Here is a 56,801-nt window from a genome sequence, read left to right on the forward strand (position 1 = left end):
AGCTGCGAAAGTTGAGTTAATGCTTTTTGGATGACCGCGTATTAACATATGTAAATTTCCTTGAACAGTCGTAACAGACAGCAAAGGTGGAAAGGAGGAGAGATGTTGGAGAGTGCTCAACTAAACAAGGAGATTTACCAGATGCGAAAAGACGAGCTTCGTGAAGGCGTTATCTCCGCTGAACAGTTTACACAAATATATGAAGAGTATTTTGACCGGGTGTACAAGTATATCTACTACCGGGTTCAAAATCAGTATGAGGCAGAGGATATTTGCAGCCAAGTGTTTGAGGCAGTCATTTCCAAGTACGATCATTTCTCAGAGGAAAAAGCCAAATTCGATGTGTGGCTCTTTGCGATTGTACGAAATGCCGTGACGGATTACTTTCGCAAAAAGAAAAAGAGATTTCATTTTTCGCTGGATTCCATTACCGAATTGATTCTGCCGAAACCGTCCCCCGAAGAGCTGGCCATTCGGGACGATGCTCATCAGGCCTTGTTCCATGCCATGGCAAAGCTGCGGGACAAAGAACGCAATATCCTCGCATTGAAATTTGCCGCCAGCCTGAAAAACGCAGAAATCGCTGAGCTAATAGGGGTTAGCGAGTCCAACATTGGTGTCGTCGTCTACAGGAGTTTAAAAAAGCTACAGAAAATCTTGGAGACAGGTAGGTTCAAGGATGAGTAAAAAACACAATTGGGAAGATTGCCGAGATGCCGTTGATCTGCTTAAGAAGAGTGAGATCGAGCGCACTTTAGCAAAGGAGCGCATTTACAAACGTCTGCTGCAAAAAATCGAGGCGGGAGAAGTTCAGCCTCAAGACTTGAAAAAGGATGGGATGACGATGATGAAAAGAAAATGGAAAACGGCTACAGCCGCTGCTGTTGCACTCATGCTCATTGGCGGAGCGCTTTCAACGACCTCTTACGCGCAAGGAATGATTCAATCGATTCTGGCCCGTTTCCAAGTGGGGAATATGGAAATCGTGCAAGTGGACAAGGAACGGCCAGCAGTGGAAAGCCATGAGTCTGTCGATCAGGAAAAAGCTGCTGAATCCCGTGAAGTGGAGCTGCCTGCCCAGCCAAAGCTGTCTCTGGAAGAAGCGCGCACCACCATCGGCATCAATTTCCCGGCGCCAACCTGGATGGCTGATTTTGCATACGTGAACACTGTGATCCACGGAAAAAGCATGGTAGAGGTTCAGTACTCACAAGGCGAGAAAACCGTGAACTTCCTGATTTCGCAGGGAGGAGAAAACGGCATCGAAACCACCGGCCAAGTAAAAACAGAAGTACTCGCAGGGAAGAAAGTCTACTATGCGAACGGGATTGTGATTTGGGAGGATGAGGACTTCACCGTCGAGATGTACGCCCGAGAGGATTTTGACACGGCAACACTCGAAACAATCATCAAAAGCTTTGCGGTCGGCAAGCCTTTGACGCAGCAACAAATCGATCACGCCAAAGCCAATCTGGACAGCGTGATCCAAACAGAAAGAGCAAGGCAGGCGGCTCCGGCAGCTCCAGCTAGAGAAGAGCGCAAACAGTAGAGCTCCCAAACGGAAGAAGTGCCCCAAAAAGAAGCTTTTTCCCCAAAAAAATAGACAAATCAAAGGTTGCCAACTCGATGGCAACCTTATTTTGTTCCCCCATTCACTAAAAGTAAGTAAGGTACAATCAGCTCACAGGAGAAGACTGTTTCCAGGCGGAGCGACTGTGGAGTCCCACCCGAGGCAAAAGAATCGCCACTCTTGATTCACTGCGAAGCAGAGCTACTTTGGCGATTCCCTCGGAAGCATGGCGCAGCGGCCAGCAACCACCCCCAGTAGGACGCAGCCTGGAGCGCAGAATGGAAACAGGCTTCTACACCCCGACTGCCCAGCCAGCCCTTCTTGCTTGAAAAAGGGGCTGATCCCTGTCCTACGAAAGGGGGTCAGTCCCAATCCAGGAGGGTTGTTTTTTATTCTCATGCACGACGCCTCCCACAGCGGCGGATAGGGTTGTAGGAAAAAAAGAAGCGGCTATAATCAAATGAAAATTATTCTCAACAAAGGCTGGATCGAGAACGAGTGGGGGTGAGAGAGAATGAAGCCCCTTCATCGAATCGATTTTTCTGCAGGTTACCTCCTTGATTTGATCGTACTCGGGCTGGGTATCGGGGGCACGCAGGCTATACGACATCGGCTTCCTTGTCCGTGAAAGAAAGCGAGCAGGACAGCGTCGCTTCGTTCCTCGCATCCATTCAGGGGGTGGGCTCATTCCTTGGCCCTATCCTTGGAACGTACCTGTATACCTTGCACGTCGTGGTGCCCTATGGGATGTGTGTCGTCCTGCTTGCATGGACTCTGCCATTTGTGTATCGCAAGAAAAAAGAGATCGCCAGCGCAATCTGAAAGATGGGGACAAAGATAGGCAATGCCCGGCTCTTTCTTTGCAGATTTTCGCTTATACTGTAGATAAAGCTGATGCAGGGCAGGGAGTCACATATGATAGTAGTGAAGCAGTTGTTGGACCACGGCGAGTGGGCTTTTGGCGGCCGGGGGAATCTGTACCAATCAGAGGAAGCGGACGTTTTGATCGCCGTTTATCCGCCCACCAAAAAACGTGGATGGTGGACGTACGCCACTCTTGAGCTGCACCGGACAGGTGCCAGCGAGTGTCTCATGTACTCTTACCGCTTTGAGCGTGAGATGATCACCTTGCTGGCCCGCGTAGCCAATCAGGTCATCGAAAAATGGAAGCAAGAGCGCAGGCGCCTTACGCCGGGAGATGCCTTTTTTCTGGGAAGCTCGATTCAGGAGTCTTCCCATTTGGACTTTGTGATCACGACACCAGCTGATTTTGAAGAGGATGGCTTTGACTATTTTACGGACGGCGTAGAAGTCATCACTTTCCTGATGCTGCATGCCATCGCAACATCGGAGGCGTCGTTTGCGATGCAGCACGGATTGGATGCATTGGAGGACTTGTTTATACGTACCGGTGTCGATTCCCTGGACTTCAAGCGTAACCCAGCCATATGAGAAGGGAGCGAGCGGGATGAAAACAGTTCGAATGAGAGTGACCGTAGTTGTTGAGCATCAAGGACAAATCCTGTTGATTCGGGAAAAATCAGGTGGTGCAGTCGGGTATAGTCTCCCGGGTGGAAATATTGAGTTTCTGGAAGCGCTGCCAGATGCGACCCGAAGAGAAGTATGGGAAGAGACCGGCTTGAAGGTGGAGATGGATCGCCTGCTCTGGGTGGACGAACGCATCGATCGGGCAGGAGATGGAAAACATACGATCGGGATCGCTGTCTTGGCAAAAGTAGTGGGAAATGAGACGGCTCCTATACCAGGGGGGGTTGAAGGCGAACAGATCGAGTGGGCGGGCTGGGTATCGCTTACGGATTGGAAAACGCTACCCCAGTATCACATTACCAGACAGGAGGATGTCCTAAAAGCGCTCGAAGGTGATCATTACAAGCCGGCATACATCGGAAACATGCTCGACAAAGAACAGTCATGATGAGGGAGCAGCCATGAGCCAGGACTTCATTCAATCAGTATGGAAGCAGGCGCCAGAGCTGGCAGGGCATCTATGCTATTTAGCTTTTGCCGGAAGCCGCAGCTACGGCACAAGTACAGCCGGCAGCGATATCGACCTGCGAGGAATTGCTTTTGCGCCGGTGGAAGCGGTCTTTGGGCTGCAGACGTATGAGCAGACCATTTTGGCAGACCCCGATCTGGTCGTCTACGCACTGAACAAATATATACGCCTGGCAGTAAAGGGAAACCCGAATATCGTGGAGATGCTCTATGTGGAGCCAAAGAATATCGTGTACGCAACCGAGGCGGGAGAGGAGCTGCGAGCCCATCGGGAGCTGTTTCTCTCCAAGCGGTTGTATCACTCGTACGGTGGCTATGCCATCCGAAATCTGCGCAAGCTGGCGAGCGAAAAAGAAGCGTACGACGCGAAAAATGCTCATCACCTGATCCGTCTGCTGCAGATGGGACGAGAGCTGCTGGAGACGGAAGAGCTGCTCGTATCGCGGCCAAACGCGCAGGAGCTTGTAGCGATTAAACAAGGGAAATGGCCAGCAGCCGATTTGCTCGCCTATGCGGAGAAGCTGTTCGCCCAGATGACGATTGCGCATGAGAGCTCCAGCCTGCCGGAAGCGGTAGATGCAGAAGCCGTTCAACAGCTGGCGATTCGTCTAAATCAGGCATTTTACTCGAAAACACGGCAATAAAAAGCAACACCGACCGCAAAAAAAGTGGTCGGTGTTTTTCGTTACGCCTTTTGCCGCACAGATGCCGTCCGTCCCTTGGCCACAGATGCGACTACGATCACGCAGGCTAGCACGGCACCGAGCGTAACAGACTCAGCGAGCAGGAAGTACGAGGCGAAGATGGTGAGAAACGGCTGAAGATACTGAGTCTGGCCGACTCTTGCCACCCCACCGATTGCCAGCCCATGGTACCAGGCGAAGAAGCCGAGAAATTGGCTGATGACACTGACGTAGCTAAAACCGATCCACGCTGTCAACGAGGCGTTCTGGAGCTGGGAGAGGAGCGGGCCTGCGATGGGGATGACGAGAAAAGGGAAGGAGAAGACCAGGGACCAGCTAATGACCTGCCAGCCGCCCATCGTACGTGCGAGCTGTCCCCCTACTGCGTAACCGATTGCCGCGGAAATAACAGCGGCAAGCAGCGACAAATCTGCCCATTGCAGCGCCCCGAATCCTGAGCTTGCCGCGTACACAAGAATGGCGAGACAGGCAACACCGCTAGAGAGCCAGTACATGCGAGCAGGGCGCTCCCCGGAGAAAAAGGCCGCAGCACCAGCAGTCGCGAGCGGCAGGAGCGCGATGATGATGGCACCGTGAGTGGCAGGAACCCGCTGCATCGCCCAAGCAGAGAAATAGGGAAAGCCGATCACCACACCGCCTGCGACGAGAAGCAGCTGCCTTGTTTCCTTCCAGGTCGGAGTGGGAACGCGTCTGATGAGCAAAACAATCGCTGCCAGGATCGCAGCGACCAAAGCGCGTCCCAGTCCGGCCGTCATGGGTGTCAGAGCGGTTAGGGCCACTTTTGTTGCAGGCAGGGTCAGGCTAAAGCTGCAAACCCCCAATAGTCCGTAGAGCATCCCCGCTTTTTCATTGGATATTCCCTGCGCTATCGAGGCAGGAGGAGTGATCTGTTTTTCTTTCATGGATACGTCCACTTTCATTGAAATCGCCTTCCTTTGTTTGGCTAAAGCTGGTTTTCCCCATCGTAAGGCGAGTGGCGAAGATTGAGTAGAGCCAATTGGCAGGAGGTCTGGTAGGCCAATTTGTCGAACGTCAAAGTACGAGAATTTATCTTGGAATGGAGGATGGCGACAATGGAGTGGCAGCCAGACAAGCAAGCAGATACCCCTGTCTACCAACAGATTGCCAAGTGGCTGGAGCAGCAAATCATTCTAGGTGATTTGCCGCCTGGCACTTCCTTGCCAGCAGAAAGGTCGCTGGCTCAGCGTTTGGGTGTAAACAGAGGAACGGTATCAGCGGCATACGAAGAGCTGCGCTCAGCTGGATTACTGCAATCCTGGCAAGGAAGCGGGACATGGGTCAGCCGGCATTTGTGGGGGGTGCAGCGGGTGCCGAACTGGCACAAATATACGAACGGGGGCGCATTTTTACCTGCGTATCCTCTCGTCAAAAGAATCCAAGAGGCATGCTACGATTCGTCGATCATCAATTTGGCAAGGGCCGAGCTGGCGACGTCGCAGATTCCCTCTTTAGGCACGCAGGAGCTGCAGCGACTCTCCCAATCCCATTTTGAGCTGGGGTACTCGCATCCAAAAGGGGATCCGGGCTTGCGTGAAGTCCTTTCCGAGCACCTCAGATCGCAGTATGGGATCACAGCGTCTCCGGAAGAGATCCTCGTCACATCGGGAGCCCAGCAAGCCCTGCATCTCATCTCGCTTTGCCTGCTGAGCCCGGGTGATGCGGTGGCAATGGAGGGACCGTCCTATTCGTATTCCTTGGCTTTGTTTACGTCGGCAGGTCTGAGGCTGTACCGGATCGCGATGGATGAGGAAGGAATCCTCGTGGACGACATCCGTCACCTGCATCGCGAGCACAAGCTGCGTATGGTTTTTGTCAATCCGACCTACCACAATCCGACGGGAACGGTGCTCAGTGACCAGCGGAGGAGGCAGCTTCTCGACATTTGCATGGAGCTGCGCATTCCACTCGTCGAGGATGACGCTTACGGAGCTCTAACGCTAAAGGACAGCAAAAGACCGCCACTCCCGATCAAAGCGATCGATCCCAGTGGAACGGTCTTGTACGTCAATAGTGTTTCAAAAACAGTCGCACCTGGATTGCGGATTGGCTGGCTAGTCGGGCCCAGATCTGTGGTAGAAAGACTAGCGGATGCCAAGCAGCAGATGGATTTTGGCACGAGCAGCATATCCCAGCAGCTGGCGAGGATCTTTTTGGAAAGCGGCAAATGGCGCGAGCAGATGGAAAGGCTCCCAGCCTATCTCTACCAACAGCGACAAGCGATGCTGGATGCTTTGAACGCCTGTCTGACTGACGATGCTGAGTGGCGCGTCCCGGAAGGCAGCTATCATGTATGGTGTCGTCTGCGCGAGCCTCGAGACGAGCGTGTATTGCTGGATGCCGCTATTCGCGAGGGAATCGTCTTTACGCCCGGTACAGTGTATGGCGCAGAAGTCGGATGGATGCGTTTGACCTATTCATGGGAAGAGCCGGATGCGATTCGGGAAGGAATGGTTCGACTGCAGAGAGCTATTCACAAGACTCGCTAGGAAAGCTGAGACTATAACAAGCTGTGTTTGACCGATACTAGGGAGAATCGAGATTGGGCGAGATGAGGTGAACACATGGGCTTTTCCTTGGTGATTGGTTATTTAGAGTCGCTGACATCCTACTATTTGGGTCTGCTCCTTCTTGTGACGGGACTGATCTTGCGTTTTCGCTATTATGTGGCGTATCAGAACAGACAGCTGACGCGCGATGCAAAATATGCAAAATTCGGCAGCTACACGCTGTTTATTTTGTGTGTAATCGTTCTGATTACCCATTATATTATTATTTGAACTGACCAATCCGCCTGATAAAGACTTCAACGCTGACATGGACTTCCGCGTCCTTGAAGTTTTGATCCCAATTCTTTTCATGGGTCTTCCAATACGCGTACTGATGTCTGCGGAGCTCCTCGCCGAACCCAAAAATATCTGTCTGGTAAGTCTTCTGCATCCTTTGGATGAGCGACTCCGCTTTTCTTTGGACAATCTTGTTCATCTGGATTTCTTTTTTTCGCAGCTTTTCGATCGTCGGGTTGTTTTTTAACCCGTCCTCAGCCAAATTGCCTTCTCCTCTGATCCGTACCGTAAATACGGGTTTTCCGTTTCTGATTTCCGTATGGATTTGGGACCGGACTGCCTTTACCTCCATCGTCGTAAATCCAGGGATGCCACCTTCGGGATTTTGCAAAATGACCTCGTCGCCTGCAGAAAAGGTGCCGTTGATCCAGCGAAGGGATTTGACCTCTTGATCCGAAAGCCACCCGATTAATTTATCCCCCTTCATGATAGCACCGCCAGCCATTTTCACTTCGTGCGGCTCGATGGTGATCCTCGGCAAAACGCTGTTGCTGCCGCTGTGAAAATTGGTAGAAAACTGGCCGATGGAGACCGTGTTGGGAAGGCGTGCTGTTTTGGATTCCCCTTCCTCTGTCAGCTTGCTGATGTACTGTCCGGAAACAGGCATTAATCTCGGTTTTACAGCCAAAGCGCTTTTTCCCATCCCTTTTGCGATGACCAGCTTAATATTTCTTCGGGATTCATGGTCGCGAAAGAATAGATCGAGCGCATGACTGATCCCGTCCTTTGCCATTTCTTCGCCGATGATAATGATCTGCAGATGCTCGTAGTACGGCTGCCTGGCGACGCGTGTTGCCATAAGCCGAATGCACTCAAAAATAGAAGGTCCCGTAGATGTCGCATTCCAGATGGGAGAAATATTGGTGCTGCTTATACGGCTAGACAGGGCACGCGCCTCTGTGAACTGTGCCGAATACTCGTAATAAGAGCGTTTCCCCTTCTCGGGAAGGTTTTTATCGATGGCAATCGCCATGACAAACAGACGCTCTTGGATCTCGACGCGATCCCAGCAGCCGCTCAAGAGCAAGGGAAGAACAGCACTAAGAAGCAGGAGGGCACGGCGTTTCAAGCTGATTTCCTCCTTTTTTTCCATTTGTACACGAGGACGAGCCAAATAGGCACGACAGCGATCAGGGAAACGCCCAGCCAGCTTGCCCATTTACTCCATTTATCCACCTCCAAAATATTGCGGGGCAGGACCGCGATCAGAAAGACGAGAGGAATCATGTACAAGGCGATGACGCGATGCTCCTGAAGCCCCAGCATTTGTGAAGCAATGAGACTGGCGCAGTAGTGGAACATCACGACGGTCGTGACCGCAAAGGGAATCCAGACCATCATCATGATCGAGTCCAAGCGTTCGATAAACGCGCCGGGAACTTCGATGTTTTTAATGATCGCAAGCGTCGGGTATTCGACCAAGGTTACCTCTGATTTTCCCAGGACGGCTATACACAAAATCGTAACGATGACGTACAGAATCATCGTAGCACCGATGGAAATCAATGCGGCTCGCTGTGCGCCTCTTGGCTGCTCCATGAACGGCTGGATGAACAGCAGGATCTCAAATCCCATAAAGGAAAAAAAGGTTGAAGGCAACGCGTGCATGAGTGGTTGAATCCCATCTCCGAGAACAGGCAGGATTCTCCCAAAATCCGTATCGCGGATCGTCTGGGTCAAGACGAGCAGAAGCAACAGAAGGGCGAGGGGTTGGATGAACTCGTTAAAGCGGGCGATCGCATTGACGCCGTGCAAGACCAGATAAGAACTGATGGTAAGCATGCCAATAATGATGACCTCAACAGGAGTCAGGTCCAGCAGGAACAGCTTGGTCACATCGGCAGAGATGCGTACCACTGTCCCGACAAACATCAGAAAATAGAGCAGAAAAGCAAGCAGGACGATCGTTCCTAAAATTTTCCCGATCAGCGTCGGAGCATAGTGAATGATGCTTTTGCCAGGGAAGCGATTTCCGAGATAGGCCATGATCGAGACAGCTACCATGGCCAGAAAGCCTGCTGCAAAGATGACGATCCAGCTGTCGACACCAGCTTTGGCCCCAACGGTTTCTGGCAAGGTCAATATTCCCACGCCTACCATAGCGGCAAACAGCTGGACAACGATTTGCGAGGTCGTTAATCGATCCTTTATCACGCTTACCACCCTTTCTTGCGTTTTTGGGTGTTCATTCGTTTTTGATCCAAGGGATGGAGGATTTCAGGACGATTTTTCATATAGATCAGCGGGGCACGAACGAGCAGGTCCTTCCAGTCGCTGAACCGATACGGTGTAATGGGCGCAAAATAGTTGATCCCGAAAGATTTGAGAGAGACCAAATGAGCCAGTATTGCCATCAAGCCGAGCAGCAGCCCGAACATACCCAGGCTGCCGGACAAGATCATCAACGGAAAACGCAGCAAACGCAAGGCGATGGCCCCATTGTACGCAGGGACCAAAAAGGAAGAAATAGCCGTGATGGCAACGACAATGACGAGCACGGGACTGACGATTCCCGCCTCTACAGCCGATTGACCGATGACGAGACCGCCGACGATCCCAATCGTTTGTCCCATGACCTTGGGCAGACGCAACCCGGCCTCGCGCAGCATCTCGAGCGTTGCCTCCATGAAGAGTGCCTCCAGAAAGGCAGGAAAAGGCACCTCCGACCTGCCGGCAGAAATACTCAAGGCTAATTGCGTGGGAATCATTCCGGGATGATAAGAGATGAGGGCAATGTACAGGGAAGGCAACGTCAAAGCGATCGCAGCACCTGCTACCCGAATAATGCGAATGGCAGTGCCGATCATCCACCGCTCGTAATAGTCGTCCGGAGACTGAAACAGCATGGAAAACGTTACGGGAACGATCAGCACGGAAGAATTGCCATCCACCATGATGGCAATGCGTCCTTCCAGCATGGCAAACAGAACATTGGAGGGCCTCTCCGTATACTGTGCTTGCGGAAAGGGAGAGTACCAGCTGTCTTCGATCCATTGTTCAATCGTCCCGCTGTCCAGCACCTTATCCAAATCAACGGTAGACAACCGCGTCCGTACTTCGTCGAGAATGTTTGGATTGACGATGCCATCCACATAGAGCATCGCTACCTTCGTATTTGTCCGCCTACCTAACTCCTGAATCGTGACCTTTAATTCGGGATCCGGGTATCTGCGTCTAATTAACGATACATTCGTGCGCAAGGATTCCACAAAGCTGTCACGCGGTCCACGCAGAGCGCTTTCGTTTTCCGATTCCTGAATGCTTCTTTCCTCCAGGCCGCTGCCGATCGCAAAATAAGCTTCCTGGTCACAGTCTCGAACGATCAGGAGATTGCCGTTTAAAATTTCACTGACGGCTTCGTCTACGGTAGAGATCGGCGAGAACGGCACTTCCACGCAGTTCTGGCGCAGTTTTTCCAGGATGTGGTCCTGAATGTAGTGGGAATCTACCAAGCTATCCAAAAAGCAGAGGGTAAAGGATTCGCCTGCGATATGGACCATGCTGTTCTGAAAGTCGGAGCTATCGCTGAAGCGGGAAGTCACTTCCGATACCCAATCCATGGTAATACCTCCTGAAGAAGGAATATACGTATTGTTAGACAAACCGATCACATTATGCAGAAAACCGGAATGTTGCGAGCAAAAAAACAGCTGTCACGGGCAGTTGCAAAACAGAGCGAAAGGAGTATAATGAGAATATGTTTCGCTAGGTAAACATTTTTGGTTAGAGCAAATCTCTATATTTTTTTCTTTAAAAGTTGCCCTTGTGCAAAAAAAATGGACTAAGCCATAAAAGGTAGGTGGAAATCATGTTAACTGGATCAAATGCAACAAAAGCAGCAAAAGAAAGCAGCTGGAGAAGAGAGGCGTCGCAGCCGTCTCTGCCTGAGGTACATCGATCGATGAAGGTACCGCAAAAAGGCTCTTGGATTCGCAAATTCCTCGCGTTTGCAGGACCTGGCTACCTCGTAGCGGTCGGCTATATGGATCCAGGTAACTGGGCCACTGACATCGCTGGGGGTTCACTGTTTGGTTACTCTTTGCTGTCAGTGATCATGCTGTCCAATCTCATGGCCATTCTGCTGCAGGCGCTGGCTGGAAAGCTGGGGATTGTGACAGGAAGAGACTTGGCGCAGGCTTGCCGGGATCATTACAGCAAACCTGTCGCAATGGGCTTGTGGGTACTGTGTGAGCTTGCGATCGCAGCCTGCGATTTGGCAGAGGTCATCGGTGCAGCCATCGCTTTGAATTTATTATTTGGCATCCCTCTTCTCTACGGTGTCTTAATTACAGCGTTGGACGTTTTGGTCGTTCTTTTCTTGCAGAACAAAGGGTTCCGCTATATCGAGTCGATCGTCATCGCGTTGATCGTGACGATCGGGGCATGCTTCGCTTTTGAGATGTTCTGGTCACAGCCTGAGGTAAAAGAGATTTTGGGCGGCTTTATTCCTACCGCCGAAATTGTGAAAAATCCGGAAATGCTCTACATTGCCATCGGGATTTTGGGCGCGACGGTTATGCCACATAACCTGTACCTGCACTCTTCCATCGTACAGACCCGGCAATACGAGCAGACTACGCTAGGCAAACGGGAAGCGATCAAATACGCGACCGCAGACTCCACGATTGCTCTCATTTTCGCCCTTGGCATTAACGCAGCGATCCTGATCCTGTCTGCGGCGACGTTCCACCGAGCAGGAATGACAGAAGTAGCGGAGATCGGCGATGCTTATCACCTGTTGGCACCTTTGCTGGGGACCACTTTAGGCAGTATTCTTTTTGGGGTCGCTTTGCTTGCGGCGGGAATGAACTCGACGCTGACAGGAACGCTGGCAGGCCAGATCGTCATGGAAGGCTTCCTGAACCTGCGCATCACGCCTTGGCTCAGAAGGCTGATTACGCGGATGATCGCCATTATCCCCGCTGTGATCGTGACAGCTCTGTACGGCGAAAGCGGCACAACGCAGCTGCTGATCCTCAGCCAGGTCATCCTGTCGCTCCAGCTGTCCTTTGCCGTCGTTCCACTGGTGAAATTTACGAACGACAAAAAGAAAATGGGCGAATTCGTGAATGCCCCTTGGCTGAAAGTCCTGTCCTGGATCGTCGCGATCATTATCATGGTGCTGAATGCTTATCTTCTGTACCAGACTTTGTTTGGCTAAAGAGTAAGAAGAGTTGTTCCCAGTGTGGAATGACTCTTTTTCTTTTCGGCAGGAAACGGTGACTTTACGGAAGGGGCTCAAAGAGATACGATCAGAGGAGTGTTTTGTATTTGGAAAATTGGGAATTTGATGTGACAGGGACAGGAGGCTGAGATACATGGAACAGGAGAAATGGGGTATTGTCGGAATTGGAACATTAGGAGGCGCGATTTTAAAGCAGCTGAGTAACGGGAAGCGATTCATCGACTTCTATCATCCGAATGCCGAGAAGGCTGCAGGGATTGCACAGGCCAATCCCGGGCACCAGAGCCTCACAGTAGAAGAGCTGGACAGTCTCGACTTCCTGATTCTGGCGCTGCCTGCTGATCGGCTGGTGCCATTCGTACAGAGCCTGCTAGACTCCGGTTTGTCGCTGACGACAGTGACCTTGCTCAACTTGGCAACGGTGGTAAAAACAGCTGAACTGAATCGTCAGTTCCCACAGCTTCGTTTTCTGGGGATGAAATTCATGGGGCATGCGGTGGATTTACGCGAGCGTGGTAACGGTCTGTTTATTACGGAACCGAATGAGCAGTTCGCGTCTGCGCAGGAGCGCGCCATCCGCTTTTTTGAGCAAATCGGTCAAGTCATCGTCGATAAGGAAGACGTGGTAGAGGAAGTGAATTCACTCGCTACGCGTATCGCAGTCAAAGCGGCGTTTGAGCTGGAGCAGGCGATCCGTGAAGGCGGATACCGCCAGGAGTACGCTTCCCGTGCGCTCGTTTCCGTCGCACCTGAGGTCATGCGTGCCTACGCTAGCGGGACGATGGGCCATTTTGCTCGCAAGATCGTCGAGCAGCTGCTGCAGGAACAGCAGGAGAGCTGATCGAAAAACAGCTTTGCCGGAGGTCTCAGCAACGAACGGTCGCTGGGGACTTCGGTTATTTTTTTGTTTGGAGAAAGGCTGATTTTTCCAAATTATACTTACGTGCGCAACCTTTTTCCTTCTGGTTCGTATGAAAAATAGATGCATTTATGGAAAGGGGTGGCAAATGTGGGGGTGCTTGAAACCATCTACATCGTCTGCCTGATCTGTGGGGTTCTTTACGCACTTTTCGCCTTGATTTTTGGTCATACGGGAGCGGATGGGATAGGACATGGTCATGCTCATTTGCCCGTGTTTCAGCCAATCTTGCTTGTCAGCGGCGCTACAGCATTTGGCGCAGCCGGGTACCTGCTCACTCGCTTCACGTCCCTATCTACGCTGATGGTGCTCGGAGCAGCGGTTATCCTCGGTGCTGGACTGGCAGTGGCCGCCTATTTTCTGTGGGTTGAGCCGATGAGTCGAGCAGAAAGCTCCACCGGTTATGCCATGAGCCAGCTGGGAGGGAAAATAGGCGAGGTCAGTACGACGATTCCTGTCAACGGATTGGGTGAGGTACTGGTGACAATGGTCAGTGGAACGACCTTTCACATGGCAGCCAGTCTGGACGGCATCCCGATTAAGCAAGGCACGCGGGTCGTTGTGGTGGAAGTGCGCGACCATGTTCTATACGTCACTCCTTTCCCGCATGAAGCTTCAGAAAAAGAGGAGGAATAATCGATGTCACTACTAGGGCTAGAACCGGGGATTTTGACGACTGTATTGATCGTCATCGTTGTATTCGTCGTACTGGGTATCGCCTTCTGGGCGAGATACAAGACAGTAGGTGCGGATGAAGCCATGATCGTAACGGGGAGCTATCTCGGCTCGAAAAATGTGCTAAGCGACGATTCCGGCCGCAAAATGAAGATCGTTCGGGGCGGTGGCGCCTTTATCTTGCCGATTTTTCAGCAAGCAAACTTCTTGAGTCTCTTGTCTCACAAGCTGGATGTTTCGACGCCAGAAGTGTATACCGAGCAGGGAGTTCCTGTCATGGCGGACGGTGTAGCGATTATTAAGGTGGGCGGATCGATTGACGACATCGCTACAGCGGCAGAGCAGTTCATGGGGAAAACGGATGAAGCGTTGAAATCCGAAGCCCAGGAGGTGCTGGAAGGCTATCTGCGGGCGATCCTCGGCAGTATGACCGTAGAAGAGATCTACAAGAACCGAGAGCGCTTCGCCCAAGAGGTGCAGTCGGTAGCGACCAAAGACCTGAAGAAAATGGGTCTGTCCGTGGTGAGTTTCACGATCAAGGATGTCAGGGACAAAAACGGTTACCTGGCTGCCCTCGGGATCCCGCAGATCGCAGCCGTCAAGCGAGATGCGACGATCTCCCAGGCCGATGCGGATAAAGAGGCGCGGATCAAGCAGGCGCAGGCAGAGGAAGAAGCACGCAAAGCGGAGCTGTTGAAGGAAACGAACATCGCGGAAGCCGAAAAGGAAAAAGAGCTGAAGGTGGCTGCCTTCAAGCAGGAGCAGGACAAGGCAAAAGCAAGCGCGGACCAAGCCTACAAGCTGCAGGAGGCGGTAGCCAAGCAGCAAGTAACGGAAGAGGAAATGAAGGTCGATCTTGTTCGCAAGCAGAAAGAGATCGAGCTGGAAGAGAAAGAAATCCTGCGCCGCGAGCGGCAATACGACGCGGAAGTGAAAAAGAAAGCGGATGCGGATCGTTACTCTGTGGAGCAAGCGGCGGAAGCAGAAAAGGCGAAGAAGCTGCGTGAAGCTGATGCCCTCAAATACCGGATCGAAGCAGAAGCCAAAGCGATGGCCGAGCAAAAGAGACTGGAAGGTCTGGCGATCGCGGAGGCGGAAAAAGCAAAAGGTACCGCAGAAGCAGAGGTCACTCGTCTGAAGCTGGAAGCGGAAGCGGAAGGGAAAGAAAAGCTGGCAGAAGCATTCGAAAAATTCGGTCACGCAGCGGTGCTCGATATTATTTCCAAGATGCTGCCTGAGCTGGCCGAGAAGATCGCCGAGCCGATGAAAGCCATCGACAAGGTGACCATCGTCGACGCAGGCGGAGGACAGGGAGATGGCGTCAATCGACTGAGTGGAAACGTAACCAAGCTGATGGCCCAACTGCCAGAGATGCTGAAAGACGTATCTGGAATCGATATGAACAAGATGATTGCGGGCTTTATGCAAAAAGGAGGAACGGTGCCGGTTCCTGCAGCAAGTGAGGCTGCAGCCACGGCTGTGCCCAAAGTGGAAGAGATGGCTGCCGTGCGGACGACTCCTGCTGCAGCGGATGCCCCAAAATAACGAAGACACCAAAGCCCCTTCGAGTTGGAAGGGGCTTTTTTTGGCGTCTAGTCGTCCCCGTGTTCGCCTTGTCCTACCTTTTTTGTCTTGCCGTATAGGCGCATCATTTCTGACACCGTGACGAACTGGTACCCTCGCTTGTGCAGCTCCGGCAAAATTTCCCGGAGAGCCTGAACGGTTTGCTTGCGATCTCCGCCATAATCGTGGAAAAGGACGATATCTCCATTGCGGGCGTTGTTCAAGACCTTGTTGACAATTTTTTGTACACCTGGGTCACTCCAGTCCCGCGTGTCCTGGTGCCATGACCACATGACGACGAGAAAACCGGCTTTTTTTGCGGTGTTGACGACGGCATCGCTGTAGTAGCCACCGGGTGGTCGAAACAGCTGAGGACGGATACCGGTACTCTGAAAGATCGTTTCCTGTGTTTTTTCCATCTCCGCTTGTAGACGCTCCGAAGAGATTCGGCGTACATCTGGATGGCTATAGGTGTGATTTGCCAATTCATGCTGTTCCGAAGCCAGCTGGCGTACGACCTCAGGAAAATCCTTTGCCCGGGAGCCAACGACAAAGAAAGTCCCCTTCGCGTTGTATTGCTTGAGCAGCTCCGCGATCTGCAGCGTATATTCAGGATCTGGCCCGTCATCAAAGGTAAGCGCCATCACCTTCGTATTTGTGGGGACTTCCCAGACAATTTCGCCCCGGGTTTCGTAGTATTCGCGATCATGCTGGTTGCGGGCGAGGGCAGAGCCGTTCATGGAAGGGACAAGCAGAGCAAGCCCTACGAACAGTGCGACAGCCTGTTTTTTCATCGGATCACCTCTTGGCATGAAAAGTATCTTTACTATGCGCCAAGCATGAATGATTATGTGGGATAGCGAGTGTCCTCCACAAAAAGACACTTGTACTTTTTGGATGGATACTTTAATCTAATATCAGATTTGCCATACAGAGGATTGGACGAAGAGATAGGCAGATGGAGGAGAAAACATGAAGGTTGCAAAGTTCGGCGGTACTTCACTTGCGAATGCAGAGCAAATAAAAAAAGTGTGCAAAATCATAAGAGCAGACCAAGAGCGGCGTGTGGTGGTGGTCTCTGCTCCGGGCAAGCGTTTCAAGGAAGATACAAAAGTTACAGATTTATTGATACAGTACGCGGAGCGCTTTTTGGCAGCAGGGGAAGCACCAAAGGAGAAACAGGCGATTTTTGCGCGTTACCAGGAGATCGTGAAGGAGCTGCAGCTATCGGCTGGAGTAGGGGGGCAGATCGAAGCGGAGCTGGATGCAGTCCTCTCCAATCAGAAAAACCTGTCAGCGGAGCGGTTTATGGATGCTGTCAAGGCCGCAGGTGAGGATACATGCGCGAAGGTTGTTGCTCACTATTTGCGCAGCCTGGGCGAGGATGCTCACTATGTGAATCCACTGGATGCAGGGCTACTCGTAACAGATGAGGTGGGAAACGCACACGTACTGCCGGAGGCGTACGAAAAGCTGGCTGCACTCGGGGCGGACAGAGGAATCACCATCTTCCCAGGATTCTTTGGCTTTACCAAATCAGGGGATCTGGTGACTTTCTCACGTGGGGGTTCTGACATTACCGGTTCGATACTGGCCGCAGCGGTCAAAGCGGATGTTTATGAGAACTTCACGGATGTCGATTCGGTCTATGTAGTGAACCCGAATCTGGTCGCTCATCCGGTGGAAGTGAAGGAAATTACATACCGCGAGATGAGGGAGCTTTCTTACTCCGGCTTCGGTGTGTTCCATGAGGAAGCGCTGATCCCTGCTTATCAGGCCAACATCCCGGTATGCATCAAAAATACGAACAATCCTTCAGCACCAGGAACGATGATTGTCAGTGAGCCTCCGGTATCCACCAAACGGGTGTCAGGGATTGCGAGCGATAGCGGATTTTGCAGCATCTATGTCAGCAAGTATTTGATGAACAGGGAAATAGGCTTTGGACGCAAGCTTCTGCAGATTCTAGAGGAAGAGGGCCTCTCCTATGAGCATAGCCCGTCTGGAATTGACAACATTTCGGTCATTCTGCGCGAGCGCGATTTGACTGTCGAGAAAGAAGAGCGCATCGTAGAGCGGATTTCGCGTGAGCTGCGGGTAGACGATGTGTCCGTCACACATGGTCTTGCTCTGGTGATGATCGTGGGAGAAGGCATGAGGCAGTCGGTAGGTACGACTGCACGTGCTGCCGCCGCGCTGGCACAAGCGAAGATCAACCTGGAGATGATCAACCAGGGTTCTTCCGAGGTCAGCATGATGTTCGGGGTCAAGGCTGTGGAAGCAGATCGGGCTGTCATCGCTTTGTATCAGGAGTTTTTCTGCAACGAGGAAGAAAACCAGCCTGTACTCGCGAATCACGTATCTTCCGTGAGCGTGTAGTCGCGCGGCTCAAAGGTCTGGTCCACCCATTGGTAAACGCTCCACTCGGGCTGGCCAGAAGCGAGGCTGACGATCCAGTAGCTAAGCGACGGATAATGCCAGCCGGTGCGATCGCGCTGGGAAGGGATCGGCGGCGAGTGAGGATGGGTATGGATGACTCCCAGCCATTGGACATTTGCCTTGCGGATGGCGGAGATGGCACCGAGGAAGGCAGCCCCATCCCACGAGAAAGTGTGCATACTCGATGTGGAAGTAGGCATGGGGATGTGGCCGGTAATGATGGAAGCACGACCTGTCAGCAAAGCCGAATATTCGTACGGGAACGCCTCTTGTGCTTCGCTCAGGAGGCGTTTGTGTACTTTTCGGGTCATGGATAATTTGTTATCCTTAAACGCAAAGGGCTCGCCTAACCAATCAGGGGACATAAGGCGCCTCCGTTTCATTCGGATTTGAAATATTTGGACCTGGAGGTTTCAGGGGAATGAGCACCATACATATTGGCGTTTGTGGCTGGGGTGATCATTACGACTTGTATACCCAAGGAGTGAGGAACCGCGACAAACTCTCTGTCTATGCGGGCCACTTTCCCATCGTGGAGGTGGACAGCTCCTTTTACGCCATTTTACCACAACGAAATTATGAGACGTGGGTCCGGGAAACGCCGGATCGTTTTGGCTTTATCGTCAAACCGTTTCAAGCCATGACAGGCCATCAGCGAGGGAGCGCGCCTGTAGACAGGAGAGAGGTTTTTCGGCAATTTGAGGAAAGCATCCAGCCATTGGTAGAGGCAGGAAAGCTCAAGGCGCTGCTGTTTCAATTTCCCCCGTGGTTTGATTGCACGCGGGAAAATGTCCAGTACGTACAGGCGTGCAGGCAGGAGCTGTCCGCGTATCCATTTGCCGTGGAATTTCGTCATCGCAGCTGGTTTCAGGAGAAATTCCGCGAGCGTACACTGGATTTTCTGAGGAAGATCGAGGCGACACATGTGCTGTGTGACGAACCGCAGGCAGGCGACGGCTCTGTGCCGATCGTCGTGGGAGTTGCTCATCCAAGGCTTGCGCTGGTACGCTTTCATGGCCGTAACCATGCCGGGTGGCGCGATCCGGGAGAAGGGCAAAAATGGCGAGATGTCCGCTATCTGTATCGATATTCGGAGGAGGAGCTGGCTGAGTGGGTTCCCCGCATTCGACAGATTGAGACCGAAGCGGATGAAGTATGTATTTTGTTTAACAATAACTCAGGAGGGGATGCCGTCCACAATGCCAAGCAGTTTGCGGACATGCTGGGGGTACAAGCCAGCGGGCTGAATCCTCGCCAAATGGAGTTGTTCTAGAAGAGAAAGAAGGGTATTACATGCTTGTTGCTATAGCAATCTTATTCCTATTCATCGGCGTGGCGGCAGGCGTCGTCGGCAGTATTGCGGGCTTGGGCGGAGGAATCTTTTTCGTTCCGGCTCTTCTGTTCTTTGCCAATGCGTACATGCCAGGCTCCATGACGCCTCAGGTCGCAGCGGCGACATCGCTCATCGTCATTGCTGTCACGGCATTATCTTCGTCGATTTCTTATCTGAAGCAGAAAAAGGTCGACGTCCAAAGTGCACTTCTCTTCTTTATTGGGAGTGCGCCGGGTGCTATTGTAGGTGTCTACCTTAATAAATTACTACCAATAGAAGGATTTACGCTCCTCTTTGGTTTGTTTCAACTGCTTATGTTCGTGCTGATGATGGTGAAAGACAAACTCAAGCCGCGCAGCATCAACTGGGAAATCAAACGCCATTTCATCGATCATGAGGGAAATGAATACGAATACGGATACAGCCGTTGGATGGCGATCCTGATTGCCTTTTTCGTCGGGATTACCTCCTCATTGTTCGGTGTGGGTGGAGGCGTCCTGATGGTGCCAGCGATGATGATTCTGTTTCGCTTTCCTCCGCACATCGCGACGGCCACCTCTATGCTGGTTATTTTCTTTTCGGCTGTGATCGGTTCCATCACCAATGTGCTGCATCACAATATCGACTGGCTGTACGCCGCTATGCTGGCGCCAGGTGCCTGGGCAGGAGGAAAGCTCGGGGCTTATGTCGCCAGCAAGATGAAAGGGCGGACCATCGTGCTGGTCTTGCGCGTATTGATTCTGGGCATAGCCATACAAATGATTGGGGAATCCATTCTCAGCTAAGCTCGTAGAGAGGGAGGGGATGGCCTTGGCAGACACCTGTATCTTGCACATGCTGCACACCAACGATCTTCACAGTCATTTTGCGCCTATGCCGCGAATTGCTACCTGCTTTCGTACCTATCGACAGCAATGGGAGCAAGGGGGAGAGCGTGTGCTGGCTGTGGACATCGGTGACCATATGGACCGCATGGATATGAAGTCAGAGGCAAGCTATGGAAAAGTAAATGTCGACGTCATGAATCAAACCGGCTATTCCTACGCGACGATCGGCAACAACGAAGGAATCACTCTTCCCAAAGAGAAACTCGATGAAATGTATAAACAAGCTGCATTTCAGGTAATTGTTGGGAATCTTCTGGATCCAGCAAGACAAAGGACTCCGCAGTGGGCTGTCCCCTACGCGATTCATGAATGGCAGGATCTGCGTGTAGCCTTGCTCGGCGTGACGATTCCCTTTACATCTTCCTATAACAGTATGGGCTGGGAGATCCAAGAGCCAATTGGTCTCTTGCAGCAGCAGCTAGAGGACTTAAGAGATCAGGCAGATGTCTTTGTACTCCTGTCTCATTTGGGGTATCCGACCGATTGCCGTTTGGCAGCAGAGCTAGACGGACTGGATGTGATTTTGGGGGCACACACTCATCATATGCTGCCCCGCGGAGAGCGAATTGGCCGTACGCTGATCGCACAGACAGGCAAATTCGGACAGCAGATCGGTCATGTGCGTCTGGTGTGGGACAAAGCCTCCAAAAAGGTGACAGAGATCGAAGCTGAGCTGTTCGCATCAGATGACTTTTTGCCGGATGAAGCCCTTGCCGCATTTTTGCAGGAGCAGGATAGAGAGGCAGAAAAGGTTCTTTTGCGCCCCGTAGCACAATTACAGCACGATTTGCGGGCAGAGTGGATGGAGGAGACAGCGTTTGGTTCTTTTTTGGCTGCCAGTGTGCGTTCTTGGACGGGAGCAGAAATCGGCTTGGCGAATGGCGGATTGCTGCTCAGCGATTTGCACCGCGGCAGCGTGTCCTTTGTTGATTTGCTGCACAGCTTGCCGCATCCGATCAACGCTTGTGCTGTCACGCTGACAGGTGCCCAGCTGCTGCGGGTTTTGGAGCAGGCGATACAGCCGGAGACGATTCATCGAGAGCTGCGTGGCTGTGGCTTTCGCGGGAAAGTGGAGGGCTGGATGGGCGTCGATGGGCTGCGCATACGGTACATTGAGGGAGAAACCCCGCGGATTCTGGAAATACAGGTCAATGACAAGCCGTTGCTGCTGGATCAAGAATACCGCGTAGGAACGATCGATATGTTCATGTACAATCGCCTGTTTCCTGACCTTCTCCAGGGAAGTCACATCGAGTTTTTCCTACCGCAAATGCTGCGGGAGGTCGTCGCCCAAACAGTGCTCGATCCCGTCCTGATTCAGCAATCGTTTACTCCTCGCTGGGAACGCGTCACGATTTCCTGATTTTTGGGAACAGCCCTCCTGACAAATTTGGGGCATGCTACACGAGTAGGGGGGAGAGGGACCATGCGGTTTATCGACGAGGTATACGAGCTCTACAAAGGGCATTTTAATGGAGCAGAAGAGGACATTACCGCCATTGTCGTCGGAATCCTGGATGAACAGTCTCGCGAGGACTTGCTCGATCTCATCGATGAGATGGATGGAGAGGAGCTTTTTCACATGCTTGCGACCTACATGATCGAGGTCATGAAGCGCAAAGTAGCGATGGAGGAGGAGCACTCTCCTTCGACGATGGCGCACTGACTTGTGCAAACACACATTTCTTTTTCCTGTCATAGGATGGTAACGCTACGAGGCAGGAAAGATGAAGGAGGGTTGCGCGATGGTCGAGGTAGTGCCAATTCATTTTCCGGAAGGGACAGCAATTGCTGTCACAGTCCGTTTGCCAAAGACGACATTGTTGGCTGTCACGACAGACAATGGATATATCATGTGTGGGGCTCTTGATGTAGGGCTTTTAAATGAACGGCTTGCCAGCCGAGAGATTTTAGCCGGGCGGGCTGTCGGGGTCAAAACGATTCAGGAGCTGTTGGATGCGCCTCTGGAATCCGTGACGACCACAGCCGAAAATCAGGGAATCACCGCTGGGATGATCGGGCGAGAAGCTGTCGCTCGCATGTTCTAAGCAACCGCCTGATGAAATCAAAAAGCAGGAAGCGCCTTTGCCGGGATGACGAGGGTGCTTCTTTGTTTTGGGGTAATAAAAAATTAGCATGTAGAATCTAGTCGAATCACGCTATAATAGGGTTACCCTGAGGAAAGGCGAATGTTGGAAATGAGACTGAAATCCATTCAAAAATGCCAGCCCGGTAATACGCTTGCTCGTTCCATCTACGCGGAAAACGGAACGGTTCTCGTTGGGACGGGTGTTGAACTTACCCAGCGAATGCTGGAACGGCTTAAGGCCAAGAACATCTCTAGTCTCTACATTCAGGATAAGCGCACTGACGATATCATTGTGGAGACCGTCATTTCCGAGCCCACTCGTAGAGCGGCGATGTCGATCATTCACGACACGTTTCGAGCCGTTCATGAATTTCCCCAAAAATGGCATCAGATTTTTTCAGACAAAGCTTTTGGCCGTGAATTGCGCCAGGTAATGGCGGCAGTCGCTGATGAACTGAATGCATCTCGCTCAGCCATGAACCTTTTGGCCGATGCGTGCGCTTTCGACAATTATATTTTTACTCACTCCTTCAACGTCGCCTTGTACAGTACCGCACTTGCCCTGAAGACGGAATGCACCGAAAAGGAAGTGCTGGAAGTCAGTATTGGCGGCATGCTCCATGATATAGGTAAGATCCTTGTCCCGGATGAAATCTTGAAAAAGCCAGGTCATTTGACGTCGGAAGAATTTGAATTGATGAAGAAGCACACGGAGTACGGCTTTGAAATGCTGCGACGCCAGGATGACATTCCTCTGCTGGTTGCTCACTGTGCGTTTCAGCATCATGAACGCTGGGATGGCTCCGGTTATCCGCGCAAGCTGAAAAAGGACGAGATCCATCCGTTCGGGCGCTTGATGGCGGTGACAGATGTTTTCGATGCCCTGACCTCCCACCGGGTATACCGTCCGGGGATGCTTCCACATGAGGCGATGGAGATCCTCTTCTCAGGCTCTGGCCGACTGTTTGATCAGAAGTATGTAGAGGCATTGCGAGATACGATCGCTCTGTATCCATTAGGTCTCAGTGTCACATTGAATACCGGTGAAACGGGTGTGATTGTCGATTCCAACAAAGGAATGCCGAGCCGGCCTGTGATTCGGATTCTGGTTGACGAAAACGGCGAGGAACTGACGCAGCCGTACGAGTGCGATCTGTCCAAAAAACTGGCGCTGATGATTGTGGCGTGTGATGAGCTTGTCTAGTTCCTGTGCAGGAAAAGCTACAGCCATTCCTTTCGTTTAAAAATCAGAAACATGGTCAGTCCGATTACAGCCATGATGCCCAGCACGACAAAGTAGCCGTAATGGGAGTGCAGCTCGGGCATATTGTCGAAGTTCATGCCGTAGATCCCAGTCACGATGGTCAAGGGCATGAAAATGGTCGTCAGCGCTGTAAACACGCGCATGATGTCGTTTGCACGTCCGGCGAGCGCCGACTGATACGCTTCTCGCAAGTTCCCGATCAGCTCGCGAAAGGTCTCAAAGCTTTCTACGATTTTGGCAGCATCCTCTAGAATATCTCCAAAGTACTTCCGCATGGTTGGTCGAATCAGCGGAAGTTCTTTTTTGTGCAGCGCATCGATCAAATCACGCTGCGGCACCAGCATTTTGCGCGCATACAAAATTTCGCTGCGCAGCCCGATAATCTGATCGAGGTGTGACTTCCGCGTGTTCATCAGGATTTGTTCTTCCAGGTTTTCGATCAAGTCTTCGATTTTTTCGATCACGTCAAAGTAACGGTCGACGATCTGATCCACCAAATAATAGAGAAACGTATCCGGACGGTTGATTTCTTTCTCACGCAGCAGGGTCATCATGGTCGAAAATTCAGGAGCTTCCTGCTTCGTGACGGTAATAATGGCATGGGTGCCAAGAAAGACGTTGATTTCACGCAGGAAAATATCTTGGTTGTGAAACGCAATCCCGTTGATGACCAGAAAGTAATGGTCATCGTAGAGCTGCAGCTTGGGGCGCTGCTCTTCTTCGTCTATGCAGTCTTCTACGGCGAGATGATGCAGGCCGAACAATGGCTGCAGCACATCCAGATCAAACGGGGTAGCATCGATCCAGTAAAACCCGTTGACTGGAGGCGCTGCGGCTTCTTCTACATCGTCAATCTCCGTGATCAATCCGTTTTGTATGAGTCGAACTTTCATCATCGTCTTCGATTCTCCTGCAGGTAGAATGGGTAGAAATCATCCGTGGCCAAATGTGGGTGAGAATCAGCGAATAAGCGCTCTTGAGTGCTTGTCGACTGGGAGGCTTTGGTGCTAGTGGCTTTTCTTTTGGCGTATCCATCTAAAGATCGCCCCTTTCCATCGCTCTCCCCACAAAGGTATGACTATCAACTTGTCAGTTTTCCATTTTGCTTACAGCCGCCAAAAGGGCGATTTTGTCCGATGGGTACACGTGCTGTCCTCCTTCGGCTTTGCGTGCGGCATGGAGCATCGCTTTTGCCACATCTGCTGCCTGCACGGGACGATACGTGCGAAATGGCCCGATCAAAAGCGGCGTGAGCAGTGGTGCCAACCGCGCTGCGAACGATTCTGCCAGGCGGTGCTCACGACGATCTCCGAGCAAAAGAGAAGGGCGGAAAATATGCAGAGCAGGCAGAGAAAGCTGCTTCAGATCATGCTCTAGCTCCCCTTTGACCCGGTTGTAGAAAAAAGCGGAGCTGCTATCCGCACCCATGGCGGTGATGACGAGGAACTGACGAGCGCCAGCTGCTAGGGAGAGTCGGGCGATTTCCAAGGGGTAGGTGTGATCAACCAACCGGAAGGCTTCCCGGCTGCCTGCAGTTTTTATCGTGGTTCCCAGACAGCAAAAAACATCGGACTTGGGCAGCCACTCCTGGCATTCCCCCAAGATCGAAAAGGAGATCGTCCTGGATGTAAGTCGAGGATGCTCAACATCGAGAGCACGTCTGCCAAAGGAGACGATTTCCGTATAGCTGTCATCCTGGAGCAAAAGCTGCAGCAGGGCACTGCCGACCAGGCCGCTTGCGCCGAACAGTACGGCTCGTTTCATGGAATAGTGTTCCTCACTTTCCGATTTTCATCTAGTTGATTTTACCATATTTCCCCGCGCTCGTGGTCTGAGTCAGAAGCATCATCCTTGTCCGCACCCTATTGACAGAGTGAGCGAGAGCAGAAGAAAATAGAGGAAGTAAGCGCTTTCAAATAATTCCGAATCGCAAGTCAGATGGAGGGGAATTGGATGACGCGTACACGCAAGGTAGTGTGGGAACCCACATTGGAGCAGCGTGGGAAGAGCAATCTCTGGCGCTTTATGGAGCAGGAGCAGATCCCGGATTACGAGACGCTGCTGCGACGCTCCGAGGAGGACGTCAGCTGGTTTTGGGATGCCTTTATTCGTTTTGCAGGAATTGAATTTGCGAGACCGTACCGCAGGATCGTGGATGGATCGAAAGGGTTGCCGTGGCCAGAGTGGTTCGTCGATGGAAAGATTAATCTGGTGCATAATTTCTTGGATAAATGGGCGGAAGACGATCGTACCGCAAAACGCCCTGCCTTGCTCTGGGAGGGAGAGGCGGAGGAAGAGCGTCGGTTTACATTTGCGGAACTGCAGAGAGAAGTAAACCGTTTCGCCAACACGCTGAACAGCTTGGGTGTTGCGAGAGGGGATCGAGTCGCGATTTACATGCCGATGATCCCGGAGACGGTCATCTCCCTCTATGGAATCTACAAGGCAGGAGCGGTCGCAGTCCCGCTGTTCTCCGGATTTGGTCCAGAGGCTGTGGCTGTGCGGCTGCGGGACGTAGAAGCCAAAGCCGTTGTGACAGCGGATGGCTTTTACCGGGGCGGACAGCAGGTGCTGCTCAAGCACGTACTGGACAAGGCACTGGACTCATCCCCTAGTGTAAAGAGCGTTCTCGTAGCCGAGCGGCTGGGGGAAAAGGCGCTGCTCGTGCCTGGTCGCGATTGGCTATGGAGTGATCGGATGGCACAAGCGTCCGATCAGTATGAAACGGTAGAAACGGACGCAGAGGAGCCGTGCATGGTGAGCTATTCCTCGGGGACGACGGGAAGCCCGAAAGGAATCGTCCACGTGCACGGGGGAATCGCTGTCAAAACGGCCGAGGTCGGCATGTTCATCTACGACACACAACCTGATGATATTTTTACCATGGTGACGGATTTTGGCTGGATGATGGGTCAGCTCCCCCTGTTCTCCGCCCATAGTGTGGCTGCTCCGTTTTTGATCTACGAGGGAAGTCCGATGCATCCTCATCCGGGCCGTCTGTACGAGATCATCGATAAGTACAAGGTAAGTGTGTTCGGTGCTCCGGCAACGGCGCTTCGTCTGCTGAAGACCTACGCGGAAGCCTTTCGGGGAAAGGCAGACCTCTCGTCCTTGCGCATATTAGGGCATACAGGAGAGCCGATCGACGAGGAGACGTGGTCGTGGTATTTGTCCTGGACCAATGGAAGGGCACCGATCATCAACGGCAGTGGCGGAACAGAGGTATTTGCCGAAATATTGTCGTCCGTTTGCGTTGCGCCGCAGAAGGCGACCTGCCTGGGAGCGACTCCTGCTGTGGGGGCAAAAGTCGTCGACGAGCTCGGCAATCCGGTCCCAGCAGGCAAATCGGGCTATCTCGTTTTCACCGTGCCGCAGCCGGCGCAGACACGAGGCTTCTGGAAAAATCGCCAGCGCTACCTCGATACGTATTTTCCTCTGGGAGAGCAGATGTGGTGGCAGGGAGACATGGTCACAGTCGATGAAGACGGCTTTTGGTTCCATCTGGGACGGGCGGACGACGTCATCAAGGTATCAGGGAGAAGAACGGGACCGGGAGAGCTGGAGGATGTCGTGAATCAGCACCCGGGAGTGCTGGAAGCGGCAGCGATTGGGGTTCCTCATTCGGTGAAAGGAGAGGCGATCGTGCTGTTTGTGGTCATGAAGCCGGGAGCTTCTCTCGATGCGAGCGCGCTGAAAGGACATGTATCCAGCACTCTTGGCAAGCCGTATGAACCGGTAGAGATTTACGCAGTTTCCGATCTCCCAAAAACCCGCACGCAAAAAATAATGCGCAGGCTCATCAAGCAGCGTTTCCTGGGGGAGAAGCTCGGGGATACATCGAGCTTGATGAATCCGGCGGCGCTTGAGAGCCTGCCTGTGCGAACGAAAATTGATTCCTGAATCATGAGTTTGATGGACAAAAATAGCAGCTCTGCCGCCTTTGCTGGGAAAGCATCGCGGGCAGGGCTTTTTTCATACAAATAACATGGATGAGATGGAAACCTGCAAAAGTGCAACGAAGTCTTTTCGAAGCCAAGTTTTCTAATGTCATTTTTATATCCTAGTGATATAGTGGGGATATAAGCGATCCGATGCGAAAAAGAAATGGGGTAGGAGAGGGAATGGCCATGAAAACATATGTGGATCAGCCAAACGGAGTGTTTCCCTCCGTCTGTTCACTGGATTGTCCCGATCAGTGCGGACTTGTGGTGCACAAGCAGGACGGCAAAATTGTAAAAGTAGAGGGTGACCCTAATCATCCCGTAACACAGGGGAGCATTTGCAACAAAGTACGCAACATGGCGGAGCGAATCTACGATACGAAACGGCTCACACAGCCACTGAAGCGGGTGGGCGCAAAAGGAGAGGGCAAATTCGAGCCAATCACCTGGGAAGAAGCCATCCAGACGATCACCTCTCACTGGAAGCAGCTGATCCGTGAGCATGGACCAGAAAGCATTTTGCCATACAGCTTCTACGGCAACATGGGCAGGCTGAATGCGGAGACGATGGATTATCGACTCTTTCATCGCATGGGTGCCAGTCTATTGGACCGAGCGATTTGCAACGCGGCAGGCGGCGTCGGCTACAACTACACGATGGGGGCAAACTACGGCACCGATCCGGAAGAAACGGTGCACACCAAGCTGTTTCTGATGTGGGGGATCAATGCGGTCAGCACGAATATGCACCAGGTGATGCTGGCAGAAAAAGCACGGAAGAACGGTGCGAAGATCGTCGTCATCGATGTCCACAAAAATCAGACGGGTCGCTGGGCTGACTGGTTCATCCCGATTTTGCCCGGAACAGATACAGCTTTGGCTCTCGGACTCATGCACATCCTCTTTGCCGAAAATATGGTCAATGAGGAGTTCATGGAGAAGTATACGGTGGGGCACGAGGAGCTTCGGGAGCACGTCAAGCAGTACGATCCGCAGACAGTTTCGAGCATTACAGGAGTTCCAGCAGACGATATTTACCGTCTGGCGCGTATGTACGGGCAGACCTCTGGGTCCTTGGTGAGGATCGGAAACGGTCTTCAGCACCATGACAACGGGGGCATGTGCGTGAGAACGATCGCCTGTTTGCCTGCTCTGACCGGCCAGTGGCTCGTGCAGGGCGGCGGAGCGATGAAAGGTAACAAAGGATTTTTGGAACACAACAAGCAGGCGCTTCAACGACCGGATCTGTTAGCAAACAAAAAGACGCGCAGAGTCAACATGAATGTGATCGGCAGTGCTCTTTTGGAGCTGGACCCACCGATCCGCTCGATGTTCGTCTACGGCTGCAATCCTGCATTGGTGGCCCCGGAAGGAAACAAGGTCAAAAAGGGGCTGCTGCGAGAAGATTTGTTTACTGTCGTCCACGATCTGTTTTTGACGGAGACAGCTGCCTATGCCGACATCGTCCTGCCTGCTACCTCCGCTTTTGAGAACACGGACTTTTACACGTCCTATTGGCATCACTACATGCAGCTGCAAAAACCGGTGATTGCCCCTTATGGAGAAAGCAAATCGAACGTGGAAGTTTTCCGCCTGCTGGCAAAAGGAATGGGCTACGAGGACGAGATGTTCGATGACTCCGAGGAGGAACTGATCCGACAGGCGCTGGACTATCCGGCGAACCCGTTCCTGGGCTCGATCACGTACGAGGATCTGGTCGAAAAAAACTACAGAAAAGCAGCCGTCACTCCCAACTTTATCGAAAAGCTTCCGACTCCAAGCGGCAAGATCGAGCTGTACTCCAAGCAGCTAGAGAAGCTAGGGTATCCTGCACTGCCTACGTATACGCCGATTCCTGTGGAAAGTGACCTTCCGTTTTTGTACGTGCCGGGGCCCAATCACAATTTCCTCAATTCGACGTTTTCCAATAATGCCAAGCACGTCAAGCTGGAGAAATTTCCGCGACTGTTCATGAATACGGCAGATGCCGAGGCTTCTGGCATCGCCGATGGAGATTTGGTGCGGGTATGGAATGACCGAGGTGAGTGCGAGCTGACTGTATCGGTCGGGGAAACGGTCCTGACGGGTGTGGTAGTAAGTCAGGGACTGTGGGCGGATCAACCAGGTGCCAAGCACCATGTAAATGCGCTGACCCCGGATCGCATCGCAGACATGGGAGGCGGAGCCACTTTCTTCTCCGGGCGTGTAAACGTGGAGAAGCTTGCTAGATAGAGAGGAAATACCTGCGTATTGCAAACGAAAAGCTTCGTGGGCCTGCTGGCTGCGCGAAGCTTTTTGCATCCAAGCACATCTTCTAGCAAAGTCGTCACTAGCCTTTTTTGAAATCGCGCATACTAGAATGAGAAGCGAAAAGGAAAGGTGGTCTTCACATGTGGACAAGCAATCTGCTAGGTATTGTGACAAGTATGATCGTAGGTTTGGGGGTAAACGGGGCAGGAGCAGATGTTCCACCGCCGGCAGCCAGTCAGATCACACCTGCGCCTGCTGTTTATGAGGAACTGAAAATAGCGAGACAGGATGTCACAGGAGATGGACGGCCGGATCTGGTGACGCTCTTGGGAAAACGCTTTGCTGCCGACAGCCCGTATTACGACAAACTCAAGGTCATGGTGCAGGATCCTGTCGCGAGGAAGGTTTCCTTTTTTCATACGACGTATGGCGGCTACCAGCCCGAGATGTCCTTCTGCGATTTCACCGGTAACAAGACCAAGCAAATCTGGATTCAGGCGCCTACAGGAGGCAGCGGTGGCACTTCGGACTTTTATTTGTTCAGTGACAAGGACAACAACCCCGCAGTTCTGCCAGTCCCCCAGTCCTTGACGATTACAGGGGCCTATCAGGATGGCTATAAAGTTCCGATAACTATTAAAGAGACGAATCAAACGACTGTCCTCGATTTGAGCGACCGCAAAGATATTTATGAAGAGAACGGGGTGTACAAGAACGGCAAGCTCGTCCAGCCAACTGAGGTGATGCCGAATACGTTCAGTGTACTTAAGCCCGTGGAGGTGCGTGACGGAACCTGCGAGCTTCTGGGAGAACAGCGTGTGAGCGGGGTAGCCAATGCAGATACGATCGCCTATGTTCAGTCCAGATGGAAATGGGAGAACAATGGCTGGAAGCTGCTGAGCGCACAGGTGAAAAAGGCAGAGCGATAATTTGGGAGCAGGGCTGTGCCTGTTCGACAGGAGCAGGACAGCCCTGATTTGTACAAGCCTGATGGAAATTTTGAGATCGTTTACGAAATTGTCAAATAGGGTATAAAGATATAAGCCAAACGATATACCCAGATGGAAAAAATTATAGTATATTACAATGAGCGTAAGCTGAGAACTCAGCCAGAAAAGGAGTCCACCGAATGAGTACATGCCCGATTTCCAGTTTGTTTGGACTAAAAGGAAAATCGAAAAAAGCTTCTTTTTTTCAGGAGATAAAGGAACATGGAGAAGTGCATATCGATGCTGGGTCTCAATTGGCGAAGCAGTTGTCCCTCATCCATTTGACAGAGCATGACCTGGCTGTCGCGAAGGCACTTCAGCCTCTGATCATTCAAAATATTGATAAAATAGTCGGCTATTTTTATGAAAATATAGAGCAAGAGCAGCTTCTCATGACGATCGTGGAGAAGTACAGCAGTATCGATCGCCTCAAACAGACATTGAACCGCCATATCCAGGAGATGTTTAGCGGCAAGATCGACAAAGAATATTACGAGCAGCGCAGTCGGATTGCCATCATGCACATGCGCATTGGTCTCGAGCCCAAATGGTACATGTGTGCCTTTCAGAACCTGCTGATCTCCATCCTCGACCTCTTGAACGAAAGCATAGTGGACAAAGCGGAGTGTGTGCAAGCTGTTAAAGTCGTTACCAAAATACTCAGCATCGAGCAACAGATTGTTCTGGAAGAATACGAGAACGAGCATGCAAGGGCGCGGAGCCTGGAGCAGGAGAAAAAGGATGAGCTGCGTGCGACCCTGGCCAACTCTGCTCATGAGCTGGCAGCTGTTTCCGAAGAGAACAGTGCTTCTGTCCAGCAGCTGACCGAGCAATCACGCGAGGTTCTTCGTTTCGCAGAAAACGGGACAAGCTTCTCGAATAAAGCGCATCAGCTGTCTCAGGAAGGCAAGGAGAAGCTGGAGAAGCAGAAGGAGCAAATGGAGCTGATTCAGGGCAGTGCCAAACAGATCGCGGAAGAAATGAGCACTCTGGAAGAAAACTCGGAAAAAATTCGCGGTATCGTCAACGTGGTGACGGCCATTGCTGAGCAGACCAACCTGCTCGCGTTGAATGCGGCGATCGAAGCGGCACGCGCAGGTGAACAGGGCAGAGGCTTTGCCGTTGTAGCCGACGAAGTGCGCAAGCTGGCGGAGCAGACGAAGCAATCCGTGTTTGGCGTGCGCGAGCTGATTGAAAAGACAAATCAGCAGACTGGCGTGCTCGCGATGGTCTTTAGCGAGATACAGACTCTCGTTCAATCCAGTACGACCATGACCAGCGAGACATATGCATTCTTCGAAGGGATCATGAGCGCGGTCATGGAAGGCAAGCAGCAGAGTACGCAAATCCAGAAAGAGCTGGAAAACTTCTTCCGCGTCATGGAGGACATGAACCAGGCGGTAGCGCAGGTGGCCAGCTCGGCAGATGAGCTGTCGGAAATTACGGAAAGTCTGTAAGATTAATAGGAATATCGCGTTTTAAAGTAAGCACACCCCGAAGCAAGGAGGGATGTGCTTTTTGTTTAGCGGATTTGCAAAGGGTATAAATGCCTGGTCAAGCTGTCGGAATTGCATGTTGACTCCCATGATTTTTGTGCTAAAATGAAAAACATTAATCTTCATAAGTTTACTCGGAATTATAAAGTGGGGGTCGAAAATGGTAGGACAAATGATATTCACGGGGCTTTTATGCGGAGCGTTGCTTGGTTTTGTGATGCAGCGAGGTCGCTTCTGTCTGACTGGTGGTTTTCGCGATATGTTTTTGGCAAAGGACTACCGGATGTTTTACGCGCTGCTGATAGCGATCGCGATCCAAAGCATTGGTGTATTTGCTCTGATTCAAATGGGCCTTATTCAGTTTAAATCGGGTTCGTTTGCCTGGCTGGGTACGATAATCGGTTCCTTCGTTTTCGGGATCGGAATTGTGCTTGCCGGTGGTTGTGCTACAGGGACTTGGTATCGAGCAGGGGAGGGCTTGATCGGCAGCTGGATCGCGCTTTTCGCCTATATGCTGATGAGTGCCGTCATGAAGAGCGGCGTGCTTGTTCCTGTAAACGAAGCCTTCAAAGGGTACACGGTGCCAACGAACTCCATCCCTGCTACTTTCGGCACGTCGGTATGGCCGTTTATCCTGATCCTGACGGCGATCACGCTCTATCTGGTCGTCAAGCATCTGCGCAAACCAAAGGTAGCGATTCCTGCCTTGCGTGCAAAACGCACGGGTCTTGCTCATCTGTTGTTTGAAAAACGTTGGCATCCTTTTGTGACGGCTATTTTGGTAGGCTTGATCGCCATGCTGGCATGGCCGCTCAGTGAGGCAACAGGCCGCATGTCCGGTCTGGGAATTACGACGCCATCGGCCAATATCCTGCAGTACATCGTAACAGGAGACAGCGAGAAGTACATCAACTGGGGCGTATTCCTGGTGCTGGGCATCCTGATCGGGTCCTTTATTGCCGCGAAAGCAAGCAGGGAGTTCCGCTTCCGTGCACCTGATGCGAAGACGACCATCTCCAGCTTCTCCGGCGGGATCCTGATGGGCTTTGGGGCGAGTCTCGCTGGTGGCTGCTCGATCGGTAACGGTCTCGTCATGACGGCGATGATGACCTGGCAAGGCTGGGTTTCCTTGTCCTTTATCATTTTGGGTACGTGGACGGCTTCGTATTTTGTCTATGTACGTCCTCGGCTACAAGCTAAAAAACAGCACAGCGCAAGTGTCACTGTCGCATAGGAGGAATAGAACATGCAGCACAAACTCGAAGTTCTTGGCATGGTTTGCCCTTTCCCGTTGATTGAGGCAAAAGAAAAGCTGGAGACGCTTCCTAGCGGTGATGAGCTCGTCATCGATTTCGATTGCACACAGGCGACGGAAAGCATTCCGCGCTGGGCAGCGGAAGCTGGTCACACGATTACGAATTACGAGCAGCTCGACGATGCTTCCTGGACAATCACGGTGAAAAAGAAATAGCTGCAAGCATATGAAACTCCCCTTTCTCTGGGTACAACGGAACGGTTCACGCGCTCTGTTGGTCACACCCAGCGAGAGGGGAGTTTTTTAGTCATAGCAGGAAAAAAAGGATCATATGTTAAATTATACTAATACTTAATTATTTGTACTGTTGACAATCGCACAAGGGTGGCGTATAGGCGTTGATCGAAACGACCGGAGTCTCCCCTTGATTTCGGATGGCGTGTATCACTCCTGGGGCTACATAACAGAAGTCATCAGCATGAACGGTAACGGATTTCTCCGGACGAACACCGCGTCCTTCCTCGTCCAGTGAATAGATGACATTGGTGAGGTCGCCAGCGAGAATCCATTCCCACCCAAAGGAATCACCGTGATTATGGGCTGCTGACTCCTTGTCTGGAGGCAGTACGATGAGAACGATTTCGACGTGTTCCGTGGCGAGCAGGACCTTCCGTCCATAGGGCAGATCTTCAGGCTCGGGAACATAGGGAGAGATTGTTTCGAGGCTAATCGGCAAAGATTCCAAGGCAGCTCTGAGCTCGGCTGGAGTTGGACAAGTCAGAGAACCGAAAGCTTTTTCTAATAGGGCGTGAATCATGGGGCAACCTCCCAGAAGCATTGATCTTGTTCATCACCAGAATATGAAAAGTAGAGGGGAACGGTGAGGACGTCTGCAGGTGGACAAACGTGTTTTTTGTATGAGCAGCTTGGTCGCTTCAAGTGGAAGAGCGGCCCTTTTCGCATGAAAACCCGGCTGTATATGTTATCTAGCAAATGAAGCAATGGAGGATTTTGAGATGAAGGTAAGAACAAGTCTGCTCATTAACAGCCTGCTTGTATGGACGATCATGGGCGCAACGGTCCCTTGGGCATCGGCGGCAGGAGCGCCAGTGTCTGCGCCAGCACCTTCTGCCGTGACGGATATTCCGGGTGTCATCGCGCGGGTATCAGCTAGTGTTGTTGCGATTGTCGGCAAGCCGGAAGTGAAAGGGAACAACCGAGACAACCGTTTTAACCTGGCGCATGGGACGGGGATCGTCGTCAAAGCAGACGGCTGGATTTTGACCAATGCCCATGTCGTCAAAGAAATGGACAACCTGACCGTCATTACCGTTGATGGCAAGCAATATACCGGAACCGTTACAAATATGGACGAGGAGAGCGATCTGGCGCTGGTAAAAATCGCAGCAACGGGTCTATCACCTGCCAAGTTTGCTGCGAACTATTCGATAAAAGTCGGAGAGACTGACGTGGCAATCGGCACCCCGATCTCTGTCTCGCTGCGCAATTCGGCGTCAGCGGGAATCATCAGCGGCGTCGATCGCTCTGTCAGCTCCACGTACCGCTTAATTCAGACGGATGCTTCTATCAATCCGGGGAACAGTGGAGGACCACTGGTCAATCTCAAAGGAGAGGTAGTTTTTACGTACGGAAAGGTAAACCGGCCCTATTGGGGGGCGGAGCTGGAGGAAAGCTGGGCAGCGGTTGTCGGACTGCCAACGAAGGAGCCGCTTCGGATAATTCGGGTAGAGCCTGGTTCACCTGCTGAAAAGGCAGGGTTTCAATCAGGAGATGTCATTTATTCCGTGAACCAGGCGTCGTTTACGACTCTCGTGGAGTTCAACGAGCTTTTGAAGAGCTATTTGCCGGGACAAACCGTGGAAATCATGGTGCAATCGGGCGGCGATCTGATTAAACGCAAAGTGACGTTTGGGAAACAACCGTAGAGAGCAAAGGATGGGGGAAAATCGGATGATCCAGAGGAAGTGGCAAGTGTTTTGTGTGACAGCGATGTTATCGGCAGCACTGATGACCAACCAGTCCGTGCTGGCAGCAGAGTCGTCTGCCCAGCGCGTGGAAGTAAAGCTAAAATTGAATACAGCCCAGGCAAAAGTAAACGGTCAGGATATGGCGATTGAGCAGCCTTATTTGTCCCAGGATACGACAATGATTCCGTTGAGTCTTTTGACGTCAGCATTCGGGGTAGGCTTGCAATACGACAGTCAGAATCAAATGATCGAGCTTTCGTACAACGGCAAGGTCATCAAGCTTTCCGCAGGCAGCAAGCAGGCCTGGGTCAACAGCTCGCCTGTTACCCTGACAGCGTCTCCTGAGGTGAAAAGTGGGAAGACCATGGTGCCGCTGACCCTGCTGACGCAGGTTATGGGCCTGCAAGCCATCGTGGATGCATAGACGAAGGATGTTAGCATCGTCGGGAACAAGCAAGAGGAGATTGCTGCGGCAGGCGTCTCTCTGGACAGCGATCTTGGCAAGACGATGATCGGTGACAGCTATTACGGCTGGAGCATGAAATATCCAACCGGCTTTGTCAATGATCCCAAACAGCCGTATGCACGGTTGATTTCCAAAGATTCGGGTGGCTGGGTCTATGAGGAACGTGCCTATCAAAGCAGGGACCGCATTTTCTATGTGACTCTGGTCATCTACGACGAGGCGGACTTCCGCAATCCTGCCAAATACAGCGGCTACAAGGACTTGCTGGACAGCTTTACTTTGTCCTATCCAAAAGGAAGATCGACGGTGAAGGATCTATCCACGGTAGAAGGCAACTTCCGCTGGTACACTCAAGAGGACATGGGGCTGAAGCTCAAGGTTCCGGCAAATTGGCAGAATTCCTACAACCAGGCATTTACGCAATTTTCCAGTGCAGACGGCAGGCAATGGATAAAGGTCAAGATCACCTCCAAGGAGGAAGGCCTGACGCTAGAGGATTGGGCAAAAAGGCATGAGCAGATGTATCGGGACCAAATCAATGAAAGCTATTTAAAAGTGGATTCTGCGCCAGCAAGCACGATGGTTGCAGGCGTACCTGCCATCGAGCAGAAATTCAGCTCCTCGGATGGCGCCTTCTGGTATTCGGAGCATGACTTCTTTTTCTTCAAAGGCAATTACAAGGTATATGTCGAGATCGCGTATGATCCGGAGGCAACCGAACAGGAGAAAAAAGAACTGGTCCAAACGATCAAGCAATCGCTGACAGTTAATCAGAGTGCAATGAATCCGGCAATGGGAGAAATAGCGGATGATGATCTGGTCGACCAGAATCAGATGGCGACGATCAAGTTTGCCGAGCAGAAGTTCTCCATTAGCATTCCGGAGCACTGGAAGGAAATCCGTGGGGACGGAATCACGAAGACCTATGAGTTCCTCGGGGGAAATGCGATGATTCTCGCAGGACCGGGCAAGATTGCGGCGGTGCGCAAGGAAGTCGAGCAGTCGATCAAAGAAAACTCCTCCAGCTATGCATACCTCATCAAGGAAAACAAGCCGATCACCGTGGCAGGAGCGAATGGATACAAGCTATACGTAGTAGGCAATAATGACGGGGCGCGTTTTGAGAAAACGATCTATCTTCTGGAAAAAGGAAAAAATATGTATATGATTGCTTTTACGGTTTCAGAATGGGTCAAAACCAAAGCGCTCGAGCAGCGGCTTCAAAAAATCATCGACTCCATCCAGTTTACAGATGGGAAGTAGAAGCATAGGGCATAAAAGCGCGGGGGGCTGCCAAGCTCTCCCGCGTTTTTTGCTTTCAGAAGACGATGACTCGCTGCTATGATAAGCATACGGTACCAGGTGCCGGGCAGGACGATTTGGGGAAGCGCCCCCGTTCGTATGCGAAGAGAGAAGGGAAGTTCGAGTTCGGACTTTGAAAGTCGAGGAGGCATGTGCATGTCAACGGCCATAATCAGTGTACGCACCCGCTAGGGCGGGGGCGTGTGAGCTAAACCGCCTGGAAGGAGCAGGAGGTTTGGACTAATGAATATTTCGATGAAAACGTATTTGTATGTCAATGCGCTATCCTCGCTTGGGTCACGTATGGACCTGATCGCATGTAGTGCGTTGATCTTTACTTTTGATAATGGGGCGTTTTGGCTGGCTGCCTTCTTTGTGGCGCGTCAGATTGGAGGGATCCTGTTTAGCCCGCTGGCAGGCGTACTGGCTGACCGAGTGGATCGGAGACGGGCGATGATCGTAAGCGACCTGGGAGCAGGCTTGTCGGTCATCCTGATGGTCGTGTTCCCTGTTCCTCTCGTAGTCATCGCTGCCGCCTTTTTGAAAGGCATGCTGTATACCTTGTTTCACATCAGCTTTCAGGCATCTCTACCGCAAATGTTTGAAAAGGAAGACCTCGTCCGGGTCAATGGATGGACAGTCCGCTTGGAATCTGTAGTAGGAATTGTCGGGTTTGCACTCGGTGGATTCTTGACAGATCACTTAGGCTACGCGTTTGTCATCGCATGCGACGCAGTGACGTTTCTGTTCTCCGCAGCGATCCTGACCCGGTTGCGATGGAACAGTCGGTCGGGAGCAGAAGAGTCAGCGAAAACAACAAATGCAACGGGCGCGACCGGGCATACACAGGAGCCAAGAAGCCTGCGTGCCACGCTGGTGTACCTGGCGAAGCAGCCGCTCTTTCTGGTCATCAGTCTGCTTGCCTTATTCGAATCGATCAGCACGGCGTCACATAATTTTGGCCTGCCCGCTCTTGCCAATCAGTTTGCCTCCGGTCATGCAGTCTTGCACGGCTTGATGTGGTCAGCGATGAGCGAGGGAGCTGCCGCAGGTGCGTTTGGGGCAGCACGTTGGAGAGGGAATTTGCTCCAAGGGCTGCTGGTGAGCTCTTCTCTGCTGTCGCTTGTTATCACGGCGGCCTTTGCAGGGAAGAGCATGTGGCTGGTGCTGGCGCTGCTGGTCTTGGCAGGGCTGTTGGCAGGTGCATCGCAAGTGTACGAGAGCACGCTGCTTCAACAGGCAGATAATCGCATTCGTGGCAGGGTGATGGGTGTCCAAGGTCTTTTGAGCCGGGTAGGGTTTTTTATCGGGTTTATGGCGGCACCGGCTCTGGCTTCCTCACTGGGGTTATTTGGCATGGTAATGGCCGCACAGCTGGTGTATCTTGCCGGAGTGGTCGGGCTTGGCTGGTTTTGCTTGCGGAAAGGGTAGTCTTTTTTCCTGTCACGGACCATAGGATGTACCAATTGGGAGGTGACGGGCGTGAGGATGTTTCGACCCCGTCGGCGTTGGAAGAACCCGCTTTCCAAAACGAAGGCGTTTTTTATCGCACTGGTCATTTTTTTGGTGATGTCGATACAAACGCTGGTCTTCCTGGAAAAACGGCTGGAGCCGACGCTCTTGATTCTGGCATCGCAAAAGACAGAGCAGTTGGCCAAAGAAGCAATAACAGACGCAGTAACCAAGCGGATATCCCAACAAGGCGTCGACTTTAACCAAATTGTCCAGATTGAAAAAGACAACGAGGGGCAGATTCAGGCGTATCAATTCAACTTTAAGGAATATGCGCGGATCGTCGGAGAAACGACCTCGCGAATTCAGAACAAGCTCCAGGAGTTTGAGGCGGAGAAGGTAGATCGCTCGATCCCGCTCGGCCTTGCAACAGGCAACAGCTTTCTGGCGAACATGGGTCCAGACCTGCCTGTGACCTTTATGCCGATTGGGTCGGTCAAAACCAAGCTGGAGACAGAGCTGAAAGAAGCAGGCATCAACATGGTGCTGGCCACCGTATACATTTTCGTAGAGGTAGATTTGCGAATCGTCATTCCATTTGCCACCGACGAGCAAACAGTCACGACGAAAATTCCGATCACCCACTCGCTGATCGTCGGCGATGTGCCGCAGTATTTGTACAACAGCCCAGAAGGAAAGCCGGACGTGCCGAGAGCGCAAACTCCGGATGAGCCGGACCAGCCATAAGGGAGCAGAACAAAAACAGCGACAACCCGGCAGAATCTGTCCGGTGCTGTCGCTGTTTTCTACTTTACTTTATGGGAAGCCACGTGGAGCAATCATCCGCTATTTCCTGCATCTGCTGTACAAGCATGCTAGCATGATACCCGTCACATACGGCGTGATGCATTTGAATGGCGAGCGGCAGCAAGATGCTGTCGGCCTGCCTGAAGTATTTTCCAATCGTAAAGATAGGAGAAAGGTAGGTTGCCTCATTGTAGATGTTCAGGTTAAAGCCAGTGAAGCTGACCCATGGTATGCAGGAGATGGGAAACGTGTTCGCAGGCTCGTTTGGCTTGGGAGTAAATTTCTTGATCCCGCCGCATTCCTCCAGGTCTGCGAGAACGTGTTGGTGGAACTGGGAAAAGTCTTTGTGATAATCTGTCCAGATACTGCTGAACGATTTGTCATCTTCGTGGAAAATGGTATAGCTGGGAGACATGCTCTCCCAATACCCTACCCTTCCATCCATATCATAGCCCATACGGAACTCGACGTGACGGTTTACGACCGTCGTGAGCATGTGAATGAGCGCCGGGTAAAGCTTGAATCCATTGTGCTTGAGCATGGGAAGCAGCTTTGTGATGTCCAGGTTGGCCGTCATGATAAGGGTGTTCCAAAAACACATTTCCCGTTACTATGAGAGAAAGCCAGTGAAACGGACGAGGAGGAACCAATGAGCCACCTACTTGAAAAAGGCATTATTTTTGATATGGATAACACCTTATTGAAATCGAACATTAACTTTGCGGAGATGAAGCGGGCAATCTATCAGCTGCTGCTCATGCACGGCTGCTGCGGGCCCGAGCTGAACCTGCAGAATCATACGGCTTCGCAGCTGATCGAGATCGGCAGGCAGTCTTCCCTCATGACGCAAGAGCTGGAGGACGAGATGTGGGCAGCAGTCACAGCCGTGGAAAAGGATGGGATGCATGGGGCTGTACTGGAGGAGCAGGCGCGAGAAGTGCTGGATGAGCTCCGCGATCGGTACCTGCTCTACATTCTGACGAACAACGCTTATGCCGCCGCACAAGAAGCGCTGGTGGAAACCGGGATTTCTGATTATTTCACAGAGATTGTTGCCCGGGAACAGATGACACAGCTAAAGCCATCTCCGTCCGGCGTTCACTATATTTTGCGCCAGCAGCCGCAATGGCCGCTCGAGGCATGGGTGATGATCGGCGATTCCTGGATCGATGGAAAAGCTGCGCAGGATGCGGGGATCCGTTTTTTATCCTACCAGGGAAAGCTGGGTGAAATGGAGCAGCGGGGGGTAAAACCGGTGGCGACGGTCAAAAGCCTGCGAGAGCTGTTAAACCATTTCTAGTTAATCCTAGCGGAAAATATACTTTTTACACAGAAAGGCTTCGGTCTTGTCCGAAAGTGTGTTATACTTGACGCAACTGAATACCAGCCTTCAGGGTAGGGTGCAATTCCCGACCGGCGGTAATGACGAACGCACGTCTGAGCCCGCGACTCGCTGTCTGCTTTTTGGGGCAGCGACTGACTTGGTGCAAATCCAAGGCCGACGGTACAGTCCGGATGGGAGAAGGTATTTGGAATAGCCTCGCAGCTGTTTTTTCGCAAAAAAACGGTTCCGATGAGGCTTTTTTCTCGATGCCCTGAGACGAAAACTCACGGGCATTTTTATTTGTACAAAAGGAGGGAAGAAGGGTCCTGTAGCACAACATAATGTGAATACGAAGCAATCTTCAGGGTAGGGTGTAATTCCCGACCGGCGGTAAAGCCCGCGACTCGCTGACTTGTATGAAAGCGACTGATCTGGTGAAAATCCAGAGCCGACGGTACAGTCCGGATGGGAGAAGATGCGAAGTGCTCTCCTTCGTTTGTTTTTTGAAAAACGAATGCAGGAAGGCTTCTTTCCCTATGCCCTGAAACGAATGTTGCAAGGGCTTTTTGTTTTGTGAAGACTGGCTGGAATCTACAAAAAAGAGGAGAGAGTAATGGGACAAGACGAACGCTTCATGGCAATGGCGCTGGAGCTGGCGCGATCGGCAAAAGGGCAGACAAGTCCCAATCCGCTGGTAGGAGCGGTCATCGTGCAGGACGGACAAATCGTTGGCATGGGCGCTCATCTGAAGGCAGGGGAGCCTCATGCGGAGGTGCATGCCCTGCGAATGGCGGGGGAGAAGGCAAAAGGGGCAACCTTGTATGTGACGCTGGAGCCTTGCAGTCATCACGGGAAAACACCGCCTTGCGCAGAAGCAGTCGTGGCAGCAGGGATATCGCGGGTAGTCGTAGCCGTGCTCGATCCAAACCCGTTGGTTGCGGGAAAAGGAATTCGTCTGCTGCGGGACGCAGGTGTGGAAGTCACCGTTGGGGTTTGCGAGACAGAAGCGACTGTGCTAAATGAAGTCTTTTTTCATTACATCCGAACCAGGCAGCCATTTGTAACCGTCAAGACAGCGAGTACACTGGATGGAAAAATGGCGACGGCGACGGGACACAGCCGTTGGATAACGGGGGAAGCGGCCCGCAGTGAGGTGCATGAGCTGCGCAGAACCCATGACGCTATTTTGGTCGGGGTGGGAACGATATTGGCGGATGATCCGGAGCTGACGGCACGCGTTGGCGGTGAGAGGTACGGACGGCAGCCTGTGCGCATCATTCTCGACAGTGAGCTGCGTACACCTTCGACGGCACGCGTCGTAGCTGACCATTTGGCACCGACATGGATCTTTACCACGCCAGCGGCACCCGTGGAAAAACGGATGGAGCTCGAGGCGAAGGGAGTAACGGTGATCGTACTGGATGCTTCGCTCCGGGTGCCAGATGTCCTAAGAGAGCTGGGAGAGAGGGGGATCACCTCGCTTTTGGTCGAAGGCGGCGCAGAAATAAATGGCTCGTTTTTGCAAGCGATGGCGATTCAAAAGATCATCAGCTACATTTCCTTGAAGCTGGTGGGAGGCTCGCTTTCCCCTACGTCGTACGGAGGGGTAGGCTTTGCGACGATGGATAAAGCCGTTACGCTGACGAACACCTCCATCGAGCAGGTGAGTGAGCAGGATATTCGGATCGTCGGTTACCCTCAGTGGGAGCCGCACGAATAACGCAAAGGGGAGGGAGCCTATGTTTACGGGATTGGTAGAAGAAGTGGGCGTGCTGGGAGCTATGACTGGCAGCGCTGAGGCGAGCCAGCTCGTCATTTCTGCAGAGCGCGTGCTCGAAGGCGTACAAATAGGAGACAGCATCGCCGTCAACGGCATTTGTCTCACCGTCACCTCCTATACGGCTCGTCATTTCACCGTGGATGTCATGCCTGAGACCTTGAACAAGACGAGCCTGCGCAAGCTGAGACAGGGACATCGAGTCAATCTGGAGAGAGCGATGCGGCTGGGTGATCGCTTTGGCGGACACATCGTTTCGGGGCACGTCGATGGGACGGGAACGATTCTGTCTCGGCAGGCTCATGCCAATGCTGTCTTGTTTCGGATTGAAGCGGGTCCGAGCCTTTTAAAATACATCATTCCGCGTGGCTCCATATGTATCGATGGCATCAGCCTGACGGTGGTAGATGTGGACGAGAACAGCTTTTCCGTCTCGATCATTCCCCACACGCTGGCAGAGACGAGCCTGCAGGATCGCCGCGCAGGAGATCAGGTAAATTTGGAGACAGATGTCATCGGCAAGTACGTGGAACGCCTCTTGGGAGGACACGTGCAGCAGGACAAAAAGGAGCCATCGCGTCTGAGTCTGGCCTTTTTGCAGGAAAATGGATTTGCCTAAACGAGGAGGGAAAACGATGTTTGACACGATAGAAGCAGCGCTCAAAGACTTGCGCCAAGGCAAAGCCGTGATTGTGGTAGACGACGAGGACCGTGAAAACGAGGGCGATTTTGTCTGCCTGGCAGAGAAAGCGACACCGGAAATGATCAATTTCATGGTTACGCACGGACGTGGTCTGGTCTGCGTCCCTGTGACAGAGGAGCGGGCAGCCCAACTGGGATTAAAGCCGATGGTCGAGTCCAATACCGACAAGCAGGGTACCGCATTTACGGTGTCCATCGATGAACGAAGCACCCATACAGGCATTTCGGCACATGAGCGTTCGCAGACGGTGCTGGCCATGCTGGAGGAGCATCGGACAGCGGAGGATTTCCGACGTCCGGGACATATTTTTCCGTTGATCGCCAAGCCGGGTGGTGTGCTGCGCAGAGCGGGACACACCGAAGCGGCTGTAGACCTGGCGCATTTGGCTGGAGCGGCACCAGCAGGTGTGATCTGCGAGATCATGAACGAAGATGGGTCCATGGCGCGTCTGCCTCAGCTGGAGGATATTGCACGTCGTTTCGACCTCAAGCTGATCACGATTGCCGAGCTGATTCGCTACCGGATGGGCAAGGAAAAACTGGTGAAGAAAGAGATCGAGGTCAAGCTGCCTACTGCCTATGGCGATTTCCGCATCGCGGCCTATACGAATGAGCTGGATGGAAAGGAGCATGTAGCATTGATCAAGGGCGAGATCGACCCGGATGAGGTGACGCTGGTTCGCGTTCATTCGGAATGCCTGACGGGGGATGTGTTTGGCTCACAGCGCTGCGATTGCGGACCACAGCTGCATGCGGCACTCGAACAGATCGAAGCGGAAGGCCGGGGCGTGCTCCTGTACATGCGCCAGGAGGGACGCGGTATCGGTCTGATCAACAAGCTGAGAGCGTACAAGCTGCAGGAGGAAGGCTTGGATACTGTGGAAGCCAACGAAAAGCTCGGCTTTGCCGCCGATCTGCGCGATTACGGGATCGGAGCGCAAATTTTGCGCGATCTGGGCGTTCATCGCATGCGCCTGTTGACGAATAATCCGCGGAAAATTCGCGGTCTGGATGGCTACGGATTGCAGGTGGAGGAACGGGTTCCGATCCAGATGCCAGAGCATCCGCACAATCAGAAGTACCTTGCTACCAAACAAGAGAAGCTGGGCCACCTGCTTCAACTACATCGATAGGGAGTGGAAGAGACATGAAAACATTTGAAGGACATCTAGTAGGAACCGGATTGCGCGTAGGGGTAGTAGCTGGACGCTTTAACGAATTGATCGTCAGCAAGCTCGTGGGTGGAGCCTTGGACGCATTGAAGCGCCACGGAGTTGCGGAAGACAGCGTGGATGTCGCTTGGGTACCTGGAGCATTTGAAATCCCGCTCATCGCCAAAAAAATGGCAGAGTCCGGTCGCTATGATGCAGTAATCACGCTGGGTGCTGTGATCCGCGGGGCAACACCGCACTTTGACTACGTGTGCAACGAGACAGCCAAAGGGGTGGCTTCCCTCTCGCTTTCTACAGGCATTCCGGTCATCTTCGGCGTCCTCACGGTAGATTCGATCGAGCAGGCGATCGAACGCGCTGGAACAAAAGCAGGCAACAAAGGCTGGGAGGCTGCAGCAGCGGCAATCGAGATGGCGAATCTGGGCAAGCAGTTTGCCTAAACACCAGCTGGGAAGAGAAGGGGGCGCCAAGTGCGCCTCTTTTTTTGTGCAGGATAAAATCCCCAGGAGAGGGTAAAGTAAGAAGGATTTTCCTGTAAAGGCTGGGGATCCCATGGTGAAGCCAACAGATTGGTGGAGGAAACAGATCACTCCCGCTATGATCAAAGAGCGTCTGGAACAGGTAGATGATCTCAGCAGCTTTTCCTTGACGATAAATGGTGAGCCTATTCACGCTTTTTTTCTGGACACGATGGTAGATACGGCTGAGCTGTACGAAACGATTTTTTTTGCCCCTTCAAAGAGCGGACGGAAGAAATCCACTCGATGTCCTCCCATTTGCGCAGCCGCATGAATCCGATGACGTTTCTGCCCTGTTGAACAATTTGCTTCGCGGACATACGGTTCTGTTCTTTCTGGACCGCCCGCTCATCCTGCAAGTCAATACCTTCCACGTCGAGCACCGATCTATCTCCAAGTCCGAAAATGAATCTACAGTGCTGGGTCCGCAAGATTCGTTTGTGGAAATGCTGGAAATCAATATTTCCTTGCTGCGGCGCAGGATCGCCTCTCCGAAGCTGAAGGTCGTAGCGTACACGAAAGGGACGGAGACACATAACCGGATCGCTGTGATTTATATGGAGGACATCGCCAATGCGGAAAATGTGGAGCGGGTGAAGAGGCGTATCGACAATGTGGAGTACCAAGGCTTTGTCGGTATGCCCGTCTTGAAGCAGAAGCTGGAGGACAAGCCGTATTCGCCGTTCCCGCAGTTCGGGTTGTCGAATCGGCCGGACAATGCGACAGCAGCCTTATTAGACGGACGAATCCTCATTCTCCTGAACGGGAGCCCGGATGCAGCGATATGTCCCACTTCCTTTCTGGAGATGTTCAGCAGCCCGGAAGACTTTTACAACCGCTGGTCAACCGCCAGCTTACTGCGAATCATTCGTTTTTTTGGTTTGTTCATCACGATTTTGCTGACCTCGAGCTACGTATCTGTCCTGACCTACCACCCCGAAATGCTGCCGCCCGCCCTGCTCACGATCCTTTCTGAGTCCCGAAGCCGGGTGCCGTTTCCTCCGGTAGTCGAGGTCATGATCATTGAATTGATTATCGAAATCCTGCGTGAAGCCGGAATCCGAATGCCGACGAAAATCGGACAGACCATCGGTATCGTAGGTGGTATCGTGATCGGGACAGCGTCCGTTCAAGCAGGTCTTGCCAGTAATATTTTGATCGTGCTTGTCTCCGTTTCTGCCCTGCTCTCCTTCGTTCCGCCCAACTTCCTCATGAGCAACGCGATTCGGCTCGTGCGATACGCTTTTATCCTCATTGCAGGTGTACTCGGCATGTACGGCCAAATGCTGATGCTTGCGTTTCTGTTTGCTCATTTGCTGGAGCTGACTTCACTCGGGACGCCATACATGACAGCAGGAGTACCGCGAAAATGGACCGACCTGATGAATGGCTTGATACGCATGCCTATGAAATATATTGTCTATCGAAGCTATCCTTCTTGGAGCGGATTGAAAATCTGGGGATCGGACTTTGGGTATTCATTATTTTAAGCACGAGTACCGCTTATTTATGGGCAGCGCGAATAGGACTTGAAGAATTCGAAGGATATCGGAGAGCGTGGCACATTCTGCTACCAGCAACCATTTCCTACTTTACCATACGGGGTCCGATTCCCATCCAGACTCAGCAATTTCTGTATGAAAAAATCACGTTGTACTTGGGAATTGGGGTCATTTTGTGGCCGATCCTGTTGCTGATGATTCATAAGCTTCGAGGGCGCGATGGAGGGACAGAGGCATGAGAATGAGGGTCATGTTTCTACTGTTGATTTTGGCAGCGGGCTTCTTGTGTGGCGGTTGTGCACCGCAGTTCGAACGCCCTTCCCTGGAGGATATGGCAATGATCGGGGTCATGGGTTTCGATTATACAGACCAGGTGGACGAGGTCAAAGTGAGTGTATCGATACCTATCCCCTCCAACAAGGAAAGGGAAATGACGCAAAGCTACTCGACGGTATCGACAGTCGCGAGTGAAGCGATGGTGTCGCTGTCAACCATGGCTGAGCGGATGATGTCCCTGTCACAGCTCCGAGTGATTTTGTTTAGTGAGGAATACGCGAGGAAAGTCGGTATCAGCAAAGCCATTTTGGATCTTTCACGAAACCCCATAGTCGGGGAGAACGTATTTGTGGCGATCGTCAAAGGAAAAACGGAGGACGTTATCCGAGGAAACTACCAGCATAAACCGGAGCTCAATACCTATCTGAACTACTTGCTGCGCCCCCGAGTGGAAACGGCTTTTTCCTCCTTTACCACCATCAAGGATTTTGTTTTTATGCTCACCTGTGAATGTGGCGACCCGAACATGCCTTATTTGGTTAAGGAAAAGGATGACGTGATCGTTTCCCGAGTCGCGCTTTTTCGCAGAGATAAAATGATTGACTTTCTTTCACAAAGAGAGGGCAAAATGGTTCAGGCGATGCTGGGAAAGAAGAGACTGCCGCGAATGAGCTTTGAATTTGCAAACAGCTCGGAATCCAATCCGCAAGCAGTGAATCAAATTGAATCCAAAAAGGAACGAAAAAAAGAGCAAGTCGTACTGGATTTTGTCTGGGCAAAAGGCAAGGTGAGGAGCAGAGGGAGTGATGCGAACCCGCAGCTCCATATCAAGCTGGAAATGAGGGCAACTTTAGTCGGATATACAGGAAATAGGGACTTGAAGAATGAACGGGAGTTTGAAGATCTGAGAAAGAAAATCCAAGAACAAATAAAAAGAGAAGCCATTGCCATGCTGATGCGAATGCAAAAAACTGGTGTCGATCCGGCTCAGCTGGAGGAAAGCTTTCGTCAGAAGCACTACGGGGAGTGGACACGGACGATTGGACTGGCGCTCTATCAGAAGGCCAGATTTGACGTCGATGTAAGTATGGAGATCATCAGCTTTGGAACCATGAATTGACCTTTCTGCATGCGAAAACAGGAGCAGCCCGGTTGAAGGGGATCGCCTGTTGCTGTCCAATAAAAAGAAGCGGCTGAAAACCGCTTCTTACATCCCTTGTTCCGTAGCTTTTTCGTTTATCGCTTTCTGCTTTGGCGTTCCCAGCGCCGCAGGTAAGGGTACGGATCAAATGCCCAATCCGGTCCACCTGTCTCGCGGTACATGCCATAGTGCAGATGAGGGGGAAACTTGCCGGCAGTTCCCGGCTTCCCGTAACCAGAGCTTCCGACGTAGCCCAGCACCTGTCCAGGCTCGACGATGTCTCCAGGCTTCAGTCCCTTTTTAAAGGAAGAGAGGTGAGCGAAATAGTGGTAGACGTTACCCATGTCGCGCATGCCAATCCGCCATCCGCCATATCGGTTCCAGCCGATCACCTCGATGACTCCGTAAGCCGTGCTCAGTACGGGAGTTCCGTAGGAGGCGAAAATATCCGTGCCTTCATGAATTCGTCGGCCGCCCCATCCACGTGCGTCGCCCCAGGTGTCGCGGTAGCTGTAGGAATAGCGTGGAGGAATTGGAAAACGCCGATCGTCCAGATGAAGATGCTGGTACTTCGCATAGACCTGGGCAAATTGCTTGATTGTTTTCACGGAGCGGTCCCGCTGGTAGTAGTTCCAGAGGGCGATCGGCCAGTCTTCGGCAGAGATGCCATACCCCGACAAGTAGTGAACGACGGAAGTTAGCACGTCCAGATCGTTGCTGCGATCTGCGATCCCATCTCCATCGCCGTCCATTCCCAAACCGCTAAAGTAGCTGATGGAGATAGGGTTGGTGTCCTCCAGATCCGGATTCCACAGCCCGCACCAGCGTTCAGAGGGAATATCAAAAGCAGTAATGCGTGTGGAAGGCTCTTCGTTCTTCTGCTTCTTTTTCCGTATTTGCATTGCCCGCTCGTATTGATCCATGGCAGCCAAATAAGTCCAGGGAACGCCGTATAACGTTTCCATCCGCTGAAATAGCTGCAGACGCTCCTTTAAAATCGGCTCGTCATTAGAGGCGGATGGAGCAGCGCCAGCAACTGATTCCAGTGGGAGAATAATAGCTGCCATGCACAAGCTGATCTGAATAATTAGGCGGAAAACTCTCATCATGCCGTCTCCCTCCAGCCCAGGTAGTCTCCGTTGTAGTTTTTGCCTGTAGAGATGGTTTATCCAAGATACTTTCTGGAAGTTTTGCGGTATGATGCTAGAAAAGGCCAAGCTGCGAAAATCAGGAGGCAAAAACATGAAGCTTGTCATTCGGGCCGACGCGCCGCTGATGCTGCAGGGGCTGATCGAGCCTCTGAAGCGTCTCGGGATATGGTCGGATCAAAAGCACCCAGAAGGCATAGCTGTCGGGAACAGGCTGCAGGAACAGGCGCAAAAGCGGAGAGCCGAATGCCCGGATGCAGCGTGGGATGAGGCGCAGTGGGCTGCAGAGGAAGCTGCCCTTCTAATGATCATGGCACATTGTCCGTCTGATGGGCATATGGTCAGTTGGTTTCTCCAAAGGCTGATGGTGCCTGCGGACATCCCGCTTTCTTTTCTGGAGCTGTTGACGGGCTGGGAGATCAGGGAAAAAGCACAGTGGCGCAGAGAGTCAATATCCTTGCACGCTATTTTGTGGCTCAAGGAAATGGGAGCAAAGCCAATGCCCCAGCTGCATGGAACGCTGCTGCGCATAGAGCGCGGGGATGATATGGCGGTGCTGGTGATGGACGAAGATTTTGTTGGAGAAAAGGAAATTCCCACGCTTTTGGAGCATAGAGATCACTCGGTGGAGCATGTGGATGAAGGCATGCTGATCATGCAAGTCAATCTGGATGACAGCAGTCCGGAATGGTTGGCTTACGTGCTCGAGCAGTGCATGCGAGCTGGCGCAAATGACGTGCATTTTTTGCCGGTGACGATGAAAAAAAGCCGCCCGGGAACCTTGCTGCAGGTGATGTGCTACCAGAGTGCAGCAGAGGCTATAAAGACGATCCTTTTTTCAGAAACAACGACCTTTGGGATTCGCACATTTCCCGTTGCCTGTCACCGTTTGGCACGCCGTTTTGCCACGGCCCAGACGCAGTGGGGGGAAGTGCAGGTCAAGCTTGGCTATCATCGCGGAAAACGGGTCCAGGTAGCGCCGGAGTACGCCGTATGTGCCCAGCTTGCAGAAGCCGCCCAGGTGCCTCTCAAGCAGGTGTACCAAGAGGCGATCAGGCTCGCTGTCGAAAAAGTGCTGTGAATTTCCTGTAAAGCAGCAGGAGCGGGCGGACAGTCTAAAGAATTAAAAGTGGAGGGATTTTTTTCCTTTACTTTGATTCTCGAGGAGGCTGTGAGATGAGCAAAAAAGTGTTGATTGTCACAGGAGATGCAGTAGAAGCGTTGGAGGTTTTTTATCCGTATTACCGTTGTCTGGAAGAAGGCTTTGAAACCGTCATTGCTGCTCCTAACGTAAAAACGCTGCATACGGTCCTTCACGATTTTGAAGCTCACAGCGAGACCTATACTGAAAAGCCGGCGTACCAGCTAGCGGCCCATGCTTCTTTTGCGGAGATCAACCCGGAAGCTTTCGATGCCTTGATCATCCCGGGGGGACGCGCGCCTGAGCATATTCGCCTCAACGAGCATCTGAAGCCGATTGTGGCGCACTTCTTTGAAGCCAACAAGCCGGTTGCCGCTATCTGCCATGGTGCTCAGGTCCTGACGATTGTTCGTGAGTATATCGCGGGCAAAGAAATGACAGCTTATCAGGCGTGCAGACCAGATGTTGAAGCGTGTGGAGCTATTTATCAAACAGAGACGCTGCACGTGGACGGCAACCTGGTTTCTGGACATGCATGGCCAGATTTGCCTGGCTTCATGCGCGAGTTTTTGAAGCTTCTTCGTTAATCGGAAAAGGAAGAACCTCCCGAGCGATTGTCTTCGGGAGGTTTTTGTTTTGAATGGCTACAAATGCCCGACGAGGAGACGCAGGACGTTGGGCTGGTCAGGGAGATCGCGGGTGCCTGCGCCGTACCCGATGGATTCAACGGTCATGGACGGAAGATCGCCAAATTCGTGCACAAGGGCAGCGGCAACTCCTGCGCCTGTAGGAGTCGTCAGCTCTTTTTGGATGGCGGTGCTGCGCAAAGGAATGCCGATGAGCATCTCCATGGTGGCAGGCGCTGGAACAGGATAAAGCCCGTGATCGCAGCGGACGTAGCCATTTCCTGTCGGTACATGCCCCGAGTAAATCAGATCAATGCCCAGCTCCTCCAGGCCGAGAGCGATTCCAACTACGTCCACGATCGAATCCAGTGCACCAACCTCGTGAAAATGAACCGTTTCTACGGGGACACTATGAATTTTGGCCTCCGCCACGGCGATTTTTTCAAAGATAGCCAGTGCGCGTGCTGTCACGCGGGGAGCCAGATCGGCGGCTTCGATCATTTCCACGATCTCTTTGTAGCCGCGGTGATGATGGTGGTCGTGCTGCCCTAAGACCTTTATGGTTTTCAAAGGCTGAACAGGTGGGATATTTTCGTCGATGACATTCAGCTTGAGCGCACTCACGCCCGTTTTCACAACCTTTTTCCACTCCAGTCGAAAATCTCCGAGAGAAAGCTTCCGCAGCTCACCTTCGATTCGGTCGCGATCCGCTCCAGCATCGACCAGTGCGGCGAGGAGCATGTCCCCGCTAATTCCCGAGAAGCAGTCCAAATATGCGATACGCAACAACAATCACTCCTTTTCAAGCATCCATTTCATCTTGTATCATAAAGGGAAAGTATGTTCGTCTTGCATCTATCTTTCGACCAAATTGTATCATTGGATGCCAGGGATTTCCATCAAAGGAGTGAGTAAGAGCGCATATGCTGTCTTTTATACATACAGCGGACGTCCATTTGGATGCACCGCTTCACACGTTAACCGATTTGTTTGAGCAAAGACAGGACGATTTTCGCAGGACGATGCGGGGGATTCGCGACCTCGTGCTGGACAGACAGGTGGACTTCTGGCTGATTGCGGGGGATTTGTTGGAATACCACGGTGGACGCAGGTCGACAGCGCTGTTTTTACGTGATTTGTTCGCCAGCATTTCACCGGTTCCCGTGTGCATTGCCCCAGGAAATCACGACCCGTGGCGGGCAGACTCGTTTTACCAGACGCTGGAGTGGCCGGGGAATGTGCATTGGTTTACACCGGAGTGGGGCGCGTATGAATTTCCGGAAAAGTCCTGCGTCGTGTACGGATGGGGTTTTCCTCAGCCTCACTTCTTCGAGTCGCCGCTCGCGACCTTTCCAGGAAAGCTGGTCGGCTATCAGCACCACCTGATGGTTCTGCACGCAAGCATTTTAAGCAAGGAAACAGAGGAGCATCATCCCTACGCTCCCGTCGCGTTGCAGGAGCTGGCGGATACCGGTATGGACTATGCAGCACTTGGTCATATCCACAAGGCTGCGCAGTTTTTGCATCCGACGAAAAAGTCTGTCTTTGCCGCCTATCCGGGCTCCCCGGAAGCACTGAATACCAAGGAGCAGGGGGAACGCTGTGTTCTGTATGGCAAGATCGATGCCGCTGGGAAGGTCGTACTCGAGTCGGTTCCTGTAGGGCAGCGACAAATACGGCGACGGGAAATCAGCCTCGAAGGCACAGAAACGATGGAGCAGCTGATCGAACTGCTGGAGCAGAAGCTTGCTTCTGAGCGATCCGAGGACATGCTGCACGTGACATTGACAGGGGAGCGCGCAGCTCACTTCGTCCCTTCTACAGCGGTCCTCTCGCAGAGGTTCTCCCATTTTTTCCAAATCCATGTCACCGATCAAACGTGGCCGGATGTCGATGCGGACAAGCTGATGGCGGAGGCAGGCATCTGGGGAAAATGGTTAGCCAAGCTGGCCCTTCGCGAGCAGCAGGCAACGGATGAGGGAGAGCGGGAAATCATCCGTCTGGCGTGCCGGGAGGCCCTGACGCGGATCGGAGGGAGCATGCGATGAGGATCGAGGAAATTCAGCTGAAAGGCTTCGGTAAATGGCAGGACGAGGTTTTTCGCTTTGCGCCTGGCATCAATGTTTTCGCGGCACCTAATGAATCAGGCAAATCCACCCTTTTGCAAGGAATTTTTGCTGCTTTGTACGGATTGAAGCGCGACTATGTAAAAAGTGCAAGGTATTTGCCGGAGTACGAAAAATATTTGCCGTGGCATCAGGGCGAGTACGAGACAATCATTACCTATGAGCTGGCAGGTAAGTCCTATCGCCTTCATCGCATTTTGCGCAAGGAACGGGAGCAGGCGCGCATTTTTCTCGACCCGGAATGGACGGAACTGACGGATATTTACATGGAGGATCGGCGCCGAGAGCGTGATTTCGTGGAAAAGCACACAGGACTGACGCGCAGCCTTTTCACCGATATTACGTGGATCAGGCGGGAGCCTTTGACTGCAGCTGAACATCTGGTGCCTGCGTTGTCGAGCAGCGAAGAGTCCAATCCAGAGGTGCATCTCATGCTGGCAGGGCTAGAGCGGGATTTGAGTGCGATCGGAAAAAAGGAACGTGCTGAAAATACGCTGCTTGGGAAAGCCGGGGCGCTTGTAGCCCAAAAAGAAGTGGAGCTGGCTGGGGCGGAGTCTTCATGGGGGATTATTCGACAATTGACCCAGCAGATCGCTGAATGGGAAGCGGAGAGAATGGAGCTCGAGCAGCAGCGCACCCGAGTCTTGCAACGGCAGCAGCGTATAAAAATGCAGGAAGAGGCTTGGAATGAGAGGTGGCAGAAAAGCTACTCCACACCTGCATCGGCTAGTGACTGGCAATGGTGGGAGCGCACAGGTGCTTCTCAGGAAGAAAGTCAGATTCATGAGGAGGCGCAGGCAGCTTTGGCTGGTTTGAGCCACTTGCAAGTGAGCGAGATTACAGAGACCACGGAGATGGACCAGACAATGGATCAGGAACGGCTGTTGGTTGATTACGAAAAAGGAGTCAGTCTGCGCAAACGCTGGGAAGAGGGGAATTTGCAGCTGGCGAGGCTGGCTGCTACTACCATTACGGCGGGCTCCCGGCGTCACTCCAGAGGAGACCTTCCATCGAAAGCTGCTCGACAGTCAGCATGGCTATGGGGAGGAAGCGGTCTGCTTGCCGTTTTAGGCATAGCGGCGGCGGCAGCGGATCAAACTGGACTTTGCATCGCGCTCTTCTTCCTGATGGTAGCAGTGGCAGGGGTGGCATGGATAAAGGGCCGCTCGAGGGGACTCGAACAGAAACAAAGCCAGGAGATCTTTGCACAGGCAGAGGAGCTGCAAAGCTTGCAGCAGGAGCTAAGAAGGCTGGAGATTGAGCTTCTCGAGCTGGTTCTTGCTTGGGATGCGCCGGATTGGGAATCCTTTGCGGCAAAAAGAGAGGAGCTTTTGAACAGGCAAAGATCGTTCGAGTCCAATCAGTTGAAAGCTCAGCTATCGCGCAAGGATGCAGAAGCGCAAATTATGAATCGCTGGGGAGAACAATTGCGAGCGCTTCTCGAGCAGGAGCAGCGTGTGCGATTACAAGAACGCGAGCATTTTCGCGCAGAGGCACAACGGATCGAGGAGCGCATGCAGCATGTGCGAGAGCAGATGGCGCGGGCAAATGGAGAAATGGCAGCACATGACACCGTGCCTGTTGCGAAAGCGAGAGGGGAATACGAGGAAGCCGTAGCGGGATTGCGGCAGCTGCAGCGAAAGCGCGAGGCTCTGCAGACAGCGCGCGATGCTTTGCAAGAGGCGCTGGCAGAATGGAATCGGGATATCTCGCCGGGCATCAACCAGCAGGCCTCAAATGTGCTGACCCAAATTACAGGCGGCGTGTATAGAGATGTCCGGATGGATCCTCACGAAGGCTTTGCCATACGAGTGCTGGAGCCATCCCGGCAGATGGTGCTTGAGCAGGAGCAATGCTCGACAGGCACACAGGATCAGCTTTACCTGGCCCAAAGATTATCGCTGGCCCATCATGTGAGTCAACAGACGGAGCCCCTGCCCCTCTTTTTTGACGATCACTTCGTTCATTACGATGACGAGAGACTGCGCAAGGCTCTGGCGCATATCCACGAGCTGTCTGCCGAGCGCCAGATCTTCCTGTTTACGTGTCAAGAAAGGGAGCTGCACATTTTGGAGCCGCTGCTACGTTTTTCTGATCGACATTTCGTGCATACTCTCGGATAGGAAAATAGGTTGCAATCCCAGAAACCTAGTTCTATAATGAAGGTTGACCAAGTCACAGAGGAGTGAGCCTATGACGCAACGAAAACCGGATTGGCTCAAGATTAACCTAGTATCTGGATCCGAACTAGCCAGTTTTAAGGAACTCAAGCAAACGATGCGCAGCAAGACGCTGCACACTGTTTGTGAAGAAGCGAAATGCCCCAACATTCATGAGTGCTGGGCAAGTGGAACAGCTACTTTCATGATTTTGGGTGATATATGCACCCGTGCCTGTCGTTTCTGTGCCGTAAAAACGGGACTGCCGACCGAGCTGGATCTGGCTGAGCCAGAACGCGTGGCGGAAGCAGCTGAGCAAATGCGGCTGCGACACGTCGTCGTCACCTCGGTTGCACGTGACGATTTGGCTGATGGAGGCGCGCAGATATTTGCAGAGACGATCAAAGCGATTCGTCGTCGGCTGCCTTTTGCTTCTGTAGAAGTCTTGATCCCTGACTTTATGGGCAACTGGGACGCATTGAAAGTCGTCATGGATGCTCGCCCGGATGTATTGAATCACAATATCGAATCCGTTCGTCGCTTGTCTGACCGGGTTCGTGCCCGTGCCAAATACGACCGGACACTGGCTTTGCTGAAAAAGGCAAAGGAGCTGCAGCCAACCATTCCGACGAAGTCCAGCCTGATGATCGGGGTGGGTGAGACCATCGAGGAAGTTTTGGAAACGATGGATGATTTGCGCGCGGTCGACGTGAACATCATGACGATCGGCCAATATCTGCAGCCGACCAAAAAGCATCTGGCCGTACAAAATTATTACCATCCAGACGAGTTCGCTCGCCTGAAAGAGGAGGGGATGGCGCGTGGCTTTAGCCATGTGGAGTCCGGACCATTGGTTCGTAGCTCGTACCATGCCCACGAACAAGCGAACTCAGCGAAAGAAACCATCGCCCAGGCACTATAACGAAACGATTGAAAACACCCTCCTGCGATCATCATGATTACAGGAGGGTGTTGTTATTGAAACGACCAGATCAGCGCAAGTTACCGACTGGTTGTCCCCATTTTGTTTGTGTGAGTACCGTTCATATGACCTTTGGTACCTGTGCTCTTCGCACGTACTTGCTCAGAGTCGGTTGTTCCACCCATACGCTTGATCAAGGTATCGATGCTGGTGGTGTCCTCTGTACGTGCGTTGTGGAGATTGCTGGAGCGTGCGGCTACACGAGCAATTTCCTGAATGTCATTCTGGTTGTCTGTCACGTACACCTTGTAGTAACGCGGGGATACGGACAAAGCGTTCATACGCGCTTGGTATTTGGCTGTTTTCGCGTCGTTGCCATTGGTGTGCAGGCCGACGAAGATTTCTTCATCGGTGACGAGAACAGTAGAGCGTTGAACGCCAGGGCAGCTCGTCGTGACATTACCGACTGCCTGAGCCAAGGCATCACGGTCGACATAGACGTTGTGGTTTACGCCTGCTGTACGCATGTGCTGTCGATCCGTCTGCACGTAGCCCATTCGAGGCATGCCTGTCTGCATGACGCCAGCTCCAGCACGATTCCAGGCATGCTTTTGGTAAATGGAATGATTCATTCCATTCGTCGTGCCTGTCATGGTGCCGTTGTTGACACCTCTCACCCCTGCCGTACCTGTGGCGCCGTTCAGGCCAACATTCCCATCAGGAAATGCGGTGTAGGCATTGTAATTGTGCGTGCCAGCGGTGTTTCCGGGATACATGCCGGTTCCTGTTCCGTTGTAGCTGCGGGTGTGGATA

Annotated in this window: 54 protein-coding genes and 2 riboswitches (1 of these 56 running past the window's edge); of the genes, 41 read left to right on the forward strand and 13 right to left on the reverse strand. The window is 52.4% G+C overall.

What is annotated here, in order from left to right; all coding sequences use genetic code 11:
- Nucleotides 1-102: 102 nt before the first annotated feature.
- The 5 genes from EDM55_RS23200 to EDM55_RS23230 all read left to right on the forward strand — a co-directional run bounded on the left by EDM55_RS23200 (nucleotide 103) and on the right by EDM55_RS23230 (nucleotide 4,230).
- Nucleotides 103-687, forward strand: a complete 585-nt coding sequence (locus tag EDM55_RS23200) for a sigma-70 family RNA polymerase sigma factor (protein ID WP_170184446.1) — start codon at nucleotides 103-105, stop codon at nucleotides 685-687.
- A complete protein-coding gene (locus EDM55_RS23205) occupies nucleotides 680-1,549 on the forward strand; it encodes a hypothetical protein (protein WP_122961496.1) in 870 nt (289 codons plus the stop codon). Before EDM55_RS23200 ends, EDM55_RS23205 begins: the two co-directional genes overlap by 8 nt.
- A gap of 936 nt (nucleotides 1,550-2,485) precedes the next feature.
- A complete protein-coding gene (locus EDM55_RS23220) occupies nucleotides 2,486-3,022 on the forward strand; it encodes a suppressor of fused domain protein (RefSeq protein ID WP_122961498.1) in 537 nt (178 codons plus the stop codon).
- 16 nt (nucleotides 3,023-3,038) lie between these two features.
- Nucleotides 3,039-3,506 (forward strand): NUDIX domain-containing protein, encoded by a 468-nt coding sequence (locus tag EDM55_RS23225; RefSeq protein ID WP_122961499.1) that lies wholly within the window; start codon nucleotides 3,039-3,041, stop codon nucleotides 3,504-3,506.
- A gap of 13 nt (nucleotides 3,507-3,519) precedes the next feature.
- A complete protein-coding gene (locus tag EDM55_RS23230) occupies nucleotides 3,520-4,230 on the forward strand; it encodes a nucleotidyltransferase domain-containing protein (protein WP_122961500.1) in 711 nt (236 codons plus the stop codon).
- A gap of 41 nt (nucleotides 4,231-4,271) precedes the next feature.
- Here EDM55_RS23230 and EDM55_RS23235 read toward each other — a convergent pair whose 3' ends face one another.
- Nucleotides 4,272-5,210: a DMT family transporter gene (locus tag EDM55_RS23235; RefSeq protein WP_092273365.1), complete on the reverse strand. Its 939-nt coding sequence runs from the start codon at nucleotides 5,208-5,210 to the stop codon at nucleotides 4,272-4,274.
- 153 nt (nucleotides 5,211-5,363) lie between these two features.
- Between EDM55_RS23235 and EDM55_RS23240 the strand changes: the two genes are divergently transcribed.
- On the forward strand, nucleotides 5,364-6,797 hold the full coding sequence (locus EDM55_RS23240) for an aminotransferase-like domain-containing protein (protein ID WP_122961524.1): 1,434 nt from the start codon (nucleotides 5,364-5,366) through the stop codon (nucleotides 6,795-6,797).
- A 75-nt stretch (nucleotides 6,798-6,872) separates the two neighbouring features.
- Nucleotides 6,873-7,088 (forward strand): CLC_0170 family protein, encoded by a 216-nt coding sequence (locus EDM55_RS23245; RefSeq protein WP_122961501.1) that lies wholly within the window; start codon nucleotides 6,873-6,875, stop codon nucleotides 7,086-7,088.
- Here the strand turns inward: EDM55_RS23245 and EDM55_RS23250 are convergent.
- From EDM55_RS23250 to EDM55_RS23260, 3 genes are read right to left on the reverse strand one after another with little or no spacing between them, the layout of a single operon-like run.
- Nucleotides 7,081-8,223, reverse strand: a complete 1,143-nt coding sequence (locus EDM55_RS23250; RefSeq protein ID WP_170184447.1) for a Ger(x)C family spore germination protein — start codon at nucleotides 8,221-8,223, stop codon at nucleotides 7,081-7,083. The two genes, EDM55_RS23245 and EDM55_RS23250, sit on opposite strands and share 8 nt — an antisense overlap.
- Nucleotides 8,220-9,308, reverse strand: a complete 1,089-nt coding sequence (locus EDM55_RS23255; RefSeq protein ID WP_122961503.1) for a GerAB/ArcD/ProY family transporter — start codon at nucleotides 9,306-9,308, stop codon at nucleotides 8,220-8,222. Before EDM55_RS23255 ends, EDM55_RS23250 begins: the two co-directional genes overlap by 4 nt.
- A 2-nt stretch (nucleotides 9,309-9,310) precedes the next feature.
- Complete coding sequence (locus tag EDM55_RS23260; RefSeq protein ID WP_122961504.1) at nucleotides 9,311-10,714, reverse strand: spore germination protein; 1,404 nt, start codon at nucleotides 10,712-10,714, stop codon at nucleotides 9,311-9,313.
- A gap of 248 nt (nucleotides 10,715-10,962) precedes the next feature.
- Here EDM55_RS23260 and EDM55_RS23265 point away from each other — a divergent pair, with 248 nt between their 5' ends.
- The 4 genes from EDM55_RS23265 (at nucleotide 10,963) to floT (ending at nucleotide 15,478) form a co-directional block, all read left to right on the forward strand.
- Complete coding sequence (locus EDM55_RS23265; RefSeq protein ID WP_092273382.1) at nucleotides 10,963-12,315, forward strand: Nramp family divalent metal transporter; 1,353 nt, start codon at nucleotides 10,963-10,965, stop codon at nucleotides 12,313-12,315.
- Nucleotides 12,316-12,472: 157 nt separating this feature from the next.
- Complete coding sequence (locus EDM55_RS23270; RefSeq protein ID WP_122961505.1) at nucleotides 12,473-13,180, forward strand: hypothetical protein; 708 nt, start codon at nucleotides 12,473-12,475, stop codon at nucleotides 13,178-13,180.
- Nucleotides 13,181-13,348: 168 nt separating this feature from the next.
- On the forward strand, nucleotides 13,349-13,894 hold the full coding sequence (locus EDM55_RS23275; RefSeq protein WP_122961506.1) for an NfeD family membrane protein: 546 nt from the start codon (nucleotides 13,349-13,351) through the stop codon (nucleotides 13,892-13,894).
- A 3-nt stretch (nucleotides 13,895-13,897) separates the two neighbouring features.
- Nucleotides 13,898-15,478 (forward strand): flotillin lipid rafts scaffold protein FloT, encoded by a 1,581-nt coding sequence (gene floT / locus EDM55_RS23280; protein WP_092273391.1) that lies wholly within the window; start codon nucleotides 13,898-13,900, stop codon nucleotides 15,476-15,478.
- Nucleotides 15,479-15,525: 47 nt separating this feature from the next.
- Here floT and EDM55_RS23285 read toward each other — a convergent pair whose 3' ends face one another.
- A complete protein-coding gene (locus EDM55_RS23285) occupies nucleotides 15,526-16,290 on the reverse strand; it encodes a polysaccharide deacetylase family protein (RefSeq protein ID WP_122961507.1) in 765 nt (254 codons plus the stop codon).
- 178 nt (nucleotides 16,291-16,468) lie between these two features.
- Between EDM55_RS23285 and EDM55_RS23290 the strand changes: the two genes are divergently transcribed.
- On the forward strand, nucleotides 16,469-17,875 hold the full coding sequence (locus EDM55_RS23290) for an aspartate kinase (protein ID WP_092273397.1): 1,407 nt from the start codon (nucleotides 16,469-16,471) through the stop codon (nucleotides 17,873-17,875).
- On the opposite strand, the gene EDM55_RS23295 is transcribed toward EDM55_RS23290, so the two are convergent.
- Nucleotides 17,851-18,246, reverse strand: coding sequence for a M67 family metallopeptidase (locus tag EDM55_RS23295; RefSeq protein WP_246071045.1), 396 nt, complete (start codon nucleotides 18,244-18,246; stop codon nucleotides 17,851-17,853). The genes EDM55_RS23290 and EDM55_RS23295 overlap by 25 nt on opposite strands.
- Nucleotides 18,247-18,356: 110 nt before the next feature.
- Here EDM55_RS23295 and EDM55_RS23300 point away from each other — a divergent pair, with 110 nt between their 5' ends.
- The 6 genes from EDM55_RS23300 (at nucleotide 18,357) to EDM55_RS23325 (ending at nucleotide 23,448) form a co-directional block, all read left to right on the forward strand.
- On the forward strand, nucleotides 18,357-19,208 hold the full coding sequence (locus tag EDM55_RS23300; protein WP_092273403.1) for a DUF72 domain-containing protein: 852 nt from the start codon (nucleotides 18,357-18,359) through the stop codon (nucleotides 19,206-19,208).
- A 20-nt stretch (nucleotides 19,209-19,228) separates the two neighbouring features.
- Nucleotides 19,229-20,053: a sulfite exporter TauE/SafE family protein gene (locus tag EDM55_RS23305; RefSeq protein WP_092273406.1), complete on the forward strand. Its 825-nt coding sequence runs from the start codon at nucleotides 19,229-19,231 to the stop codon at nucleotides 20,051-20,053.
- A gap of 25 nt (nucleotides 20,054-20,078) precedes the next feature.
- Nucleotides 20,079-21,518, forward strand: a complete 1,440-nt coding sequence (locus EDM55_RS23310; RefSeq protein WP_122961525.1) for a bifunctional metallophosphatase/5'-nucleotidase — start codon at nucleotides 20,079-20,081, stop codon at nucleotides 21,516-21,518.
- 63 nt (nucleotides 21,519-21,581) lie between these two features.
- Nucleotides 21,582-21,821, forward strand: a complete 240-nt coding sequence (locus EDM55_RS23315; protein WP_092273409.1) for a DUF6154 family protein — start codon at nucleotides 21,582-21,584, stop codon at nucleotides 21,819-21,821.
- A gap of 79 nt (nucleotides 21,822-21,900) precedes the next feature.
- Nucleotides 21,901-22,203 carry a YunC family protein gene (locus EDM55_RS23320; protein WP_122961508.1) on the forward strand — a complete coding sequence of 101 codons (303 nt, stop codon included), beginning with the start codon at nucleotides 21,901-21,903 and terminating at the stop codon, nucleotides 22,201-22,203.
- Nucleotides 22,204-22,353: 150 nt separating this feature from the next.
- A complete protein-coding gene (locus tag EDM55_RS23325) occupies nucleotides 22,354-23,448 on the forward strand; it encodes an HD-GYP domain-containing protein (RefSeq protein WP_122961526.1) in 1,095 nt (364 codons plus the stop codon).
- Nucleotides 23,449-23,465: 17 nt separating this feature from the next.
- On the opposite strand, the gene corA is transcribed toward EDM55_RS23325, so the two are convergent.
- Entirely contained in the window at nucleotides 23,466-24,401 is a 936-nt protein-coding gene (corA, locus tag EDM55_RS23330; RefSeq protein ID WP_092273508.1) for a magnesium/cobalt transporter CorA, read from the reverse strand.
- A gap of 196 nt (nucleotides 24,402-24,597) precedes the next feature.
- Nucleotides 24,598-25,272: a Rossmann-fold NAD(P)-binding domain-containing protein gene (locus EDM55_RS23335; RefSeq protein ID WP_122961509.1), complete on the reverse strand. Its 675-nt coding sequence runs from the start codon at nucleotides 25,270-25,272 to the stop codon at nucleotides 24,598-24,600.
- Nucleotides 25,273-25,461: 189 nt separating this feature from the next.
- Between EDM55_RS23335 and EDM55_RS23340 the strand changes: the two genes are divergently transcribed.
- The 6 genes from EDM55_RS23340 (at nucleotide 25,462) to EDM55_RS23365 (ending at nucleotide 33,655) form a co-directional block, all read left to right on the forward strand.
- Nucleotides 25,462-27,408, forward strand: coding sequence for an AMP-binding protein (locus EDM55_RS23340; RefSeq protein ID WP_170184448.1), 1,947 nt, complete (start codon nucleotides 25,462-25,464; stop codon nucleotides 27,406-27,408).
- 227 nt (nucleotides 27,409-27,635) lie between these two features.
- Nucleotides 27,636-29,681, forward strand: a complete 2,046-nt coding sequence (locus EDM55_RS23345; RefSeq protein ID WP_122961510.1) for a molybdopterin-containing oxidoreductase family protein — start codon at nucleotides 27,636-27,638, stop codon at nucleotides 29,679-29,681.
- Nucleotides 29,682-29,839: 158 nt separating this feature from the next.
- Nucleotides 29,840-30,628, forward strand: coding sequence for a YybI family spore inner coat protein (locus EDM55_RS23350; protein ID WP_092273424.1), 789 nt, complete (start codon nucleotides 29,840-29,842; stop codon nucleotides 30,626-30,628).
- Nucleotides 30,629-30,828: 200 nt separating this feature from the next.
- A complete protein-coding gene (locus tag EDM55_RS23355) occupies nucleotides 30,829-32,145 on the forward strand; it encodes a globin-coupled sensor protein (protein WP_122961511.1) in 1,317 nt (438 codons plus the stop codon).
- Between the two features lie 211 nt (nucleotides 32,146-32,356).
- Complete coding sequence (locus EDM55_RS23360) at nucleotides 32,357-33,418, forward strand: YeeE/YedE family protein (RefSeq protein ID WP_122923791.1); 1,062 nt, start codon at nucleotides 32,357-32,359, stop codon at nucleotides 33,416-33,418.
- A gap of 12 nt (nucleotides 33,419-33,430) precedes the next feature.
- Nucleotides 33,431-33,655 (forward strand): sulfurtransferase TusA family protein, encoded by a 225-nt coding sequence (locus EDM55_RS23365; RefSeq protein WP_092273430.1) that lies wholly within the window; start codon nucleotides 33,431-33,433, stop codon nucleotides 33,653-33,655.
- Nucleotides 33,656-33,794: 139 nt separating this feature from the next.
- On the opposite strand, the gene EDM55_RS23370 is transcribed toward EDM55_RS23365, so the two are convergent.
- Complete coding sequence (locus tag EDM55_RS23370; protein ID WP_122961512.1) at nucleotides 33,795-34,256, reverse strand: cysteine dioxygenase; 462 nt, start codon at nucleotides 34,254-34,256, stop codon at nucleotides 33,795-33,797.
- 199 nt (nucleotides 34,257-34,455) lie between these two features.
- Between EDM55_RS23370 and EDM55_RS23375 the strand changes: the two genes are divergently transcribed.
- The 5 genes from EDM55_RS23375 to yunB all read left to right on the forward strand — a co-directional run bounded on the left by EDM55_RS23375 (nucleotide 34,456) and on the right by yunB (nucleotide 39,394).
- Nucleotides 34,456-35,385: a S1C family serine protease gene (locus EDM55_RS23375; RefSeq protein ID WP_122961513.1), complete on the forward strand. Its 930-nt coding sequence runs from the start codon at nucleotides 34,456-34,458 to the stop codon at nucleotides 35,383-35,385.
- A 25-nt stretch (nucleotides 35,386-35,410) separates the two neighbouring features.
- The gene (locus EDM55_RS23380; protein ID WP_170184450.1) at nucleotides 35,411-35,851 is read left to right on the forward strand and encodes a copper amine oxidase N-terminal domain-containing protein; all 441 of its coding nucleotides are present in this window, start codon (nucleotides 35,411-35,413) and stop codon (nucleotides 35,849-35,851) included.
- A 114-nt stretch (nucleotides 35,852-35,965) separates the two neighbouring features.
- Nucleotides 35,966-37,156 (forward strand): PsbP-related protein, encoded by a 1,191-nt coding sequence (locus tag EDM55_RS23385; RefSeq protein WP_141295714.1) that lies wholly within the window; start codon nucleotides 35,966-35,968, stop codon nucleotides 37,154-37,156.
- Nucleotides 37,157-37,438: 282 nt separating this feature from the next.
- Nucleotides 37,439-38,626, forward strand: coding sequence for an MFS transporter (locus tag EDM55_RS23390; RefSeq protein WP_246071047.1), 1,188 nt, complete (start codon nucleotides 37,439-37,441; stop codon nucleotides 38,624-38,626).
- A 57-nt stretch (nucleotides 38,627-38,683) separates the two neighbouring features.
- Nucleotides 38,684-39,394, forward strand: coding sequence for a sporulation protein YunB (gene yunB / locus EDM55_RS23395; protein WP_092273442.1), 711 nt, complete (start codon nucleotides 38,684-38,686; stop codon nucleotides 39,392-39,394).
- A gap of 64 nt (nucleotides 39,395-39,458) precedes the next feature.
- Here the strand turns inward: yunB and EDM55_RS23400 are convergent, their stop codons facing one another.
- Complete coding sequence (locus EDM55_RS23400) at nucleotides 39,459-40,031, reverse strand: CatA-like O-acetyltransferase (protein WP_246071049.1); 573 nt, start codon at nucleotides 40,029-40,031, stop codon at nucleotides 39,459-39,461.
- Nucleotides 40,032-40,103: 72 nt separating this feature from the next.
- Here EDM55_RS23400 and EDM55_RS23405 point away from each other — a divergent pair, with 72 nt between their 5' ends.
- The 7 genes from EDM55_RS23405 to EDM55_RS23440 all read left to right on the forward strand — a co-directional run bounded on the left by EDM55_RS23405 (nucleotide 40,104) and on the right by EDM55_RS23440 (nucleotide 47,845).
- Entirely contained in the window at nucleotides 40,104-40,754 is a 651-nt protein-coding gene (locus EDM55_RS23405) for an HAD family hydrolase (RefSeq protein ID WP_122961516.1), read from the forward strand.
- Between the two features lie 82 nt (nucleotides 40,755-40,836).
- Nucleotides 40,837-40,985, forward strand: a riboswitch (FMN riboswitch).
- A gap of 146 nt (nucleotides 40,986-41,131) precedes the next feature.
- Nucleotides 41,132-41,259, forward strand: a riboswitch (FMN riboswitch).
- A gap of 132 nt (nucleotides 41,260-41,391) precedes the next feature.
- Entirely contained in the window at nucleotides 41,392-42,498 is a 1,107-nt protein-coding gene (ribD, locus tag EDM55_RS23410) for a bifunctional diaminohydroxyphosphoribosylaminopyrimidine deaminase/5-amino-6-(5-phosphoribosylamino)uracil reductase RibD (protein ID WP_092273451.1), read from the forward strand.
- A gap of 19 nt (nucleotides 42,499-42,517) precedes the next feature.
- A complete protein-coding gene (ribE, locus tag EDM55_RS23415; RefSeq protein WP_122961517.1) occupies nucleotides 42,518-43,174 on the forward strand; it encodes a riboflavin synthase in 657 nt (218 codons plus the stop codon).
- Nucleotides 43,175-43,190: 16 nt separating this feature from the next.
- Nucleotides 43,191-44,390: a bifunctional 3,4-dihydroxy-2-butanone-4-phosphate synthase/GTP cyclohydrolase II gene (locus EDM55_RS23420; protein WP_092273456.1), complete on the forward strand. Its 1,200-nt coding sequence runs from the start codon at nucleotides 43,191-43,193 to the stop codon at nucleotides 44,388-44,390.
- 14 nt (nucleotides 44,391-44,404) lie between these two features.
- Nucleotides 44,405-44,869 (forward strand): 6,7-dimethyl-8-ribityllumazine synthase, encoded by a 465-nt coding sequence (gene ribH / locus EDM55_RS23425; RefSeq protein WP_122961518.1) that lies wholly within the window; start codon nucleotides 44,405-44,407, stop codon nucleotides 44,867-44,869.
- 287 nt (nucleotides 44,870-45,156) lie between these two features.
- Nucleotides 45,157-46,437: a spore germination protein gene (locus EDM55_RS23430; protein ID WP_246071050.1), complete on the forward strand. Its 1,281-nt coding sequence runs from the start codon at nucleotides 45,157-45,159 to the stop codon at nucleotides 46,435-46,437.
- 247 nt (nucleotides 46,438-46,684) lie between these two features.
- Nucleotides 46,685-47,845: a Ger(x)C family spore germination protein gene (locus EDM55_RS23440; RefSeq protein ID WP_122961519.1), complete on the forward strand. Its 1,161-nt coding sequence runs from the start codon at nucleotides 46,685-46,687 to the stop codon at nucleotides 47,843-47,845.
- Between the two features lie 116 nt (nucleotides 47,846-47,961).
- On the opposite strand, the gene EDM55_RS23445 is transcribed toward EDM55_RS23440, so the two are convergent.
- A complete protein-coding gene (locus tag EDM55_RS23445; RefSeq protein WP_092273517.1) occupies nucleotides 47,962-48,972 on the reverse strand; it encodes a M23 family metallopeptidase in 1,011 nt (336 codons plus the stop codon).
- 136 nt (nucleotides 48,973-49,108) lie between these two features.
- Between EDM55_RS23445 and larC2 the strand changes: the two genes are divergently transcribed.
- Both larC2 and EDM55_RS23455 read left to right on the forward strand, forming a co-directional pair.
- Nucleotides 49,109-50,095 carry a nickel pincer cofactor biosynthesis protein LarC2 gene (gene larC2, locus EDM55_RS31165; protein ID WP_246071051.1) on the forward strand — a complete coding sequence of 329 codons (987 nt, stop codon included), beginning with the start codon at nucleotides 49,109-49,111 and terminating at the stop codon, nucleotides 50,093-50,095.
- A 95-nt stretch (nucleotides 50,096-50,190) separates the two neighbouring features.
- Nucleotides 50,191-50,742, forward strand: coding sequence for a DJ-1/PfpI family protein (locus EDM55_RS23455; protein ID WP_092273468.1), 552 nt, complete (start codon nucleotides 50,191-50,193; stop codon nucleotides 50,740-50,742).
- A 57-nt stretch (nucleotides 50,743-50,799) separates the two neighbouring features.
- On the opposite strand, the gene larC is transcribed toward EDM55_RS23455, so the two are convergent.
- A complete protein-coding gene (larC, locus tag EDM55_RS23460) occupies nucleotides 50,800-51,567 on the reverse strand; it encodes a nickel pincer cofactor biosynthesis protein LarC (protein ID WP_092273471.1) in 768 nt (255 codons plus the stop codon).
- Nucleotides 51,568-51,704: 137 nt separating this feature from the next.
- Here larC and EDM55_RS23465 point away from each other — a divergent pair, with 137 nt between their 5' ends.
- Genes EDM55_RS23465 through lipA form a run of 3 tightly spaced genes read left to right on the forward strand, consistent with a single transcriptional unit; the run spans nucleotide 51,705 to nucleotide 55,988 of the window.
- Complete coding sequence (locus EDM55_RS23465; RefSeq protein ID WP_122961520.1) at nucleotides 51,705-52,829, forward strand: metallophosphoesterase family protein; 1,125 nt, start codon at nucleotides 51,705-51,707, stop codon at nucleotides 52,827-52,829.
- A complete protein-coding gene (locus EDM55_RS23470; protein WP_122961521.1) occupies nucleotides 52,826-55,030 on the forward strand; it encodes an ATP-binding protein in 2,205 nt (734 codons plus the stop codon). Before EDM55_RS23465 ends, EDM55_RS23470 begins: the two co-directional genes overlap by 4 nt.
- Before the next feature lie 43 nt (nucleotides 55,031-55,073).
- Entirely contained in the window at nucleotides 55,074-55,988 is a 915-nt protein-coding gene (lipA, locus tag EDM55_RS23475) for a lipoyl synthase (RefSeq protein WP_258957820.1), read from the forward strand.
- 80 nt (nucleotides 55,989-56,068) lie between these two features.
- On the opposite strand, the gene EDM55_RS23480 is transcribed toward lipA, so the two are convergent.
- Nucleotides 56,069-56,801: the 3' portion of a YhcN/YlaJ family sporulation lipoprotein gene (locus EDM55_RS23480; RefSeq protein ID WP_174769311.1), read on the reverse strand. The gene runs 176 nt beyond the window's last position; the window shows 733 of its 909 coding nt (coding positions 177-909); the start codon falls outside the window, past its right edge — the gene reads right to left on this strand; it ends in the stop codon at nucleotides 56,069-56,071.

The organism is Brevibacillus centrosporus (assembly GCF_003710815.1).
Classification (GTDB): domain Bacteria; phylum Bacillota; class Bacilli; order Brevibacillales; family Brevibacillaceae; genus Brevibacillus; species Brevibacillus centrosporus.

Bases quoted from the DNA above. Each gene is read 5' to 3' on its own strand.
- EDM55_RS23315 (WP_092273409.1), top strand. From the start codon at position 21,582: ATGCGGTTTATCGACGAGGTATACGAGCTCTACAAAGGGCATTTTAAT.
- EDM55_RS23285 (WP_122961507.1), bottom strand. From the start codon at position 16,290: ATGAAAAAACAGGCTGTCGCACTGTTCGTAGGGCTTGCTCTGCTTGTC.
- EDM55_RS23370 (WP_122961512.1), bottom strand. From the start codon at position 34,256: ATGATTCACGCCCTATTAGAAAAAGCTTTCGGTTCTCTGACTTGTCCA.
- EDM55_RS23355 (WP_122961511.1), top strand. From the start codon at position 30,829: ATGAGTACATGCCCGATTTCCAGTTTGTTTGGACTAAAAGGAAAATCG.
- EDM55_RS23470 (WP_122961521.1), top strand. From the start codon at position 52,826: ATGAGGATCGAGGAAATTCAGCTGAAAGGCTTCGGTAAATGGCAGGAC.
- EDM55_RS23295 (WP_246071045.1), bottom strand. From the start codon at position 18,246: ATGACCCGAAAAGTACACAAACGCCTCCTGAGCGAAGCACAAGAGGCG.
- ribH (WP_122961518.1), top strand. From the start codon at position 44,405: ATGAAAACATTTGAAGGACATCTAGTAGGAACCGGATTGCGCGTAGGG.
- EDM55_RS23350 (WP_092273424.1), top strand. From the start codon at position 29,840: ATGTGGACAAGCAATCTGCTAGGTATTGTGACAAGTATGATCGTAGGT.
- corA (WP_092273508.1), bottom strand. From the start codon at position 24,401: ATGAAAGTTCGACTCATACAAAACGGATTGATCACGGAGATTGACGAT.
- EDM55_RS23455 (WP_092273468.1), top strand. From the start codon at position 50,191: ATGAGCAAAAAAGTGTTGATTGTCACAGGAGATGCAGTAGAAGCGTTG.
- EDM55_RS23325 (WP_122961526.1), top strand. From the start codon at position 22,354: ATGAGACTGAAATCCATTCAAAAATGCCAGCCCGGTAATACGCTTGCT.
- EDM55_RS23390 (WP_246071047.1), top strand. From the start codon at position 37,439: ATGAATATTTCGATGAAAACGTATTTGTATGTCAATGCGCTATCCTCG.
- EDM55_RS23400 (WP_246071049.1), bottom strand. From the start codon at position 40,031: ATGACGGCCAACCTGGACATCACAAAGCTGCTTCCCATGCTCAAGCAC.
- EDM55_RS23445 (WP_092273517.1), bottom strand. From the start codon at position 48,972: ATGAGAGTTTTCCGCCTAATTATTCAGATCAGCTTGTGCATGGCAGCT.
- EDM55_RS23385 (WP_141295714.1), top strand. From the start codon at position 35,966: ATGAAATATCCAACCGGCTTTGTCAATGATCCCAAACAGCCGTATGCA.
- EDM55_RS23300 (WP_092273403.1), top strand. From the start codon at position 18,357: ATGAGCACCATACATATTGGCGTTTGTGGCTGGGGTGATCATTACGAC.
- EDM55_RS23360 (WP_122923791.1), top strand. From the start codon at position 32,357: ATGATATTCACGGGGCTTTTATGCGGAGCGTTGCTTGGTTTTGTGATG.
- EDM55_RS23200 (WP_170184446.1), top strand. From the start codon at position 103: ATGTTGGAGAGTGCTCAACTAAACAAGGAGATTTACCAGATGCGAAAA.
- ribE (WP_122961517.1), top strand. From the start codon at position 42,518: ATGTTTACGGGATTGGTAGAAGAAGTGGGCGTGCTGGGAGCTATGACT.
- EDM55_RS23225 (WP_122961499.1), top strand. From the start codon at position 3,039: ATGAAAACAGTTCGAATGAGAGTGACCGTAGTTGTTGAGCATCAAGGA.
- EDM55_RS23345 (WP_122961510.1), top strand. From the start codon at position 27,636: ATGAAAACATATGTGGATCAGCCAAACGGAGTGTTTCCCTCCGTCTGT.
- floT (WP_092273391.1), top strand. From the start codon at position 13,898: ATGTCACTACTAGGGCTAGAACCGGGGATTTTGACGACTGTATTGATC.
- EDM55_RS23305 (WP_092273406.1), top strand. From the start codon at position 19,229: ATGCTTGTTGCTATAGCAATCTTATTCCTATTCATCGGCGTGGCGGCA.
- EDM55_RS23365 (WP_092273430.1), top strand. From the start codon at position 33,431: ATGCAGCACAAACTCGAAGTTCTTGGCATGGTTTGCCCTTTCCCGTTG.
- EDM55_RS23265 (WP_092273382.1), top strand. From the start codon at position 10,963: ATGTTAACTGGATCAAATGCAACAAAAGCAGCAAAAGAAAGCAGCTGG.
- EDM55_RS23380 (WP_170184450.1), top strand. From the start codon at position 35,411: ATGATCCAGAGGAAGTGGCAAGTGTTTTGTGTGACAGCGATGTTATCG.
- EDM55_RS23205 (WP_122961496.1), top strand. From the start codon at position 680: ATGAGTAAAAAACACAATTGGGAAGATTGCCGAGATGCCGTTGATCTG.
- yunB (WP_092273442.1), top strand. From the start codon at position 38,684: ATGTTTCGACCCCGTCGGCGTTGGAAGAACCCGCTTTCCAAAACGAAG.
- EDM55_RS23320 (WP_122961508.1), top strand. From the start codon at position 21,901: ATGGTCGAGGTAGTGCCAATTCATTTTCCGGAAGGGACAGCAATTGCT.
- EDM55_RS23290 (WP_092273397.1), top strand. From the start codon at position 16,469: ATGAAGGTTGCAAAGTTCGGCGGTACTTCACTTGCGAATGCAGAGCAA.
- EDM55_RS23465 (WP_122961520.1), top strand. From the start codon at position 51,705: ATGCTGTCTTTTATACATACAGCGGACGTCCATTTGGATGCACCGCTT.
- EDM55_RS23405 (WP_122961516.1), top strand. From the start codon at position 40,104: ATGAGCCACCTACTTGAAAAAGGCATTATTTTTGATATGGATAACACC.
- EDM55_RS23440 (WP_122961519.1), top strand. From the start codon at position 46,685: ATGAGAATGAGGGTCATGTTTCTACTGTTGATTTTGGCAGCGGGCTTC.
- EDM55_RS23240 (WP_122961524.1), top strand. From the start codon at position 5,364: ATGGAGTGGCAGCCAGACAAGCAAGCAGATACCCCTGTCTACCAACAG.
- EDM55_RS23335 (WP_122961509.1), bottom strand. From the start codon at position 25,272: ATGAAACGAGCCGTACTGTTCGGCGCAAGCGGCCTGGTCGGCAGTGCC.
- EDM55_RS23420 (WP_092273456.1), top strand. From the start codon at position 43,191: ATGTTTGACACGATAGAAGCAGCGCTCAAAGACTTGCGCCAAGGCAAA.
- EDM55_RS23235 (WP_092273365.1), bottom strand. From the start codon at position 5,210: ATGAAAGTGGACGTATCCATGAAAGAAAAACAGATCACTCCTCCTGCC.
- EDM55_RS23260 (WP_122961504.1), bottom strand. From the start codon at position 10,714: ATGGATTGGGTATCGGAAGTGACTTCCCGCTTCAGCGATAGCTCCGAC.
- EDM55_RS23270 (WP_122961505.1), top strand. From the start codon at position 12,473: ATGGAACAGGAGAAATGGGGTATTGTCGGAATTGGAACATTAGGAGGC.
- EDM55_RS23375 (WP_122961513.1), top strand. From the start codon at position 34,456: ATGAAGGTAAGAACAAGTCTGCTCATTAACAGCCTGCTTGTATGGACG.
- EDM55_RS23245 (WP_122961501.1), top strand. From the start codon at position 6,873: ATGGGCTTTTCCTTGGTGATTGGTTATTTAGAGTCGCTGACATCCTAC.
- EDM55_RS23340 (WP_170184448.1), top strand. From the start codon at position 25,462: ATGACGCGTACACGCAAGGTAGTGTGGGAACCCACATTGGAGCAGCGT.
- larC2 (WP_246071051.1), top strand. From the start codon at position 49,109: ATGAAGCTTGTCATTCGGGCCGACGCGCCGCTGATGCTGCAGGGGCTG.
- EDM55_RS23220 (WP_122961498.1), top strand. From the start codon at position 2,486: ATGATAGTAGTGAAGCAGTTGTTGGACCACGGCGAGTGGGCTTTTGGC.
- EDM55_RS23230 (WP_122961500.1), top strand. From the start codon at position 3,520: ATGAGCCAGGACTTCATTCAATCAGTATGGAAGCAGGCGCCAGAGCTG.
- ribD (WP_092273451.1), top strand. From the start codon at position 41,392: ATGGGACAAGACGAACGCTTCATGGCAATGGCGCTGGAGCTGGCGCGA.